Below are 57,671 nucleotides of genomic sequence, written 5' to 3' on the forward strand. Positions count from 1 at the left end.
TTGATATGAATAATTTGTGCCAAAGAAATCAACTTGGACAGAATGGTCTATGACCAAATCTACTGGAATCAATGGATTTATTTTTTCGGGATTTTTACCCTTTCTTACGGCTTCAGCTCGCAAGGAAGCTATATCTACTACTGCCGGCACACCGGTAAAATCCTGCATCAAAACTCTGGCAGGCTTGAAGGGGATATCTTTGTCTGATGGCTCAGGTGACCAAGTGGCCAAAGTCTCAATATGTTCCTTGGTAATGCCAAAGTCATCAAAATTCCTAAGGGCATTTTCCAATAAAATCCTGATGGAAAAAGGAAGTGAATCTATATCATACCCAGCTTCCTTAAGCGAATTTAAACTCCAATAGGTCAGTTTGCCTTTTTGGCCATCTAGTTGTTTTTTGGTGTCGTGTGGATGTATTTTCATAAAGAATGTATTTATTTTTAAAAAGATGATTCAATTTAATAACTGCAAAACCAGCATATTAATTCTCAATTTAGTTAATTTATACCCAATACAATTTTGAACGGGTCAATTTTTTATCTTCAATTAAATCAAATTCCATGAGAGCAATGCTTTTAATAAGCAGTTTATTATTGATAATAACAACCTTAATTCCACTGATCAAAAAAGATCATTGGACTTTTCGTGTATTTGATTACCCAAGGTTTCAAAAATTCTTTCTTTGCTTAATCACTCTTGTTCTATGGCTATTCGTAGGGATTCCCCAAAATACACTTGACATAATAGTTTTTAGCATACTCATAATGAGTATAGTTTATCTCTTTTATCAAATTCATCCCTTTACACCCTTTTCTTCCAAAATGGTCCAAACTGCCAAGGGGAAGAGTCATTCAGATATCTCCGTAATGGTGATCAACGTTTTTCAATATAATAGGGCATATCATAAGGCAACGGAGTTGCTGGAATCCGAAAGCCCAGATTTATTTGTGCTTGTAGAGACTGATTTCAAATGGGCAGAAGCAATGGTAAAATTCAAACCCAAGTATCCGTTTTTTGTAGAAGTCCCCAAAGACAATACCTATGGCATGGTGCTTTACTCTAAAATTCCTATCAAAGAAAAGTTTGTACGTTACCTGATAGAAGACGAAGTCCCATCCATTGAAGTATTGCTTGATGATCAAAAGTTAGGTCAAGTCAGTATTTTTGCGTTGCACCCTACACCACCTGTTCCAAGTGAAAATCCAAGAAGTACTGAAAGGGATGCTGAGATTTTGGTAGTAGGGAAAAAAGTCAAAGATCTGAAAAGGCCGGTTCTTGTACTTGGAGACTTAAATGATGTAGGCTGGTCCTATACGAGTGAGCTGTTCCTGAAAGTCAGCGGCTTGCTTGATCCCAGAAGAGGAAGAGGAATGTTCAGTACATTTCATGCCAAATACTTCTTTATGAGGTGGCCCTTGGATCACATTTTTGTGAGCAGGCATTTTACACTCAAAAAACTGAAAACGCACCGATATATAGGTTCTGACCATTTTCCGATCAGCGGACACTTTCAACTCAACCCTTTCAATGACAATGAGGGACTGAAAGCCACTATAGACGAGAAAATGGAGGCCAAAGAAAAAATCAAAAAAGCATAAAAAAAGCCGGTAAATGCCGGCTTAGATTTTTATTGGTAGAGTGCTTAATCATTGTCATTTGCCCGATTCATTCTTTTAAAGCCTCTTCTGAATGGCCAAGTATATTCCAAAGCTTCCAAACCTCTATTGAGATTAATGGCCGAACTATCAGCATAAATCAAGGTTTGTTTCAGCCTGTCTGCAAACTCAGGGTCATTCAGCATCATTCCAAGCGTATTATCTTTGTCATTCAACTTAGCAGTAACTTCTGTCAGGTCACCGGTTAGCTGATTTGCATTGGCGGCAGTAGATTTGAGCTCCTCTATGGAGCTTTGAAGACTTTTATACAATTCTCTGTCTGTAGCCAAATCATTAAAAAGATTTCCTTCCTTATTCAGGTTACTCGCAAACTTATTCATTTCAGAAATCATCCTGTTACTGTTTACAGAAGCCCTTTCAAGATTATTGAGGATATTTTTAAAGTTTTCAGCAACCAAACTATCAGTCATGACTGTCCCTACAATACCTTGGCCCTCGGCTATTTTTGAAGTCAGTACTTTGAGGTTGTCAGTGATGGTCACCAAATTCATGTTGTTTTCCTGAAGTGTTTCCATCATTTTATCAGTATCCAAAGGCATCTCAGCTTGGAGCCTATCACCATCTTCTACCGAAGGCGCCTGTGTAGTACCACCATAAATTACAATGATTTTGTTCCCTATCAGTCCGTCAGAGCCAATTGTAGCTTTAGAGTCTTTGCGGATAAATTCCCTTACTTTCTCTTCCACGTTCATAATAATCTCCACCTGGGAATCCCCATAAAAATTTACTCTTCTAACAGTGCCTATTTTTACACCGGAAAACCAAACATTATTCCCGACTTGTAAGCCTGCCACATCATCAAAGACTGCATTCAAAGAAATGCTCTTTACAAACTTCTTTTGCTGACCACCCATGGTCATGATTCCTGTTACCAAAATGGCTATCCCTATCAAGACGAATATGCCAACGATGACTGATTTTTTATTATCGTTTCTCATTACTTAATGAAGTTATAATCGTAAAATGATTTTATCCTTTGATCCGATGCTTGGGTAAAAACCTCTTCAAAAGGACCAACCGCCTTAAACTGTCCATCTAACAAGACCGCCATTCTGTCTCCCGTCGTTTTGGCACAAGTCAGATCGTGCGTAATCACAATGGAAGAAGTATTAAACTGCTCCCTTACCTGTACAATAAGGTTATTGATCTCTACACAAGTGATTGGATCCAAGCCGGCTGTAGGTTCATCATAAAGCATTATTTCCGGATTTAGAATTAAAGTCCTTGCTACACCAATACGTTTCTTTTGGCCCCCTGATAACTCAGAGGGCATTTGATTGGCAGACTGCGGCAAGCCAACAGCCTCCAACAACTCGTCTACTTTTTTGTCAATTTCCTTTTTGGTAAGGCCTTTGACATTCCTTGTAAGTGGAAATACCAAGTTTTCCTTCACAGTCATACTATCATACAAGGCTGAGTGTTGAAAAGAAAACCCGACTTTCAGCCTGAGCTTATTTAACTCTTTCAATGAAAGGCCTGAAGTGTTTTGCCCAAGGATTTCTATGGACCCCTCATCCTGCTCCAATAGACCCACCATTATTTTGATAAGCACAGACTTACCGCTACCGGATTTACCCAATACCACAAGGTTTTCTCCTTTGTATAAATCCAAATCAACTCCCATCAAAACATGGTTTTCATCAAAGGACTTTTTCAATCCCCTCATCTTCACCACCTTTTCTCTTTGATCTTTATGCATTTCTGATGGCATTTACGATTTGAAGACTCAGCAATTCTTCTATAAAGATCAAAAACATAGCCATAACCACTGAAGCATTGGCTGCTTTTCCTACACCTTCCGTACCCTTTGAAGAATTATACCCTTTGTAGCAACCAACTATCCCAATGGTAAAACCAAATACGAGGGATTTGATGATGGAAGAAAACACATCCAAAAAGGAAATGGCTTCAAATACCTGAACAAAAAATGTGGATAGACTCACCAATTCTTTGGAGTTCACACTTAGGAATGAGCCTATCAATGCCACAAAGTCTGTGTACATGACCAATACAGGAATCATAAGTGTGGTCGCTACGGTACGAGTTACCACCAGAAACTTGAATGGATTGATCGCTGAAACTTCCATGGCATCAATCTGCTCTGTCACCTTCATGGAAGCTATTTCAGCTCCTATCCCCGATCCAACTTTACCTGCAGCAATCAAGGCTGTCACCAAAGGTCCCATAGCTCTTACCACTGCAATAGAAATCAAGGCTGGCAACCAGCTCGTGGCTCCGAATTCTGAAAGGGAGGGTCGGGACTGATTGGTGAAAACTATACCCACTATAAATCCTGTCAAAGAAATGAGCGGTAAGGATCTATAGCCGATTTCGTAACACTGCCTGATGATCTCTTTGAACTCAAAAGGAGGTTTGAAAACCTCCTGGAAAAAACGCTTGACAAAAGCAAAAGCACTCGCAAGGCCTATAAAGAACCGGTCAATTTTTTTACTGATTACAGGCTTATTATCATTACTTATTATAGACATATACAACTTTTCAAATTCTAAGAATTTTCAATACCTAAGATTTCTGCCATGATTTCATTTTTTAAAGGTTTAATCAGAAAACCTGAAACCATCTCGTAGTTCATACTCATTTCAATATCTTCAGGATCCATGCTTGAGGTAAGCATTTTCACCTCTAAAGAAATTCCTTTGGATTTCAGCAAATCCAAAAAATCCCACCCTCTCATTTCCGGCATATTTACATCCAAAACCAAAAGATCTGCTTCTTCATTTTCAAACCATTTCAGAGCAAGATTTGGGTCCTCAAAAAAGAACAGTTCCAAGTCAGGTTTTAACCTCATCAGGTTTTTTTTGTTTATCATATGCTGGATGGTATCGTCATCCACAAATACAATTCTATTGATCATAAGTGCTTACACTTTAAAATTGACTCCTAAGAAAAACGAAAGATTCCAAAATTCAGATCACCGTGATTCAAAATTCATGCTACTACTTCCCCATGGTAATGTACAAATATAAAAACAATTGATAGGTAGAAGAGATTTATATGAAAGCTTTTGCTTTTTAGATTTATCTAAATTGTTTAGCTTACCCTTATTAAGTCAAGCCTAAAAACGACTTATTTTACTATAAATCAAATATTTAAATAACCAAATCTTAATGAAAATATAACTCTAGAGAGCATTGAAATTTAAAGTTAATTAAGAAAAAAAATCGGTAAATAAAAGGAAGATTGAATCAGGTTTTAAAGAATAAAAAGCTTGCCCTAGAATGAATCCATGATTGATTCTGCTATTAGGCCTAAAATAAAATCCCCAATTTGTGAATCGCCTTTCCGCAAATTATCCAACCTTCTGAGGACAATTCCCTCTTTCATTTATTGAAGATTTAATTAGATTGCCAATTGATTTAATTTCTCGTGTTGCATGACAGAAAATAAAAAAGCTCTAAATATCAGAAAGCGGATTCTCGAATTACTGCTATTCTTCAAAGATAGGTTTGACCTTCATGAGGGCAAGGAAGACGAACTTGAAACCATAGATTATATCCGTAAGAATATAGAGTTCAAAGGAGCTAATTTGTGGATTCTTATCTTTGCAATTTTTGTCGCCTCGGTGGGATTAAATGTAAACTCCACCGCTGTAATTATAGGAGCCATGTTGATTTCACCACTGATGGGTCCGATTATGGGAATTGGGCTTGCAGCAGGAATCAATGACTTTGAACTGCTGAAAAAATCAATGAAAAACCTGGGTATAGCAGTTTTGATTTCTATATTGACCAGTACGATATATTTTTCTTTCACCCCTCTTGATGATGCGCAATCGGAACTCCTAGCGAGGACCGAACCTAGCATTTGGGATGTATTGATTGCACTCTTCGGAGGCCTTGCGGGAATTGTAGCTGGTTCAAGAAAAGAAAAGAGCAATGCCATTCCAGGTGTAGCTATAGCTACTGCGCTAATGCCGCCACTTTGTACAGCAGGTTATGGCTTGGCCACAGCAAACCTTTACTATTTCTTTGGTGCTTTTTATCTGTTTTTTATCAATTCAGTATTTATCAGTCTTTCTACCTATCTGATCGTGAGATTTATGAATTTCCCTAAAAAGGAATTTATGGATAGAAAAAGAGAGAAAACGGTAAAAACCTATATAACCATATTTACCTTGCTGACTATCATACCAAGTATTTATCTTGCCTATGCCATCGTCAAAAGGACTATTTGGGAGAAGTCTGCCAATCAATTTGTCGCTACAGAGTTGGAGTTCCCACGTACTCAGGTTATCTCTTCCAATCTGCTTTATGATTCTGATTCTGCAGTAATTGATATAAGCTTGATTGGCGAGAGAATCACAGATGAAGAAATAAGCATTCTCCAAAGAAAACTGGGAGCATTTAATCTTGACAAAACCTATTTAAATATCAAGCAAAGCGGAGATTCCGGTACGGACTTGAATATTTTGAGATCTGACATCCTTAAGGATCTTTACGAAAGAAATGAACTTCAAATCCAGGATAAAGACAGAAGAATAGCCTTATTGGAAAGAGAGCTGGAGGAGTACGGTAGAAGCAATTCTCAGGTGATGGATATTGCACGGGAAGCCAAAATCAATCATCAATCCCTCGAGACCTTCTCTATGAACCGGGCGATCTCCGCCAACCTCCAGGCCAACAAACAGGATACTGTTCTTATGGCTTATGCCAAATTCAGACAACAGCCTTCGCGACTGGAACTGCAAAAATTTGAAGAATGGCTCAAGCTAAGGACAAAAGCTGATTCCCTGACTTTAATTATCAATTAAAAAAAGCCATTGCGAAGTTTCGCAATGGCTTTTTCAATTATACAGTTCTCTGATATTATTTCTTTTCTCCGGACTTACCCTTCCCTGCAGAAGAACCTGATGAACCTTGGTCAGTACTGGCTATGGATGATCTCATATCTGTATCAGATTTGATATTCTCCATTCTATAATAATCCATTACTCCCAATTTCCCGGTTCTGAATGCTTCTGAAATGGCCTTAGGAACTTCTGTTTCTGCTTCAATTACCTTGGCTCGCATCTCCACAGTTTTGGCTTTCATTTCCTGTTCAAGCGCCACTGCCATAGCCCTTCTTTCTTCGGCCTTAGCTTCCGCCACTTTCAAATCAGCAGAGGCCTGATCTATCTGCAGCTTGGCACCTATGTTGGTTCCGACATCAATATCGGCAATATCAATAGATAGGATTTCAAAGGCAGTACCTGCATCCAGACCTCTTTCCAATACTAGCTTGGATATTTTGTCAGGATTCTCCAAAACACTCTTATGATTTTGGGCAGAGCCAATGGAAGTCACAATACCTTCCCCTACCCTTGCCAAAATAGTGTCTTCACCTGCACCACCGACCAATTGGGCAATATTTGCTCTTACCGTCACTCTTGCTTTTGCGATCAACTGTATCCCATCGGCTGCTACTGCTGCCACATTTGGTGTATTGATTACTTTGGGATTTACTGATATTTGAACAGCTTCAAAAACGTCCCTACCAGCCAAATCTATTGCAGTGGCCTGTTTAAAACTCAATTTGATATTGGCCTTGTCTGCTGAAATCAAAGCCCTGATAACATTGGGCACATTACCCCCGGCCAGATAATGGGTCTCCAATTCGTTTGTCGTGAGGTCCAATCCGGCCTTGGTGGCTGTGATGAGAGAATTGACAATTACACTGGGGGGAACTTTACGGATTCTCATCCCTATCAGCTCACCTATTCCAACTTTTACATTGGCAAATATGGCCGTAATCCAAAGATTAACCGGTACGAAATAAAGAAAGATAAAAAGGAGAATCAGCCCGGCAAAAGCTGCAAATAAAATAAATGCCGAATTGGTCATTTCCATAAACTAAGATTTAACGATAATTTTATTGTCTTCCAATTTACTAATAAATACCATTGTACCTACCCTGATAAAGCCGGAATCCGATTTTACTTCATAAATATTTTCACCGAACTCCACTTTTCCAAAAGGTTTAATATCCGAAACAGCCTTTCCCTGCTGGCCAATTTCAAGCCCAAGAAGCCTGTCATCAAATGACCTGGAAGTAATGGATTCCTTCAAAGCAAATTTGGTCCAGATACCTGATCTAAAACCATAAATCAGCAAGGCGAAATTAATCAGTAAGGTTAGAGAAAGGATTATCCACCCTGATTCGTTACCGAATGCCACAAATCCATAATACACTCCTACTCCTGAAAAGACCAACCCTAAAATCCCGATTAATGTTGTTCCCGGCACAAAGATTATTTCCGTAATCAGCAGAACCACACCTATCAAAATCAGCGAAATCAAAATAAACCAGGCCATAGTATCAATTTAAGGATAATTCAAATCTAAGAATTTAGAAATGAACTGAGATAAAAAAAGCCCCCAAAATCAGAGGCTTTAAGTGTTATATCAATAAGCTTTAGCAAAAAGAACCCGACCTTTGGAAGGCTTGCCCGAAAATATACAATTCCCATCCTCTTCCTTTTGATCAATAGGGATACATCGGATTGTCGCTTTGGTGAGTTCTTTAATTTTATCTTCTGTTTCGGATGTTCCGTCCCAATGTGCTGACAAAAAGCCTCCTTTTTTCTCAAGCATTTCCTGAAATTCATCCCAACTATTGACTTCAGTAGTCATTTCTGTTCTGAAATTATACGCCTTATTATAAATCGTTTCTTGGATCTCATCAAGTTTTTTTACAATGTAATCATCAAGCTCAATTTCAGAGAGGTTGATTGTTTCCTTGGTCAAGGTGTCTCTTCGTGCAAGTTCAATGGTGTTATTTTCAAGATCTCTGGGACCCATTGCAATTCTGAGAGGAACACCTTTCAATTCATATTCCGCAAATTTCCACCCAGGCTTATGCGTATCTCTGTTATCAAAATGGACCGTCACTCCTTTTGCACGGAGCTTAGCCATGATTTCTTTGGCTTTATTAGAAATCTTCTCCAACTCTTCATCACCTCTATATATAGGCACAATCACCACTTGATTTGGAGCCAGTTTTGGAGGAAGTACAAGGCCGTTGTCATCCGAGTGCGCCATGATTAAAGCTCCCATCAATCGGGTACTGACTCCCCAAGATGTGCCCCAAACATGTTCTAGTCCGCCTTCTTTAGTAGCAAATTTCACATCAAATGCCTTTGCGAAGTTTTGACCTAAAAAGTGGGAAGTTCCAGCCTGAAGCGCCTTTCCATCTTGCATCATTGCTTCGATACAATAGGTATTCTCAGCTCCTGCAAATCTTTCATTTTCACTTTTTACACCCTTGACAACCGGTAGTGCCATAAAGTCCTCGGCAAATTTGGCATAAACATTCATCATCTGGACAGTTTCCTCTATGGCTTCTTGCTTGCTGGCATGGGCTGTATGTCCCTCTTGCCATAAAAACTCAGCTGTCCTTAAAAACAATCTGGTTCTCATTTCCCATCTCACGACATTTGCCCATTGATTGACCAAAAGTGGTAGATCACGGTAGGATTGGATCCAGTTTTTGTAAGTACTCCAAATGACTGTCTCTGAAGTAGGCCTGACAATCAGTTCCTCTTCCAACTTTGCATCAGGGTCCACAATCACACTTTTCCCATCATCAGAGTTTTTTAGTCTGTAATGAGTGACTACGGCACACTCTTTAGCAAAGCCTTCTACGTGACTGGCTTCCTTTGAAAGATATGATTTGGGAATGAAAAGCGGGAAATAGGCATTTTGATGTCCTGTTTCCTTAAACATCCTGTCCAACTCGGCCTGCATTTTTTCCCAGATGGAATATCCGTAAGGTTTTATTACCATACAGCCTCTAACCGGTGAGTTTTCGGCCAGGTCAGCTCTTTTTACCAATTCATTGTACCAAAGAGAGTAATCTTCACTTCTTTTGGGCAACCCTTTGCTCATAGTGTTTTTGTTGAATTCAAAAATCTAGTTATCTTCGCTCAATACTGCGGGAGGCAAATATAAATTAAAAATTAATAACCCTCTCTTATATGGTCCGTATAAAGTAGTAGTCAGTAAAACCAAATAAAATGAAAAACCTCAATCACATCCTCACCCTTGGAACTGGAGCGATGCTACTCTTGGCATCTTGCAGCACCAGCTACAATGCTATGAGAGGCGGCGAGACAGATGACCTGTATTTCATGTCATCTGATGCTCAAATCGCTACAGAGTATGCAGTTTCAAACAATAATCCTCAAAACTTTCAGTCTTTAAGCACAGTAAGTTCAGATCAGTACGAGCAGGAAAACTTTTCGGCACGTAACGTGAATCCTGAATACATTGCTAAGTATCAGTCAAGCACTGCTAGTGAAGAATCCGGGACTGTGTATTTTGACGAAGCTCAAGGAGAAGAGGCTAGTCCAAATATCAATGTATATAATAACTTTTACGGATCTGGTGCAGGTTTGCCTGGTCAAGGTTTCAATCAAAGCAGATTCAATCTAAATCTTGGATTTGGAATGGGCTTCGGCGGTTTTGGCTGGGGTGCTCCAATGATGGGAATGGGATTTGGAAACCCTTGGATGATGGGTGGATTTTACGACCCTTTCTGGGATCCCTTCTGGGGACCTGGCATGATGGGTTGGGGAATGAGACCTGGTTTTGGCTGGGGAATGAGACCTGGGTTCGGCATGGGATGGAATTCTATGTGGGGCTGGAATATGGGCATGGGAATGGGCTTCGGTTGGGGCGGTGGCTTCGGTTGGGGTAATCCAATGTTCGGTGGCTGGGGCATGGGTCCAGGTTGGGGATGGGGCGGCAGACCTATCTTCGTTACTCCTGGGTATCCTGGCGAAGCTGGCCGTCAGATTGTCCGTGGAGCTAGACCAGGTAGAGGTGTTGGTACAGCAGTAGGTACCAATAATTTGGCTTCTTCCAATTATCCTACTACTACACGTGCAGCAAGGAGAGACGCTACAAATTCTGCTACAAGAACAACCTCAAATAGATCAGGATTGACTCCATCTACAAGTAGAAATGCGAATAGAGATTTTGGAACTTCCCAAAATGAATATACGAGACAGACTAGCAGAATTGCCAATACATCTGCCAGACCTGGAGTTAGAAATACAGGCTCTGCAGCAGCTACAAGACCAAGTAACAGAACTGGACTGAGCAATGCAAGACCTGCTTACAATAATACAGCCAGACCGAATACAAGAAATAGCGGGTATGCTGCGCCCTCAAGCAGAACCAATAGAAGCAACATGGGTACCAGAACAAATCCTTCTTACAACAGAGGAAATTCTGGCTCATTCAACAATAACAGAATGGCTCCTTCAAGAAGTATGAGTCCATCAAGAAATCAGATGAGTTCACCTAGCAGAGGAAGTTCTCCATCTATGAGAAGTGCACCAGCAGGCAGAAGCAGTGGTGGTGGATTCAGTAGCGGAGGCGGTAGCCGAGGTGGCGGAGGCGGAATGAGCTCCGGAGGATCACGAGGAGGCAGGGGGAATTAATTCCCCCTCTTTTTTTATCTATTGTTAATTTTATTTAGGGCATATTATTTGAGAAATATATACTCAGTCAACAATTCTGATATTATATGATTTCGATTAAAAAACTATTACTCTCCGTATGCTTTTTGATGTTTTCCTTTGGCCTGCTAAAGGCTCAAAGCGGATACTTTGAAGATGCACTAAGATTTAGCCAATTCAACTCCACGGGTTCTGCTAGAATAATGGGCTTAGGGGGAACGCAGATGTCATTGGGAGGAGATATCTCTAATATCCACACGAACCCTGCAGGTTTGGGCTTCTTCAGAAGGTCAGAGTTTAGTTTTACACCTTCATTTGGGACTTGGACCACAGAAACCAATTACTTGGGGCAGCTTCAAGAAAACAGAACGACAAACATTGCCATACCCAATTTAAGTTTGGTCATCAGTAATCCAAAAGGACCTTTAGAAACCGGAGCTTTCCGAGGGGGGACGTTCGGGATAAGTTTTAATAGAACTAATAACTTTAATAGTAACTTTGGCTATTTCTCTGACATAGAGGGACAGACCTCTATCATTGATGCATTTATCCAACAAGCAAACGGGATCCCGGAATCTCAAATAGAGAATTTTGGCCTTACTGGTCTGGCGTATTCCACTTTTCTCATCAACCCTATCACTGAGGATCAAAATGGAAATCCAATAAACAACCCTTCCCAATATGACTCTTTTGTTCTGGGCTTCCCATTTCAAGATGAATCAGTAGTCACAGAAGGAAGAAGCACTCAGACTACCATATCTTATGGAGCTAATTTTTATAACAAATTATTTGTCGGAGGAGGCTTAGGTTTAACTTCTATCAACTACACTTCAAGAAAGTCATACGGAGAAGAGTTTTTCAACGAACCTCTGATGGTTTCAAGTATTGATGAATTTTTGAACATCACTGGGTTTGGTGCTAATATTAATCTAGGCGTAATCTACAAACCAATAGACGAAGTTAATTTAGGTTTCAACTTCCAATCTCCAACCTGGTACAGGTTCAATGAGGAATTTGAAGCTTCAATTGTGAATCAATTTGACAACTTCTATTTTGAGCCTGAAGATATTACGCTAGGTACAGAACAGGCGAGTACTCCCATAGTATTGGGAACTTATAACCTCAATACTCCAATGAGATTTTCTGGAGGTGCTACATTCTTCGCAGGTAAAAATGGCTTTATTTCAGCCGATATAGATTTTGTAGATTACAGCAGAGGAAGGATAAATTCGAGAGACTTCAATCCGAACGATGATAATCAGGAAATCAGGAGACTCTACGGACAGACCTTCAATTATCGTGTCGGAGGTGAATACAGAATTGATAAGTTCCGGGTGAGAGCTGGATATGGTTTGTATGGAGATCCTTTCCGAAGCAGTACATTCAGCCGAAGCACCCAACAACTGACTGGTGGATTTGGAGTAAGGTTTGAAAAAGTCTACGTAGACCTTGCCGTTATGGGAACCCGATTTGACCAGCTTTATAATCCATATTCTGTAATTGAAAATGGTCAGGAGATTGGGCCAATCATTGAAATCAGAAACCAGATCACAAATGGTATGCTGACCGTTGGTTTCAATTTCTAAAATAGGTCATCAATTCAGACATCAAAAGCTCAGTGGAGATATCCTCACCACTGAGCTTTATTTTTGCCTGCCTGTAGTAGCGCTCTCTTTGAGCAGAAAGATTTTTGAGTTTAAGAATAATTTCACCTTTATCCATCCCTGCAAACATCGGTCTTTCTCCTCCTTTGTCCTTGGAAAGCCTCTTAAGTAATTCCTCCATGGAAACATCAAGGTAAACTGAGACACTCTCCTGATTGATTAGGTCCATATTATCATTGAAACAGGGAGTACCTCCCCCAGTGGACAATACGAATCCTTCGATTCCAGTAATGATTTTATAGAGATGTTTTGTTTCAAGCTCCCGGAATTTGCCTTCCCCCTCTTCATAAAAAATATCCCGGATTTTCCGGTTTTCCCCCTTTTCAATCACATCGTCCAAGTCCCAAAATACAAAATTAAGTTGCCTGGCAAGCTGCTTCCCAAAGGTGGATTTTCCTGATCCGGGCATGCCGACCAAAACGATTTTAAGCGGTGTTCTCATGGGGCATAAATACCTATAACCTCTTCTACTGAAGGTGTATTTCTGAAGTGAAACTTTTTCAATACCACCCCATCTTCCAATAACATAATACCAGGATTAGATCTCATGATGGTTTTGATCACAGTAGCATCACCTTGATAGCCTTCCAAGTTCCAATTTCTTTGACTGATCAACTTGTTAATTTCATCTTGAGAAGATGCAGCCACTACCAAAGGTAAAATAGGGCTTGTTTGTATACCTTTAAGCATTTCATCTATTTTATCCAGCTGACTGGTGTTCATTTTGGAAATACTGGTAATCAATATAACAGCCTTCCTTCCGGAAAGTATTTCGTCAGTATAATCACCATCCTCGTTCCAAACTGCAAAATCCGTAATTTTGGGAAGGGCATCTTCATTCATCAGCTTCATTTCCTTAAATTCATAAGATTCATCTGATGGATACTGATCAAAAACAAACTCCTCCCCTTCTCTCGTCATCACGTATTGATACTGCAAGGGAGCAGAGGGCTGCATGGCCTCATTGATATCAACTCCCTCTTTATAGGCCCTAAAGTCAATAAAAGGCAAATTACGGATTGCTACAACCGCAAGCCCCAAAGATAAAACCAAACTTATCCTAACAGTCCATTTGGCCCAGTCAGGCCCGTCATTGGAAAGCTTGTTACGGTAAAAGAATAAGACAGCTATCAGAACCAAAAGGATCACATCCTTAATAAAAGATTCCCATGGAGTCAATTTAATAGCATCCCCAAAACAACCGCAATCAGTTACTTTGTTAAAATAGGCCGAATAGAAAGTAAGAAAAGTGAAAAACAATATCATTAAGCTGAGTGCCCATACAGTAATCCGAAGCCTTACACCCAGAATAAGCATAATTCCCAAAACCACCTCTGCCACTACCAAAAAGACAGCCAAAGGAAGCGCAATGTCTTTGAAAAGATAGAAGAAAGAAGCTATATCATTGGAAAAAACATCAAAATATTCCTCCAACTTAATGGCAGTTCCAACAGGGTCATTGACTTTGATCAGGCCAGAGAATATAAATAACCCCCCAACAAAAAGCCTGATAATAAATAAGATAGTTTGTCTAAGCATTGAATTCCAATTTGATTAAGCAGAAAACTGAATAATTGATCATGTCTTGATAGTTGGCCTCTATCCCTTCTGACACCAGTGTTTTACCTTGATTGTCCTCGATCTGTTTGACCCTATACAGTTTCATCAATATGATATCAGTCATAGAGGCCACTCTCATGTCCCTCCATGCTTCCCCGTAGTCATGGTTTTTATTTTCCAACAATCCTCTTGTTTCATTAACCCATCGGTCATACATTGGTTCAAGTTCTCCAAAACTGAGCTCAAGCCTTTCATCCTCCTTCAGACTGATCTGGATTAAAGCTATCAGGCAGTAATTGATAATGCCAATAAACTCATCAGCAATAGGGTCATTTACCTTTTGATTACCCTTTTCCTGGATGGACCGTATACGCTGAGCTTTGATAAAAATCTGATCCGTAATCGAGGGTAACCTGAGGATTCTCCAAGCTGTTCCATAATCAATTGTTTTCTTCTTAAAAAGTTCTTTACAAAGGCTGATAACTTGATTATATTCGCTTACCGTTTGCGTTTTCAAAGCTTAATAGTTTAATGTCTTATCTTTTCAATAATTCTTCGGATTTCGAAGATATAGTATTTCCCCCAAAAATAACACTCACCTGTAGAGGAAAGCTTGTTTTATTGGATGGACCATTGGTTATGGGGATTTTAAACCTGACTCCTGATTCTTTTTATAAAGGAAGCCGAATTCATAAAGACCAGGAAGAACTTCTAAGAAAAGCTACCCAAATGGTAAAAGAAGGTGCTGACATCCTTGATCTTGGAGGATACAGTAGCAGACCTGGAGCAGACGAGGTCAGCGAAGATGAGGAGATCAATAGGGTAATACCTGCACTACAATTGATCAGAAAAAAATATCCCGAACTTTTGATTTCAATAGATACTTTCCGTTCTTCGGTAGCAAGGGAAGCCTTGCTTGCTGGAGCCGACATCATCAACGACATCTCTGCTGGCAATTTAGATGAAAAAATGATCCCCACTGTAGGGCAGCTCAAAGCGCCTTATATTGCCATGCATATGAAAGGAAATCCCAAGACCATGCAGGATCATACAGGTTATTCCAATATACTTTTGGAAATGTCAAAATATTTTTCAGAAAAATTAGCATTATGCAAGAAAGCTGGCATAATAGATGTAATATTTGATCCGGGATTTGGTTTTTCTAAAACTTTAGATCAAAACTATTGGATTCTCAAAAATTTATCTTATTTTAAGTCAATTCAAGCGCCGATTTTAGCAGGATTATCTAGAAAGTCAATGATATATAAAAAACTGGATTTGACCCCGGAAGATTCGCTGAATGGCACTACTGCTCTAAATATGTTTGCCCTGACGCAAGGAGCAAACATTTTAAGGGTTCATGACGTGAAAGAAACCAAACAAATTATAAAGCTATACAAACAACTCTACCCTTGAATCTACTTTTCAAAATAGGATTTTTAGATATCTCCATTGTGAATCTGATCGACATCACATTGGTGAGTATACTTATTTATCAGGTTTACAAACTTTTACGGGGTAGCGTAGCAATTAAAATCTTTTTGGGATTCCTTTCCATTTATCTGGTCTACTTGATGGTAAGCGCCTTGAGAATGGAGCTCTTATCCATAATCTTAGGCCAATTTATGGGAGTGGGTGTCATCGCTGCCATTATTATTTTCGCCCCAGAAATCCGAAAATTCCTATTGATTATCGGCAGGTCATCTTTTTTATCCAATGAGAATATACTTCAAGAGTTGCTGTTTTGGAGAAAGAAAGAAACCCAAGCATTCAATATCAACCCTATTATTGAGGCCTCTAAAAGCCTATCAGGAACAAATACAGGTGCACTGATGGTTATATCCAGTAATTCTGAGCTGAAATTTTATGCTGAGAGTGGAGACATATTAGATGCTTTGGTTTCCAAAAGGTTACTGATTTCGATTTTTAACAAATACAGCCCTCTACATGATGGTGCTGTAATCATTCACAATGGAAAAGTTAAGGCGGCTAGGTGTATTCTTCCGGTTACTGAAAGAGAGGTGCCGGCTCAATTTGGCTTGAGACATAGAGCAGCCATAGGAATGTCAGAGGCTACAGAAACATTGGTCTTGATCATTTCAGAAGAAACAGGGCAGGTTTCATTGGCTAAAAATGGAAAAATACTACACAACCTTTCATTCCAGGAAGTAAGGGAATTTATTAACGATTATCTCACCGGAGTTGATATTGATGAAAAATTTGAACCCATTTCGGCTTACGAAAGAAGGCAGATTAAGAAAAGGGCAAGTAGTGAAAGTACTAGCAATGTGAATTAAAAAAGGAGCCATACAGCTCCTTTTTTTAATTAAAGAATATTCAATGCCTGTTCTTTTATTTTTTCTAGCTCATCCTTCATGACTACCACATGTTTTTGAATGGGTGCATCATTAGCTTTTGAACCAATTGTATTGATTTCTCTTCCAATCTCTTGGGAAATAAACCCTAGTTTTTTCCCTTGTCCACTACCTGTTTTAATATTCTTTTCAAAATAATCTAAGTGTGTTTCCAGTCTCACGATTTCTTCATTGATATCAATTTTTTCAAAATAATAAATCAATTCCTGCTCAAACCGGTTTTTATCAAACTCATTTTCTTCTACCCAGTCTTTAAAATTATTGCTGATTCTTTCTCTGATACGGTTTTTCCGAACTGGATCAAGTTCCTTTATGGAATCTAGGCCGGATCGGATGATAGCCACATTTTCGATTAATTTCCCTTCCAATACTTTGCCTTCATCTGCTCTAAAAGCATTACAATTATTCAAAGCTTCTTCTATCACCTTTTTGATCAAGTCCCAATTACCGGTACCGGCATCCTTCTCAATCACATTGGTAATTACATTTGGAGACTGAAGTGCCAATTTAAACAGATCAGGGGATTCCGAACCTGATTTTTGACTTAGAACTAAGTATTTCTGAAAATAAGCAGAAAACAATTCTTCATTTATTGTGACAGGTAGATCCTGCCCGGTTTTATTGGTAAATTCAACCGTCAGATTTACTTTTCCCCTTTCCAGTTCTTTGGAAACAATATTTCGAATATCAAGCTCCTTATCGGAAAGCTGTCTTGGGCTTCTTATAGTCAGATCCAAAAATTTAGAATTCAGTGTTTTGACCTCCACACTTACAAGAAAATCATCGTCCTCATAACTGGCAGACCCATAGCCTGTCATCGATTTTATCATAATAAAATATAATATTGATTAGAAATTGTAGCCCAAGGTAACATAAAATCTCAAATCCTCCCGCGTATAATTCCTTACCGGCTGAGCCAAATCAAATTTAAAATAATAGTTCAGTAGCACAGTCCTAAGACCAGCTCCATAACTTTGTAGCCAAGGATTATTGAAATTGTTGATGGTAATTGTAAATGGCGATCCTGGTGTAGTGATTACTTCAGTATTTTGGTCATTCACCCTCTCCCATGGGGCAGCATCATTCCAAGCTGAGCCTATGTCATAGAAGCCTACCAACTGGAAATTTTTAACAAAATTGGAAGTGATATTTCCTCTTGACAGGTATGAGAAAAGCGGAATTCTTAACTCTGAAGTAAAGGTCATCACATTTCTACCCCTAATTTCATCAAATGAATAACCTCTCAAATCAACAAATTCAGCAAATAGGATATTTGAATTTTCCACAGCATTTGGGTTGCGGACAGGGGATGCCTCCGGCCTATTGGCTGGTGGATTATAAAATTGATTGAACAGCCAATTATCCATTCCACCCACCAAATAATTTTGTGGATTATTTCCAAAGAACGAGCCTGCGTAGAACCTTGAAGCCAAAATGATATTTTTATGGATTTTCAAGTAATTGCGAACATCTAGGTACATATTGGAAAATGATCGTTCCCCCCTGCTCAACCCTTGAAAATGGGCATATCCAAGCTTTGCCTTAAATCCTTCTTGCATGTAAAGGCCAAGTTGATCAGTTTTATCAATAACAAATTCTGCCCTTCCTCCTGCGTATTGTACATCAAATCTATTTTGTTCTGGAATCTGACCTCTGAGGATAGAGTCAGAATTCAAGTTGAAATATTGAGTTCTTGCGATAAAAGGCGCTACAGTAACTCTCGAGTGCACGTCAAGTGGGTAAGAAAAACCCAATTCTGCTTTGTTAAGCACATATCTTTGATTCAAGATTAGGTCAAATTCCTGCTGCAAAATGGCCCTCCTATCAAATCTGAACCTTACATCTACCCTTTGTTTGAGATATTCATATTCGAAGAAGATATCACTGCCGGACCTGAAGTCCAAAGGAAACATCAAGCCTCCCCTAAACACATGGTTGTCCAATAAATCTGTCATTTTTCCGGAAAGACCTAGCCCAAAACCCCTTAAAGGATCAACCACCCAATCATTGGTAAGGCTACTCGTGATAAACTGGGGTGTCATTCTTCTAGGCCCTGTAACTCTTTTTTGGGTACTTTGTCTTCTGAAGTTTTCCAAGAGATTGCTTCTCGTACCCAAAACTCCCTGTGTCCTGGTAGCCTGTTGCTCCTGAGGCCTTAGCTGGGGAACAGTATCAAAAATATAATTATCAGTATCGACTCCTGTAGACCTTTCAAATCTTAAGCGTTCTGTATTAATACTACCAGTAAGGCTTCTTGGCTGAGGAACTGTATCTTGTAATACAGGATCTTCTTGAATCCGAGGTGCTGGGGTTCTTGATGGCTCTTCTGCTCTTGTTTGCGCAGGTATTCCCAGCATCAAATCTTCCAATCTTAGATTTACAGTGGTGTCTCTGACAGTTTCTTCTGTGGATTGACTCAATTCTTCAAGTGCTTCTTCCTGCTCTTCAATTTCTTGCTCTAGTTGTTGCTCTGAAATCAACTCTTCCACACCTTCCAGCTCTTCAGCCTGCTCAACTTCTATTTCTTCAGCAGGTTGCCTGAATGGTCTTCTTTCTCTTAACTCACCTATTTCCTTGACCTCAGCTACTTCCTCTGGAACAGTATCAGAATCCTGTTCTGTTCTTCGACTTGAGATTCGCTCTGAGAGGGACTTGGCTTGGGTGAGTTGTACCCTTGGAGTACTTGGGGTAAATTGATCTGCATTGGAAAATGACTCTACAATCAACCTGCTTTGATTACCGTCTCTTATTGCGTATGCAATTCTATTGTTGATGGAAGAATAATCAAATGCTTCAATACTTCTGTTCCAGGCAGAAACCTGACTAGCTATACTGTTTGAAATAGTAAGTCGCATCAAGTTATTGATGCCGCTTTGGTCACTTAGAAATAAAATATTATTAGAGTTCAAAACTCTTGGCTTAAAGTTTTTGGTATTTAAGTTGGTCAACTTAGTGGTATTCAGTGAATCCAATAAATCAACTTTAAAAAGGTTAAAATAATCAGGTAAAAGCTTTACATCAGGTGTTCTGGTCAAAAGGGAATCTTCTATTTCCGTAAAATTAGAGGCATAGATCACAGTGGAATCATTGAGGAAAACGGGATGGATGTTATCAAATACATCATTGGTCAGTCTCCTCCCTTGACCCCTGGTATTCAAGGTGAATACGTCGGTTTTACCATTGGCGATGGCAGAAAGCACCATATTCCTACCGGTAGAATTGAAATCGAGACTCAGTATCTGGGTAATATTTCTCAGAAAAATTCTATCTTGAAAAGAACCATCAATTGCTCGGACTCTTAAAGCAGTAGTCCCTCTCCTAAAAGTAGCGACTGCAACATTTAAAGTGTCTCGCCATGCTATAACCGGGCCTTTGGTGTTTATAGGTATATCGTTGGATTTGGCTCCACCTGAAAACAAAGTCCTCTCAGTTCCCGTAGCAATCTCCCTAACCTGAATTTTGTATTTCCCACCATTATTGACTACATAGGCCAAATGTTTTGCATCAGGGCTGAACTTAATATCATTGATTACTCCGAAATGAGAGGCACCTGTACTGTTAATTTCATTATTGAAATTAACATCTTTGAAAGTAGTGAAAACAGGCTCGCTGGTACTCTCATAAAACTGCCTCCACTGGTCTGTAAATGACTTATAATTGAGACCTATTGTATTGGCAATACTATTTTCTTCATTTCTGTTGATTCTGCTCAGGTTGAGAATACTTGAAACATACCTTCTTCCGTATTTTTCCACGATAAAATTCCAGATGGATTGGCCCATCAAGCTGGCCTCTTTATCTGTTAACCGGTGAATTTTGATGTTTTTATTGTCCTTAAAATAATGCCTTACAAAATCATCCATCTCCCTACTCCAACCATAGGCAAGGTATTTGGCGGCTCCATCAATGTACCAATCAGGGAAACTATTGATAAGGTTGGACTGAAAAGCATCAGCTATCGTAGACCCATAGAGCATTTCCTCAATAATTACTCTAGAGGTTGTATAAATTAAATCTTGTTTGAATTGCTCCCATGTCCCCGTAAATGCCACTTCACCTAGAAGTCTGCTAAAAAAAGTCTGACCATCTATGGTAAACTGATCCTTATTAAGATCCAGATTACTTTGTCGTATTTCCTCTGGAGAATTATAGATGAAAATTTTAGGCTTAGTATAGGCTACATATCCTATCATTTGTGTCAACCTGTCAAATTCCGACTCCAGATAATCGATGGCCATTCTCGCATTATTCATCCCTCCGTCGTAATAATAAACTTCAAAATTATTGGAGGTGAAATGGTACCATTCAATGTTTTTGTGCTGAACTCTGTTTTTTCCGAAACGCTCACCATCAAATTGCGCAGAGACCTGACCTGAGGCCAATATTAAAAAACCGATGATGAGGTAACTTAGAATCCTACTTTTCATTCTCTGTATTCGCTTGGATTTAAATATACTGAAAAATATAATTTATGTTCATTTAACCCTATTAATGTTTACTTCTTTTTGAGGTTCATCCCCCCTCAATAGTAATTCAAGCATCATTTTACTGAAATATGGTGCTAAAGAAACGCCTTTTGCACCAAGACCATTGAAAATGTAAACGCTGGGATGCTCAGGATGTTTTCCAAGAAATGGTCTTCTGTCTTTGGTTGCGGGCCTTATTCCTGATTGATGCCGAATTATTTTCTCCACAGGTAACTTTATAAGTTTTGTTAGTTTTTCTATTAACTCAATTTTTCCCCTTTCTGTTGGGCCTTGATCCAAATCATGCCAAGAATAAGTTGACCCAACTCTTTTGAGTCCATCCTGCAAGGATATACGAAACACCCCTCTGTTTATGATCTCATCTGGGGAAAAATCCTGTTTTAAATCCAGTATTTCTCCTTTAACAGGAGCAAATGGCAAATATTGGAAAAATTTGCTCTCTATGGCACCTAAACCATTGCAATAAATTACTGCTTTTGCATTGATATTTCTATAGCTTACGCTTTTCTGTTTTAAAGTCAATTCATTTTCTTCAAATTTTTCCTGAATTAAAAACCCTCTTTTCAATAAATCGGAAGCATATGCATCCAAAAGTGTATTGATGTCCAAAAAGCCTGAATTTTTCAGAAGGATTCCTCCATAAGCGTTCTGAACTTCATCATAAAGAGGTGAGGTGATGATCTTTTCAAAATATGCAGCCATACCTGGATCTGCACTGTGCCCCATCCATTCGTTTTGTTCTTCAATCGAGAGAAAAGGCCTGTAAATTGCTTTTTTATGCAGAAAATGCTTTCCTAAGTATGCTTCTAACCGCTCATAAAATGGCTCTATTTCGGGAAATAGCTTATCAGCTTCCCAAGTTTTGACCATTTTTTTGCCTGTCACGGGGTTATATAGGCCTGCTGCAATACGACTGCTTTTATTGGCTGCCGGTGCGTCTATTACGACAAAGGTTTTTTTTGCCTCCATTAACCTGAAGGACAAAACTGTTCCGGCCAATCCTTGACCTATGAGTAAAAAATCTACTTCCATGCTCAAAAATATATTCTTTCTTCGTTATTTTGAGTCAATCAATTAAAACTTTCAGAATGCTCCAACTCAAAACTTTTACTTTCAACCCTTTTCAGGAAAATACCTATATCCTATACAATGATAACCTTGAGGCGATTGTTTTTGATCCAGGCTGCTATGAAAGCCATGAAAGAGATGAATTGACTTCATTTATCGAGGATGAAAAACTCAAAGTGAAAATGCTGATCAATACTCATTGTCACATTGACCATGTTCTGGGCAATGCATTCGTCAAAAGAAAATATAATGTTCCTTTTCTGATTCACAAAAATGAATTACCCGTACTCAAATCAGTAGTTACTTATGCATCAAACTACGGATTCCCAGGATATGAGGAAGCTGAAGTGGATCACTATTTAGACGAAAAAAGGAGACTGGAGCTAGGAGACGAAAAAATAGAATTGTTGTTTGTTCCCGGACATGCTCCAGGCCACTTGGTTTTTTATCATCCGGATTCAAAAATCTGTATTGCAGGAGACACATTGTTTCAAGGCAGTATAGGTAGGACAGACCTTCCCGGGGGTGATCATCAGACTTTACTGGATGCTATTCAGAAAGAGATGTTTGCTTTACCAGATGACACCAAAGTTTACCCGGGACACGGTCCCATGACTACTATTGGTTATGAAAAAGAGTACAATCCATTTGTGGGTAAAAGAGCCAAGTTTTGACAATCAAAAAACATATCCCTAACGTACTGACATCACTTAATCTTTTAAGTGGTATGATTGGAATAGTCTTCGTGCTCGATGGAAAAATCATGTATGGCGCTTATTTTATATTTATTGCGGCCTTGTTTGACTTTCTGGATGGCTTTGTTGCCCGTATGCTAAAAGTCCACTCAGAAATCGGAAAACAACTGGACTCTTTGGCCGATTTAGTGACATTTGGAGTCTTACCCTCATTTGTTCTGTTTGTGATGGTTTCGGATCAGACATCAAGTGATTACCTTCCCTACCTGACTTTATGCGTTGGGGTTTTCTCAGCACTTCGGCTTGCCAAATTCAACATAGACACTCGGCAATCTGATAGATTTATTGGAGTCCCCACCCCTGCTAATGCATTATTAATCAGCACACTGCCTTTTTTTATAGATAAGTTTGAGAAGATGGAGCAATTGCTTTCTCATCCGTATTCCTTGTTAGCCATTGCATTTATAATGTCTGCCTTATTAGTCGCAGAGATACCTCTTATTGCATTGAAATTTAAATCATTTCAGATCAAAGATAATATTTTCAGGTATCTGACCATATTGATTGGTTTGATCTGTCTTTTTGTTTTGGGGATAGGCGGTATCCCGATTGTGATTATTTCATATATTGTGCTGTCGGTATTGGAGGGATTGATCAATAAAAATGCGTAAGAGGTTTTGGCAATATTGGATTTCAATTTGGACAAACATTTTGTTTAGTGCCGTTCTGTTTCCAAGTCAAGCCCAACAAAGTGGACAATATTTCAAATTCCCCATTCTCGAAAGCGGTGTTTACCGATTGAATGAAGAAGATGTACAAAGTCTTGGCTTTTCTTCTTTGGACGATGTATCTGTATTTGGGAACTGGGGCATGCTTCCACAAAAACTTGACAGCAGCATTTTTTCACTCAATGAAATCCCAATCCAAAAAGTAGGTAATTCAATTTTTTTCTTTTTAGAAGGCCCTCATCAAATCAAATTTGATGAAGGCAATTTTAAATATGAGCATCACTTATATTCTGATAGCCTCTTTTACCTCATTGGTCCTAAAGAAAAAGGCAATCTAATTAAGGAAAATAATGGACCTCCTTCCAATAGTTCAGTATCCGGAGACTATTATCTTGTCCAGACTATAAAGTGGGAAAGTACAAACCTACTCAATTCAGGAAGGAACTGGTATTCTGAGCCTTTAAACCCCTCAGGCAGCTTAAACTTGCCTTTTGAAGTTTCTACGGGAAATATTGGAAATGGTATTTTCCAAGCTAAAATTATGGGACAATCCCTTGGCACATCAACCTTTAGATTCCTTGCCGAGGGGACAGATCTGGGAGAGGTGCAGCTTGCGCCTATACCCAATAGTATTTATGGTATTAAAGGAAGAGAAGTCCTTTTTTCTGAAGAATTAAATAATCCTGGAGGAAACCTGACTATTAGAGCTGAATTCCAAACCGGAGATGCCAACGGAAGGGGATTTTTGGATTATGCATTGTTGGCTTTCCCCTACCCTGCAAATGCACTTTCTCAAGGGAAAATCTATCACATTTTAGACAACGCAGCTATCTCTCCTACAGCAAATGAGATGATTTGGAAACTAAGCCCAAATAAGGAGATCAGTTTAATCACAAATAGGACAGCACTGACATCCGGCGACCGAATAGCCATATTCGAACCTAATTCTGTTCCGCGTATTACAAGTTTCAATTCAGCAAACCTCAGCGCAAGGTCTGAAAAGATCAATAGTCCTTTAATTATCATAAGTTCGCAGCGGTTTATAAACCAAGTAAATGCACTTGCAGCACATAAAAACAGCTTGGGATCCAATACTTTTGTAATATCCCCTGAGGAAATCTATGATGCTTTTGGCTATGGTACCAGGGATATTTCTGCTATCAGAAATTTTTTGGCCTATCATTTCCATCAATCCGCACAGCTAAAGAATGTACTGTTTTTTGGAAAAGGCACTTATGATTATAAAGCCAAACTAGGAGGCAGGCCCAATTTAGTCCCTACCTACAGCTCAAGAAGCAGTCTCAACCCATTGACAACTTTCAGTTCGGACGATTTTTTCGGATTCCTTGAACTTGGTAAAGGAGAATGGACAGAAAGTCCTGAAGGCGATGAAACCTTAGACATAGGAGTTGGAAGAATACCTGCCATTACAACATCAGAAGCTAGAACAGCTATTGATAAAATCATTGCGTACGAAACTCCGGGAAATGCGCCTGGAAATTGGAAGAGAAATTTAGCATTCTTAGCGGATGATGGTGACAATAACATCCATCTCAATGACGCAGAATCACATGCAAATCATATCACTGAAAACTTCCCTGGTTTCAATATTGAAAAATTATATCTTGATAGATTTGATCAGCTTAGGGTAAACGGCATTCAGAGTTCCCCTGCTGCTCGGGAAGCACTGAAAGAAAGTTTAGACGAAGGGCTTCTATTTCTCAATTACATAGGACATGGAAACGAAACAACACTGACAGCCGAAAGAGTATTCAGTGTGAGTGACCTGCCGGACTTCCCAGACAATCCCTATTTACCCTTGTTTGTTACAGCCACTTGTGAATTTGGCAGGCAGGACAGTCCATTTATCCGCTCTGGAGCAGAAGAACTTTTATTTGTCAATAATAAAGGGGCAATAGGGCTTTTAACAACTGGAAGACCAGTGTTTAGCAGTGTAAATTTTCGTCTGAACAGGGCATTTATCGAAAGTGTGTTTGTCAAGGAAAATGGAGAAATAAAGGATTTGGGAAGTATATTCAAGGACACCAAAAACAATAGTCTCAATGGCGCTTTTAACAGGAATTTTTCATTGATCGGAGACCCATCTCTGAAATTGGCTATACCCGATTTGGATTCAGAAATAGAAAAAATCAAAAAAGTAGATTTGGCCTTGGCCATAGACACTTTGAAAGCCCAGCAGGCTCTTTTGGTTAAGGGAAAAATTACTGATCCCAGCACCGGAGCTGTAATGAGTAGCTACAGGGGGGAATACGAAATCAGTATTTACGACAAACCTCTGAAAGTAAAAACCTTGGGAGATGAAAGTTCGCCTGTTGAATTTTCAGAACAGACAGCTTTGATATTCAAAGGAAAGGGTGAAGTAGAGGAAGGAAGATTTGAAGCTGAAGTTTTTATCCCCACAAATATTGATTATTCCTTGGGTACTGGCAGTATCAAACTTTTTGCAACCTTACAAAATGGACAGGAAGAAGCAATGGGGGCTAAGAACATCCCAATTGGGGGAAGTTCGGATATGGAAATTAACGATATGATAGGCCCTGAAATAAGGATGTTTTTTGGAGATGAATTCAAGGAAAACCCCGGCCCTCTAAACAGTCCAAATGTACCTTTGAAAATATTGTTCAATGATGAAAGTGGAATTAATATTTCCTCAGCGGCAATAGGCCAAGACATTGAACTCTTTGTAAATAATTTAAAAACCGCTACTTTGAACCCACAATTTGTAGCCTTGGAGAGTTCCTATAAAAAAGGGCAGGTGGTCACTCTGCTCAGAAATCTCCAGGAAGGGACCAATACAATCACCTTAAGAGCTTGGGATAATGTAGGGAATTCTTCTACATTTGAAACGGAATTGGAAATCAGGGGAAGTCTTCAAATAAAGATCTTGGAATCCAAAACCTATCCAAACCCTACAAACTATAAGAGCAAATTCCGGGTTAAACACAATAGAAGTGGGGAGAATTTACAATTGGGCCTGAGGATTTATTCTATAATGGGAAGTGAAATATATTCTTTCTCCAAACGTTATGTGGAGGCTGAGGCTGTTTTGGATGATTTGGAGTGGATTTTTTTCCACCAGCAAACCAATTATCCCATAAAAGGAACTTATATTTACGAGTTAACCCTTGAATCTGAGAAAGACGGCACTTCAGATCATAAAAGTGGAAAAATAATTATTCAATGAAAATATCGATTCAAGCAGTACTCAAAACGATTATTTTTTTCTGGGTTAGTTTGTTATCCCTGAGTGCTTTGGCGCAAAATTCACCCATCATATCCGGACAAGATCCTGAGAGGAGAGTAATTACCACAGCAGTACCTTTTCTCAATTTCGCACCGGACAGCCGTCATTCTGCAATGGGTGATGCAGGTGTAGCGACAAGTCCCGACGCTTTTTCAGCCCATTGGAATGCTGGTAAGCTTTCATTCATTGAAAATGACATGGGCTTTTCTTTATCTTATTCCCCTTGGTTGGGCAGATTGGTAAATGATATGTTTATCTCCTATCTGACAGGATATAAGAGAATAGATGACGTTTCTGCTTGGGGTTTTGACATTCGCTATTTCAATATGGGGGATATAGAACTGACAGATGGATTAGGCAACCCATTGGGTGAGTTTACCCCAAGAGACCTTTCCATCGGTGGAACATATTCAAGAAAACTTTCTGAAAACCTGGGACTGGGAATTTCTGCCAGGTTTATCCATTCCAACCTTTCAGGAAATATCAGCTCTGCCGCAGGTGCGGAAAGCAGGCCTGGAATTAGCGTTGGAACAGATGTAGGTCTTTATTACACTAAAGAGGTTTTTCCAGGAGAAAAAACAGGTACTTTTTCCTGGGGAGCTACCATTACGAACATTGGTCCGAAAATCACCTACAACAGTGCTGAGGACTTGGATTTTATTCCTACTAATTTAAGACTAGGAACTGCATACAAAGTGAATTTTAATAATTTCAATTCGATCACTTTTGCATTTGATATCAACAAACTCTTGGTTCCATCTCCACCTATCTACAGGACGGAAAATGGGGTGATTGTAACCGATCCCGATGGAAATCCTGATATATTAAGAGGTCTTGACCCGAATAGACCACTCCTTTCCGGTATTTTCGGATCCTTTATAGATGCTCCTGATGGGTTTAGGGAAGAAATGCAGGAGTTGATGTTGTCTTTTGGAATGGAATACACATACAACAATGTCTTCGCCTTGAGGTCTGGATATTTCTATGAAAATCCCAACAAAGGAGGCAGAAGATATTTCACCATGGGTGTAGGATTCCTCTACAAAGAAACGATGGCATTTGATTTCTCATACCTGGTCCCTCAAATTCAAAACCATCCTCTTGCAGAAACATTGAGAATTTCTCTGACTTACAATATCCCCACAAGATGACATTAGACCGATCTTTAGCTCCTCCGTTCAAAATCCCGGAGCAGATTGATTTCCCATTACCAATCAAAAGGACTCTTCAAAACGGAGTCCATTTGTATTTTATACCAACACCGGAAATTGACGCAGTGAAGCTGGAAATCGATACCGACTCCAACAAGGTGATGGATATCCAAGAGAAAAAACTGACAGCTTATTTTACATTACATTTACTTTTGGAAGGTACACAAGCAAAATCCTCCTCTGAATTGGATGAATTTTTTGACACCTATGCCTCAGAAGTAGATGTTGTCAGCAACTTCGAACACAATGGCCTTGGACTTTTGACGACCAAAAAACACTTGAGTACAGTTCTGCCTGTTTTTAGGGAATTGATGACAAAAGCAATTTTCCCGGAAAAAGAACTTGCCAAAAGAAAATCTCAAAAAGCTCTGAGCATCAGCATCCAAAAAGAACAGAATGGAAGCCTTGCCAATAATCTGTTCAGAAAATATCTGTTTGGAGGAGATCACCCTTTTGGGCAAATCACAGAAGAAGATGATGTCAATGCTATCCAAAGAGATGACCTTGAGTATTTCTACAAGAACAAGTTGTGGGTCAATCCAGAAGTGTTTTTGACAGGAAACCTTGACGATTCAGAATTAGAACTAATCTGCAAAACATTGGAAGATTTACCGGTGAAGTTTCTAGAAAGTGAGCATAGTGAATTCAAAAATATACAAAATCAAAGGATAGAGGAACGAAAAGAAAAATCACTTCAATCAAGTCTGAGGATTGGATGTCATCTCATTTCCAAAACCCATCCCGATTATTTTGGCCTTTGGGTTTTCAACGTGATCTTGGGAGGGTATTTTGGAAGCAGGCTCATTAAAAACATAAGGGAGGATAAAGGACATACCTACGGGATCCATAGCAGCATAGGCGGCTTAAAAAATGCTGATTATTGGATTGTCATGGCAGATGTAATCAAAGAACATTCAGATGAAGTAATTGCTGAAGTTTACCATGAAATAGAAAAGTTACAGCATGAACCTATCCCTGAGGAGGAAGTGGAAACAGTCAGAAACTACCTTATTGGAAATCTTCTTTCCAATTTCAGCTCATCTTTTGAATTGATTTCCCGGTTTAAAAGCATACACCAAGTCGGTTTGGATTTTGAATTTTATAAAAATCAATTGGAATACATCAAAAATTTCAGGCCAGAGGAAATACAGGCTATAGGGAAAAAATACCTAAAGCGGGAAAATATGGTTGAAATAATCGTAGGTTAATTTTGAAGCCACCCCAGAAATATCGCCAATTTTGAAACATCTACTCTCCTTCTCGTCCAGACTCTGAATAGTTGGAATTGGACACTTTGGTCATGAAGTTTTTGGGCAAGTGCTAAAAAACCATCAGCCACTTCAAAATTAGCGGACAGTAAGGATTGTCTCCACTCATAATGCACACGCTTTAAGAGTGCATGATTTTCTGAAACACACCTGTTTATTTCAATAATTTTTTGACAGATTTTCAATGTGGATGGCAAAAGCCTTGACTTTCTGACTTTGTATTGTTCTTTGGAAAAAGCCATTGAGTGAATCATTTTTTCTACACCAAAATGATCTGAAAAGCACAACCTATATTTTCTGGCCATGCGGACGATGATATCAAAGTCTTCATAAGCCAGATCTTGATCATACATACCCAAATCCTCGAATACCTTCGAACGCATTAGCATAGTTGGAGATAAAATATGATGATAAGCCACTACTTTTTCATAAATCCAACCAGATTCAACCTCCTCGGCAAGTTCTCCTTTTCTTTTTCTCTTATAAAATGACTTAGATTTACCCTTATCTATAATCCAGGCATCAGAAAAGACAGCAGCTGCATCAGGCGCATTTTCCAAGACGTCCACACTGAACCGAATATGTTTGGGCATAAGCTTATCGTCAGTTGAGAAATCTACTAAGTATTTTCCCCTGCACTGCTGAAAAGCCTCATTGAAACTTTCACAATAATTAATTGCTGTATTTCTTAAAATGATTTGAAGAGGTAATTTTCCCTTATTTCTCTCATACCATAGCTCCATGAGCTCTTGACTTTTGTCATTACTGCCATTGTCAACCAGGATAATCTCAAGATTGCCATATTCTTGTTCTAGTATTGAATTTAAGGATTGCAGCAAAAAATGCTCGTGATTGTAGGAAGTACAAATCACCGAAACCAATGGTAGTTTATGCGGTTTTACAATTTTATTCTCCAACTATATTTATTTTGGGTACAATTTGAAAACCTTGATTTGAAAAATATCAAAGAATGATTGGGAAGGCCTCCTATTTCCGAAGAACCCAAATCCAAAAAATTGGCCTTTTGCTCCACAGCCAATCTCAATAAGTTAACCATGATCAGCTCTCCTGTTAATTTGACTTTGGACTTTGGATTGATGGCTGAAAGAAAATAGTAAACGGAGTTACTTGTCAATTTTACAGCCAAAGCATGTCCGATAAATTGTCCCTCCTGTGAAACACTGATAACAAAATATCTATCAGGAAATGAGGAAACTTGAGCAATCAGCTGATTTTCATCGAAAGTCAAATCATATCCCTTAGATTGGTTCCAAGCCTTAATTTCATTCAGAAAATTAAAGCTCTGTATATTCCCTATGCTGATTTTTATATTATGCTCTTTGATTTTTTTTGCGAATTTTGCCTGCAGACTTTTCAGTTCAGACTTCATTTTTTTCTTACCTTCGAAAATCTGATGACTGAGCACCTTTTCCAGGTTGAATCCCTGTTTTGCTAAAAAGTAAATCACCCAATCAGCATAGGCCATATATACTCCCGGAGCTTGTATTAATTTAAATTCATTTACTCCTATGGATTTCAAAAATTCTTTGAGTTCCTCCAGAAAGTTAACAAAAACCAAAGAATTCACATTCGAGTACACCCAAAACCCACCAAAAGGTGCTTTAGGCAGGGATATTGCACTTCCATCAGGATAAACAGCTAGTTGAATATCCAGTTTAAGTACCCCGTTTTTGAACAAGGCACAGTTAAAATATTCGGCCTCATCCACTGATTGGATCTGGCTTAGAAAATAATCTTGGCCATTTCCTTCCAATGCAGTGAATTCGAAGCTATAACTACTATCAATATTTCCTTTGATCGTCTTCAAATGCTCTTTTATCTCTAATATAATCCGCTTCCGAAAATTCCTGGTCACAAAGGACTAGTAAAATGGAATTGGCTGAAAATTCGACCTCCAGCCAGTGCATTTCAGGTACATAAAGTCCCTTATTGGCTGTATTTAATTTGTATTCTAACTTTTCTCTCGAAAGTGCTTCAAGACGTACTGTCACCGTTCCCTGAAGGCATACCAAAACCTGCTTCTCCTTTATATGTGCATGAAGCCCTCTTTTACCTCTATCCGGAACAGCCGTCAGCCAAAAAACCCGCTTGACTTCAAAAAAAGGCAAGACTTGATTCTCAAAAAAAGTAAGGTCGCCCAAACTATTTGATTTGGTTTCCAAATGTAGCAGCATTGGCTTTTCTAAGAGGTTATTCATCACTGCTAATTTAAGTTATTCATCCCAACCTACACCTTTGGTCTGGATTTTATTATTTTTGAATTAGAAAATTTTCACCACATCTCCAATGACCTTGAACGCAACAGATACTTTTTTGACCATCTCAGCTCCCTCAGAAGGATTCTACAAAGAAAAAGGAAGTAAATTCTTGGCTTTTGCGTATCCAGTATTGGGAGAGGAAGACATCAAAGAATACTTAGATGAGCTTAGAAAACAATACTATGATGCCAGGCATTTCTGTTATGCTTACATGCTTGGAAAAGAACAGGAAATTTTTAGAGCTAATGATGACGGAGAGCCCAACCATTCAGCAGGAGATCCTATTCTAGGGCAAATTCGCTCAGCTAACCTCACCGACATCCTAATAGTGGTTGTAAGATATTTTGGTGGCACTAAGTTGGGCGTAGGTGGATTGATCACAGCCTACAAAACAGCAGCTGCAGAAGCCATACAAAATGCTGAAATCCTTGAAAAAATTGTAAGCAAACCCATTTACCTGGAACTTGAGTATCCTGAGATTAATGAGGTCATGAGGATTATCAAAGAGTATGAGTTGGAGATTATATCCCAAGAAATGAAACTCTCCTGCAAATTCGCATTAAGTGTTAGAGAAAGGGATTTCGAAATAGTTTTAGAAAAACTTAAACTTCTGGAAGCTTTGGGAAAGTTAAAGTTTTTAGGTGATTGAAAACCGCTTCCCTACTTATTGAAAAGGCTGTCCAAATATCCTTGATACTGTAATTTTTTATACACTTCGAGACAAACCCAAGCATCAGTGGCTGCATAGACTTTTTGTTTGTCAGTCAGTTCTGGGGCTTCCCAATTGGAAACTTGTTCTGATTTGGAAATTCTGATATCCAATACCATGGCTGAAAGATTTCTAACCCCAACATTATGAAAACCAACTTTTTTCAATTCTGCATTTAAGTCAAAAAAACTTTTGGGTTGAAATCCAATGGAGATCTTCTTTAAGCCTCTCAAGTCGTCCAACACTGCAGCACCAATTTTGACTATTTTTGGATTTTCCAATATTGCTTTGATTGAAGATGGTAAGCCTATCTGGTGCAGACGGAAAAGAAAAGCTACTTCAGCTGTAGACAATTGCAATAAGGACACCTGATATTGAACACCTTTTCTAAATGAGGGGCGCGTTTCGGTATCGAAACCAATCAAGGTATGCCTATTGAGCTCCTGAGCTGCTTCGTGAATTTGCTCTTCTGTTTCTACAAGTATGATTTCCCCTTCAAATTGTCCCAAAGGGAGTTGATTCACTTCTTCTTTGCTTATTTTTTTGAGAATCATACTGCCAACTCTTTTTTGATTTCTTCCATTTCTTCTTTTGAATAATAATTGATCCCTAGCTTAAGGTATCCAAAAAGTATGGTCATAAATGGTGAAATGATATTAAAAAAGCAATATGGAGCGTAAGTCAAAGTAGCAACGCCCAGGACCGATGCCTGTGTAGCTCCACATGTATTCCAGGGAATCAACACAGATGTAACTGTGGCACTATCCTCCAAGGTCCGACTTAAATTTTCCCCTTTGAGTCCTCTTTTCTTATAAATATCTGCATACATTCTTCCTGGAACTAAAATTGCCAAATATTGATCCGATGTGGTCACATTGAAAAACACACAGGTAGCTGCTGTGGAGGCAATCAAAGAACCTATTGAATGAACTTTTTCTATAATCGCTTCAGCCAACACCCTCAACATGCCACTTTCTTCCATTATACCTCCAAAAATCATCGCACAAATAATCAACCATATTGTGTACAGCATCCCTGCCATACCTCCTGTGACCAGCAGTTCATTGACGACATCATTTGTAGTCGTAATACTGATCTCGCCATATAATGCCTGCATGACCGCCTTGAAAGCCATGTATAAGAAAGATGCACCTTCTTCATTTGCTATGGTTTTGATAACCCCAGGTTGAAAGATAATTGCAAACAATCCGCCTAAAAGGGCCCCTGCCAGCAAAGCCGGTACCGCAGGCACTTTTTTGACAATCATTAGAATCACAAGAACCGGCACTATAAATAACCATCCGCTGATATTGAATTGTTCAACAATCACAGCAGAAATATCCTTTACCTGATCTACAGACCCTTCTGCCCTGGAAGTAAAACCAATCACTCCAAAGATCACTATGGTGATCAAAATAGAAGGAACCGTAGTTTTGGTCATATGCCTTATATGGGTAAATAGATCTGTACCTGCCATCGCCGGAGCCAGATTGGTAGTATCAGACAAGGGGGACATTTTATCGCCAAAATATGCTCCTGAAAGTACCGCTCCGGCAATCAAACCCTCACCAAAACCCAAAGCTTTGCCAATTCCCAAAAGGGCTACACCTACCGTAGCTACTGTAGTCCAACTACTTCCAGTCGCTATGGAGACAATCGCACTTACAATACAGGCTGCAATGAGAAAAATGGTTGGATTCAATATTTGCAAACCATAATATATCATAGCAGGTACTATCCCGCTCAAAAGCCAAGTCCCCGCTAAAGCTCCTATCAAGAGCAGTATCAAAATACTGGACATTGCAGAACTGATGCTGTTGACGATTCCATCCTGTAACTCCTCCCATTTGATTTTAAGCCTCAAAACTGCCACCAATCCCGCTACTCCTGAAGAAATCACCAAAACCATCTGATTGGAGCCTAGCAAGCCATCTGTCCCAAAAACAAAAATATTGACTACCAATAGAACTATTAAAAACAAAATGGGAAACAGAGCTTCCAGAATGCTAGGTACTTTTCGACTTGTTGCCATCAACTATTTTTTGGAGGTAATTTAAAATTTGAAATTAAGAAAATTTTATTAAAACATTACTTTTCCAAGAGGGCAACAAGTTCAGAAGCTGTCTGCCAACCTATAGCTACTCCCATTCCTCCTAAGCGAGCTGCTATTCCTATATCCTCAGTTAAAAGTTGAATCACTGGTTTTTTATTCTCCCCAAAACCCATTATTCCCGTCCATTCGTATTCAAACTCCAAATTTTCATTTGGTAGGATCACCTCTTCTGAAAGCCGGCTAAGATACGCTTTGATTGTTGGATTGACTTCGTTTTTCGTGGTTTCCTCAGCTTTTATATCAAGATTTCTACCCCCTCCTATCAGCAAGCGGTTTTCTATATTTCTAAAATATACATATCCCATGTCATAGTGAAAAGAACCATTCCATGGGATCTTATTTTTCAGAGGTTTACTCACCATAACAAGCCCCCTTCCGGGTTTGATATTCAAATTTTCAATCAAATCTCCCGCAAAAGCATTGGTACAGATCGCAATTTTATCAGCACTAAAATCCAGTCTATTTTGATAGATTGGATTTCTTACCTGCACTTCCTTTTTATCAAGGTCTACATTTTCCACTAAGGCTCCTGTAAGTATCTTTACTTTGAAAAGCTGAGCTGTTTCCCAAAGTAATTCCAGAAATTTACCGGAATCCAATTCTCCTTCAAATTGATTTTTCACAAGATATTTGACCTTGTCAGAGAATCCGAAAGTTTGAATATCTCTCACTTGAGAAAATACATCCTCTCCGAAGATTGGTGTCAAAATGGAATTTACATACTCCATCCTGTCCAGGTACTTTTCCTCTTGCTCAGTAATTAGCTCAAATCCACCATTGCTATAATAGCCCAAAGCTTTATCCCCAAACAAGCCTCTGATAGACCTGAGCCCTATGTATCTTTTTTCAACCAAGTTCTTGACTTCTTCTACTTTCATGGTATTGAGGTCATCTAAAATCTCAGTAAGGCTCCCAAAACATGCAAAACCGGCATTTCTTGTACTGGCACCACTGGGAAATACTCCTCTTTCCAAGATCAAAACCTTTGCGTTTGGCCTATCTTTTTTGAATTGAATGGCAGTAGATAAGCCAACAATTCCACCACCTACAACAATAAGATCAAATTTCAAAAAGCTTCTATCTTCCCAAAAACTCAACATTGTATCAATAATTAAATATTTTTTAAAGGCTATTTATTAAATTCAACCTGATATTCCAATAAACTTTACCCAAAAGGCCATGAGAAAAATTGATGAGTTACTTTATGAATATGGGCTCAGTCACCAAAATGAAACCAATAAAACCATTCATTGGATTTGTGTGCCAGCTATTTTCTTCAGTATTGTCGGATTGATTTACAGCATTCCATCAGATTCAATTTCCAATCTGCTCCCTTTTTTGGGAAGTTTTGCCAATTGGGCAACATTAATCCTTATAGTGGTTTTGTTTTATTATGTTTCTCTTTCTCCCCCTTTGGCTTTGGGAATGTTCTTTTTTTCAGCCATGTGTCTGGCTTTGGCCAACTTTCTCAGTTTAGTTTCTCCCGTTCCTCTTTGGGCATTAAGCATCATCATCTTTATTCTAGCTTGGATTTTTCAGTTTTATGGACATAAAATCGAAGGAAAAAAACCATCCTTCCTAAAAGACTTACAGTTTTTGTTGATAGGGCCTGCTTGGTTGATGCATTTCATTTATAAAAAACTAGGTCTTGCCTATTAAACCCTAGAAGGTCAGTATTCAAACTCATCCAAAGATATTCTCTAAAGTTTTTTTCTTCTTGAAAATCAGATGGCTTATTCTGAATGAAGCGTTTATTTATTTTTTAATTGTATTTTTAAAACTGGTTAAATGCTATTAAACAAGAAATACAAATGCTTGATTTTATAATCGCTTCTATGGAGATACCGATGTTGTCAGACATCGTGTTGATTTTTGGATTGGCAACTTTGGTGATTTTAGTCTTCATGAGGTTCAAAATACCTACAATTATAGGCTTCCTTTTTACAGGGGCTTTAGCGGGTCCCTATGGACTTTCCTTAGTCAATACCTCTACCACCGTAGAAGTGCTTTCAGAGATAGGTGTGATTCTGTTGCTGTTTGTGATAGGTATGGAGTTTTCACTCAAAAGTCTGATGGCGATCAAAAAAGCGGTATTTGTAGGTGGTGCCTTACAAGTGTTTTTTACCATAGTATTTACCACCATCATTTCGTATTTCCTGGGCTTTAATTGGGAGATAGCTGTATTTATAGGCTTTTTGTTTTCCTTATCGAGTACAGCTATCGTACTCAAACTACTTCAGGAAGCGGGGGAGGTCAATTCCATTTCCGGAAGGACTACCTTGGCCATTTTGATTTTTCAGGATATAGTCATTGTTCCCCTGATGTTGTTTACGCCTATGCTTGCTGGAGAGTCGGACAACATAGCTTGGTCATTGTTTTTGATGGCAGCCAAAGGGACCGGAGTTGTGATACTAACTTTGTTAAGTGCCAAATACTTGATTCCAACTCTCCTCTTCAGAATTGCAAAAACGAGAAATGAAGAGCTATTTCTTTTGTCTATAATTGTGATCTGCTTTGCTGTTGCTTACCTCACCAATCTACTTGGCTTATCTTTGGGCTTGGGGGCATTTTTAGCCGGTCTAATTATCTCAGAGTCGGATTACAGCCACCATGCCACTGGTAAAATACTTCCTTTCAGGGAAGTGTTTCTCAGCTTTTTCTTTGTCTCTGTAGGGATGCTGTTTGATATCACCTTTCTTTTCAATCACATCCTCATAATCCTTGGTCTTACAGCGCTGACATTTCTAATCAAATTCGGAACCATCATAGCCTCTGTTAAAGCTATTGGGCAAAAGACCAAAGATGCTTTTATAGTAGGATTTTCCATCTTTCAAGTGGGTGAATTTTCTTTGCTTTTGGCCAAAGAAGGTCTGAAATATGATCTTTTGGACCCTGATACTTACCAGTATTTCCTTGCAATCTCTATTTTGACAATGGCAATAACTCCATTCGTCTTGAAAGCCCGTGAAGACCTCAGTAGAAAACTATTGGTAATCCCACTGCCGCAAAGACTGAAAAAGAGACTTTCCAAACCCAAATCACAATCCGCGAATATGGAATTTGTTGAAAAAGAATTCAAAGACCACCTAGTGATCATTGGGTACGGGCTGAATGGCAGGAATCTTTCAAGAGCAGCAAAATCAGCAAATATCCCCTATGCTATTATAGAAATGAATGCCGTGACAGTAAAAGAAGAGGGTACAAAAGGAGAGCCAATTGTATTTGGAGATGCAGCAAATGAATCTGTATTGGAGCATGTCAATATCAACAAGGCAAGGGTAGCGGTAATTGCCATTTCAGACGCAGAAGCCACCAAAAGAATTATCAGTACCATAAGGCACCTGACACAGAATCCATATATCATTGTCAGAACCCGATATGTGAATGAAATGGAAGAAAATCATAAGCTCGGAGCTAATGAAGTAGTACCGGAAGAATTTGAAACTTCCATTGAAATTTTCAACAGAGTCCTTACCAAATACCTGATTCCCAGACATGATATAGAGGAGTTTACAGAAGAGGTAAGGTCCCATAATTATGAAATGTTTCGTTTGGGCAGCGAAAGCACTGCCAGCAAGGTCAAGTTTGATCTGCCTGCCATCAATTTTGTCGGTGTAAAAGTGGAAAAGGATTATGGGAGCTTTATAAATATTCCACTAAAAAGTGCCGGGATAAGAGAAAAACTTGGAGTCAATGTGGTGGCTATTAAAAGGGGGAGCAAAACAATTTCTGAAATAACCGGAAATGATAAGCTTAAACTAGGTGATGTAGTCTATGTGGTAGGTAGACCGTCCGCGCTTGAAAAATTCGAAGCAGAAGTGGAAATAGACGATTGATACTTATTCCAAAAATTTGAAATTTTCAATCTCCCTCAATGATCTTCTATTGTATGGACTGCTGATATTGTTGATAATGGAGTTCTTTTCCCTAGCTGTAAGCCTCCAGTTTAAGGAAGCTCTCAGTATTTCCTGAACTTCGGGACTGAATGCTCCATCCTGATCAGCCAAGCCCCTCTCCTTAAGATACTGTAAGGTCGAATACTCAAACTCAATCCTTTCTAAAGAAAAATCGACTGTTTCCTTCATCCTTGTAAAAGCAACCTCATTATTCAAAGTCTGTACATTGTCCCAATTGATATAAATATTCTTGAGGGGAGTCGATAATTTTTGCAAAATTGTCAAAGGCTTATTCTCTTCTATTTCTGAAAATTTCTCGGAATCCCTAATGGTCAACAGCAAAACTCCGGATGTATTTTCCCTTATCCAATCCTTAAATACATGGATGAACTTCAATGCATCCTGAATTCCAAAATTATCCGAAAGACCGGAGTCCATTACCTCCATTCTGGGCGAAGATGGGAGCTGTATGTTCGGCGTGATAAACGGGAAAGTAGCCCCCATTCTCAAAGCTGAAATAAATCTCAAACCACTGGCATCTTGCTTGGAAAAAAACCTTTGAAAATCTACTCCTTGGCTTTTCTCGTCCCAGCCTTCTGTTCTGGTAACTGAAATACCCATGTAACTTACAGACTTTGGAGAAATGTAAAGCTTCCTACCATCATTGGTGATAAGGGGAGTAATCAATAACATCGGAATCAAAGCCTTCTTTTCAGGCTCTAGATACGCAGAAAGAGGCTTATCCAAGACTCCTTCTGTATTTAGATTCAGTTGTGCTTCAAAAGAATACCCCCTATCCTTAAGATATTTTCTACCATTGTAAGTGAAATATTGATTTCTTATCAAAAGGTCATTCACCAAAAGAGTAAACAAAATAGGGTTCAGGTTATCAGATGATATCTGATTAAGATATAAATCATCCTTTAGATTCATATCGCTGTCCAGTTGGGACAAAAGATATAACTCTCTAAAAAAAGCCGCCCCAATAATTCCTCCTGAGGCTCCGGTCATCAATTGCGTATGTTTGGTCAGTTGCCCTCCACTTGCAAATTCTGCCTCTTGGAGCACTTTGAGGGTCCAGAGGGCAGCTCTTTGCCCACCCCCACTGGTTGTCACAAAGACCATTTTCGGTTTCTTTTCCTTTGGGAATTTAGCTCTCCAATTCTCCAGTGTTTCTAAAGTATACCGGCTATCTTCCACGATGTTTTCAGTTCCTAGTGTCTGATTAATTTCCTCAACATTATATTTTGCCAATTCGCCAGAATAATCCATTCCAAAAGCAGAATGAGGCCTGTTCAAATAATCAGAATTAGAAAAAATATTGAATAAGACCAATGCTCCTATTACAGAAGGAGTAGCCCACTCTCTAAGCCAGAATACCACTGCACCGACAAGCATTGTCAATATAGAAAGCATGAGCATAAAACTTGCAGCCGCCGGTAACTGCAATACCGGAATTTCCCGGAAAAATCCAAGTATAAAAATAGTACTGATCAGTGCTGTCTGAATGATGACCATATTCAGGTGATTTTGGTCAAATACCCTCAAAAGCTGTCTACCTTCAAAAGATGACAGGTCACTCCTAACCATCCGAAATCTAAGCCTCCAATCAAGATAATCGACAACTTTACTGCTTGCTTTTTTGGACTCTTTGATTCGTTTCAGCATGTTGGCCCTCGACAACTTTGTCCTTCTCAGCCTCTTTTCAACATTCCCTGCAAACAAGATGAAAAAATCTTTATTGGTAAATCTGAAGTAAATAAATAACAATGTGAATGTGAGAGCAGAACCTCCCGAAAAACCCAGAAAATACTTAATCAATACCCAGAATGATTCATGTTCATTGTCCAATTGAAATTGAATGAATGCATAAATATAGCAGAGATAAAAAATCAAGGGGATCAGACAATTATTGATACAGAATTGGATAAAGGGCCTAGGGATCACAGCTAAAAACCTGAATTTTGCTCCATCCAAAATATACGTTGTCATGTGAAAAGCCATGGTAAAAATGGCAAGTGCAATCCCTATGATAAAAAAGCTTTTCCAACCTACCTCATTGAGATATTCCGGATCAAGAAATAAGTAAGGTATTCCCAAAACTGAACCTGAAAATTGAAAAATAATCAACCCCAAAAGAAACCAGAGTGCGACCAAGAGAAGATTTTTTCTTAGATGCAAGAAAAGAAGTTGGACCGGAAAGCTATAAATTATTTTTTCCCACATAGGCTTATATTCATCGAAAAGATAATGGAATTTTAAAAGAATTCTAAATGCTGAATTTTCATTGTTGCTTAATGTGATAAACCTTACCTTCGCTAGCTGAAATTGAAAAAATTAAAAGAATGAGAATCTGGTTTTTGTGTAAGGTGAAATACGCCAAAGAGAACGAGCAGGGGCTGCTCAAAAATGTATCTGAGCAATATTTGGTAGATGCTGTGTCATTTACAGAGGCTGAGGCAAGAATTTACGATATGTTGGGTTCTACCATCAGAGGGGATTTTCAGGTTACCAACATCAGTAAAAGTAATTTTGTGGATGTATTTCCGTACGATGACATCGACATCTGGCATAAATGTAAAATCACCTATGTAGTCGCCGATGCTGACAGTGGGAAAGAAAAGAAAGTAACGCAATATATGTTAGTGACAGCTCATGACGTAAAGGAGGCTTACGATAGAATTCATGAAAGTCTAAACAATATGCTGGTAACTTTCCGTGTTCCTGACATCAATGAAAGCCCCATTGTGGAGGTTTTTCCATATGAACATGAAGATGAGGAACTCCTCCCCCCTCCCCCATCTAATCTAAAGCCTCTTAGTGAAGTCAAAGCTGAGCAAGAAAGGCGAGAAGAAAGCAGAGCAGCCAATGAATCCAAAAGAGAGCCGCAAGAAGACGAAGCAGAATTAATTGAATATGATTCTGAAGATGACAATATGAATGAAAAGGAGCAGTAAGCTCCTTTTCATTTTTCCAAACAATCTTGGGATTTCAAACCTACTGTTGCTTAACACGTTATAATTCTATAGTTTGCATGTATGAAATCGATATCCACATTTGTTTTATTTTTGTTTTTAACCATTCCCGGATTTGCCAAAGATCCAGGAGAGAAGACTTTTCTTATTATTTTTGACAAGTCTGAACTTAAAGAACTCAAAACAAGCACAGAATACATAGAACTCAGTTTAATGGCACTTTTTAAGACCAAAGCCTACACAGGCAATTCTGATGCAGCAATTTTGGTAAAAGTGCCTTATGGAAACATAGATGAAAATCAGCTAGGTGATATGTTTGTCAGATTAAACAGAGAAAAAATCGTATCACTTCAAGAGGTGGCTTTTCAGATCATTGATCTGGAAAAATCGAAAGCTGTCTACGAAACGCTACTTGCATCCTACGAGGAAAAAAGCCAAAAATCAAAAACTAAATCGAAGCAGGGTAAGGCTATTTCGGCGAATTAAAATGCTCCCCACAATTGTATTTTTCCAGTCTGAAAATACCCCTTTCATTTTGATTCAATACATACAGTCCTAAATTTCTGTGCCTAAACACATCCATAAATCTTAAATCATACCCAAGCAATACGCTCAACAATACCCGCATGGCTCTCCCGTGCATGCAGATCAAAATCAGTTTTTCGGGTTGCGCAACAATGTGCTTTATTCCTTTGCTCAATCGTTTTGCCACAATAATCGGACTTTCCCCTCCTTCGATAGCGTATTCCAGATCACCTGAAGACCATCTTTCCAACATATGCAAGTAGTATTGATTTTCATCAGGTGTCATGGGTACTCCCTCATACTTTCCCCAACTGATTTCATTAAGATCAGGAACTCCCTCATGCGGAATCCCCATATCCAGAAAGCCTTGAACTGACTGTTTTGTTCTTTGAAGACCGGTGTAGAATACTTTTTCAAAAGGAATATGCTTATATGCTTCAAAAAATGCCTTTGCCTGATCAAAACCATTTTGGTTTAAAGGAGCATCGATTCCACTTCCCTGTACTACACCTTTCAGATTGTAATCGGTCTGACCATGTCTGATCAGGTAGATTTTTTTAGTTACCAACTTTAATTATTTTTGCTTCAGACTTCAAAGAAAAAACTTTTATTCCGGAATCCATGATATTTCCCCCAAACCTTAGCCTTGATATAATAAATGATTGGGGCAAAAACACCATGACGGATTTTCTTGATATTAAATTTACTGCTATAGGAGACGATTATTTGGAAGCCACTATGCCTGTAGACAACAGAACCAAACAGCCCTTTGGCCTGTTACATGGAGGAGCTAATGTAGTCCTGGCTGAAACCCTCGGAAGTGTTGCTGCTACCCTGACCGTAGACAAGGATTCACAGTTTTGTGTTGGATTGGAGATCAATGCCAACCACTTGAAATCTGTAAAAAAAGGATTAGTCAGAGGAGTAACCAAGCCCATCCACCTTGGAAAAAAAACACAGGTTTGGGAAATAAAAATTTATACTCCGGGTAATGAACTTAGCTGTATTAGCAGAATAACGATGGCTGTGATAGACAAAAAATGAATATAGAAACTCTTTCGGACCGCAATACGCTTACGGTAACCAATTACCTGAAAAACCTGATAGCCTTACAGTTGCAACAAGGTAATCAGTTTGCCATTTGGAGAAAACCTAAATCAGGATTTATACAGGTTTTGATAGATAAAACAGGAAAAACCAAAAGAGTACCTTTGCATCTGGAAGAATTGAAACCTGGATTTATTGTTCACCCATTTGAGGATCAGGAAGATCAAAAGGCTTTTTACTTAGAGGCAAACACCTACTTCAAAATTGACCTGAACATTCCTTTCGAAGAACAAATGGAGAAAATAGACCAACTTCCTAACTTAGGTAATGAACCAATAAAAAGTGATGGTCTCCAAAAATATTTCGTTCCGGAAAGTGCCACTCCTTGGACGAAAACCTCAGAAGAGTGTGGAAAATCAGGATTTATTGAGTTGGTCAATAAAAGTCTCAAGGCAATCAAAAATGGCGAACTTAGTAAAATCGTCCCTGCAAGAATTAAAAAGATTCGATTGAATGAATCCTTTGAGTTAGTCACAGCAATCAAAAATCTTTTGGAGGCTTACCCAAATGCCTTTGTCAATTTTTTCCATATACCAGGAGTTGGTACTTGGCTCGGTGCCTCCCCTGAGATTCTTATCCAGACCAAAGGAGATTCATTTTACACCATGTCTCTGGCTGGAACCCAAAAAGCTACCGGTGATAATCCATTGAAAAATGTAGCCTGGACCCAAAAAGAAATAGAAGAACAGGCTTTGGTCAGTAGATACATTGTAGACTGCTTCAAGAAAATCAGATTAAGAGAATATGAGGAACACGGTCCAAAAACAGTAGTAGCCGGAAACCTATTGCACCTGAGGTCAGACTTCAATGTAAACATGAATAGCACAAATTTCCCACAGTTGGGATCTGTGATGTTAGAATTGCTCCACCCCACATCCGCAGTCTGTGGAATGCCCAGAAAAGAAGCATTTCAGTTTCTTAGAGATCATGAAAGTTTTGACAGGTCAATTTTTGCCGGATTTATAGGCCCGGTAAATGTGGAAGACGAAACTTCTATTTATGTCAACCTCAGAACTGCACGCCTCTTAGAAGGTAATGCAATTCTGTATGCAGGAGCTGGAGTGACTGAAGACTCTGACCCAGAACAAGAATGGGAAGAAACTGAAATGAAGTGCGAAATCATAGGCAAACACCTTACCTAGCAGTATGTCACTGAAAGCAATAGCCCAGTTAGTCGCCCTTTGCTCGAAAAAAGGAATTCAGCATGCCATTCTTTCTCCGGGATCGAGGTGCGCACCGGTAACGCTCGCATTTGTCAGACATCCTAAAATTCACGCCAGAACCGTTTCTGATGAACGCTCTGCTGCTTTTATTGGGTTAGGAATGGCTCAGCAATTGGATAAGGCTGTAGCACTTGTTTGCACTTCGGGTTCCGCCGCTTACAATTATGCCCCAGCCATTGCAGAGGCCTTTTTTCAGCAAATCCCTTTGTTAGTTATCACAGCAGACAGGCCTCCTGAATGGATTGATCAGTGGGATGGACAAACCATTCGGCAGTCTGGTATATATGGAAATCATATAAAAGGTTCATTTAATTTCCCGGATGAATTTGGTCATCCGGATAAACTATGGCATGCCAATAGAATTGCCAATGAGGCAATTAATTTGGCTCATCAGTTTCCAGCAGGCCCAGTACATATCAATATTCCGCTGAGAGAGCCTTTCTACCCTGAGGATGGTCAAGTTTTTGACTATGAAAGCAATGTCAGAAGTATAGATCCACTTTACTCCAATCCTCCGCTTGAAGTTGAAGTCAGACAAAAAGTTCAAGCAAGACTTGAAAAATTTAACAGAATACTCATTTTACCTGGCCAGCAAAAGCCCAATCCAAAAATTCAGGAATTATTAAAAAGGATCTCTAAAAACAATCAGGCCATCATAGTTACGGATTCCATTTCCAATCTTCAGGATGTCAACACTGTATCCTTCCATGACCATTTTTTGGGTATAGAAAAATTCCAGGAAGAACTTCAACCTGATCTTATCATTTCTTTTGGAAAGTCTATCATTTCCAAAGGTCTAAAACTTTTTCTGAGAAAATCAAAAGCCGAACACTGGCACATCCAAGCTCAGGGATATTTCCCTGACACCTTCCAGAATCTTAGTAGAAGCATTCAATGTACGCCGGAATACTTTTTAAATTTTGCCCTAGATCATCTCCAGTCTGATCTGAATTTTGTTAATAAGTGGAAAGGACTGAATGAGAAAATTTCAATTGCACTTCCAAAAATAATTTCAGAAGCTGATTTTGGAGAATACAAAGCCCTATCTACTTGCTTGAAACAAATTCCTGCTTACAGCAAGTTGCACCTTGCAAATAGCATGACAGTCCGGTATGTGAATTTTCTAGGAAAAAAACATCAGGAAATCATATGCAATAGAGGCACTAGCGGTATCGACGGTAGCAACAGTACCGCGGTAGGCTGTACCTTCACAACCAAAGATCCCGTCACTTTGGTAACAGGTGATATGGCATTCTTTTATGACAGGAATGCATTTTGGCATAATTACCCTATGAATAATCTCAGAATTATCCTTCTCAATAACCAGGCAGGTGGTATATTCAGGTTGATAGATGGTCCTTCCAGACAACCTGAACTCGAAGAGTTTTTTGAAACCAAACAAAAACTTACTGCTTCTTATCTAGCTCAGGAATTTGGTTTTGAATATCATTTGGCTACAGAAGAAAATAGTTTGGAAATGGGTTTGAAAAACTTTTACAATAAGTCAATTCATCCTAAGATTCTTGAAATAAGAACAGAAAGTCCAAAAAATGCTGAAATCTTAAAGTGGGTCAAATCCGAAATTCAGAAGTTGTTTGATCTGCTTTAAACTTCCTTGAGCTTAAATGCCAAAAATAAACCTATCCCTAACAAGCCAACAAAGACAAACAGCATTACCTTCACCCCGAAAAAGGAAGACAAACTCCCCAAGCCTGCAGCAAGTAAGGTGAAAATCCCGATCATAGTATTCGAAAGAGAGACATATAAGGGCCTTTCTTTTTCAGGAGCAAAATCCACAAGGTAGGTCTTCCTGCTCAGTCGGGCGCCTCCATGGGCCATCACCTGAATCAGGAAAAGGGCTGCAAAAACGTAAATGTTTTGCAAACTATCCGGCCAAAAAGGAAATAAGGCCATCAGCGAAATATTGACCATTCCAAGGACAGAAACCCATACCATCAGCTTGCGGCTGGACTGATCTGCAAATCTTCCCCAAAATGGACTGCTCACGATATTGGCAATACCTGCCGCGATTACCATGATTCCCAGATTATTTACTTCACTTCCCAATTCCTCTTTACCCAAGACCACGAAAAAGGGCTGTGCCAAAGGAATCGCCATCAGTAGCCCCCGGGTAAAAATAAAACGGCGAAGGTTGCTGTCTTCCTTCCAATACTTCCATGCATTTTTGAGCTCATTTACCGGTGACCTGCCTCCTTCTGTGGCCCCCTTTTCTTCCGTAATCAGTGAGAATAGCAAAGCTGAAAGTATCCAAAGAATAGCTCCTCCCATTACCAACCAAAACAAAAGGTTCTGATCCTGTTCTCCCTCCAAATCCTGTAGAATATATACGCCTCCTATTAGGGTCAGAATCCCGCCTATAGTCGATCTCATGGCCAAGAGCTGTCCTCTTTTCCCTTTGGGAACGGTCTTTCCGACCACATCCTTGAAACTGATACTGGCTACACCGCTGGCCAAGCTAAAAATCAATAAAAGGCTTAAAATTGAAACACCTGCTGCACTCCCCTCTGTTCCCAAAACCACAAAAGCCATAGTGACCAAAGCTAAAGCCTGTACCAATGCAGGAATCACCCAAAACCACTTTCGGATGGCATAAGCTCTGATTTTAGCAGATACAAACAACTGCGGCAGCAAGGACCCGGCATCTTTGATGGGTACCAATGCTCCTGTAAAAGCATTGGGCACACCCAAAGCAGACAAGATCCAAGGTAAAGTAGTCCCTGGACTGACCAACTGCTCTGCAAATTTGGAGAGGGCTCCACTGAAGACATTTTTGAAAAAATTTCCCGGAGTTTCCTTACATGCCCTTTCTGAAATAGCCTCACAGGCCCTTTCTTCTCCTTCGTCAGTAATAAGTTCGTATGCTTTGGAAGCTAAAGTTTGCTGCGACATGGTCAAAAATATAAAACCTTTCTTTCCATCAATAACCAGAGGAAAGAAAGGTTGTTAAGATTTTATTTTTCAATGCTATTAAAGTATGGCAGGTTCTTTACCAAAAGAGTTGTATAATTCATTTGGAGAAAGCTTTTTGTATTCCTGATAAATCAAAACCACTAAAGCAATCTCGAACACGGTCAAAAAGATCAATCCTGGAATTGCAAATACTACAGACATAAAGCAAATTCCTGTCACGATCCCAATTGCCCCGACCACAATGTAGCTAGCTCCTTTGGATCTGGACAATTGCAAAAATGCTGCAGCAAAAAGCACGTACAGTACTCCAGAGATCAGTGATCTTAAAATCAATCCGGAGACAAGGTCTATGCCAAACCAGTAAGTGACCACGTCTTCCACTAAAACTATAGCAGTCCAGACGATCAGCATTACGGCCATAACCTTGAGCAAGAGATTGGAAAAAAGCTGACCCAATTTATGGAATCCTAAGGTGAAGATTGTAAACAAGACCAGAATAGAAAGCTTCAGAAAAGCATAAAAGAAGCCAAAACTCAAGAATGCAAATTTCTCTCCTGCTAAAAGCTGTATGTCCATTACCGACTCCACCATGGCAAAAATCAGATATATTATACCCGCAACAAATGCCCACTTTAACCAGGGAAGAAGGTCTTTGTAACTATCTGAGCTTTGTTCGGTATTTTCTGGGTGATTCACCTCCGAAGGTGAGACTTCCAAAGCTTCCAAAATAGCCTTTACTGTGTAGGACCTCGGCATCACCTCACCTGCTTCTATGCGCTGTATGGTTCGGACGTTGATATTACATTTTTCTACCAATTCCTCTTGGGTCATTCCTTTGGCCTTTCTCCATTCTTGGATTTTCTGGCCTAGTTGCGGTTGTTTCATGTTATGTGCATTTTGTTTGACCATGGCAAATTGGTTGGATTCTTACAAATATAGCCCGAAAAATGGGAGGATTTCACCCGACATTTGGACGGCATTTGATTGAAAGACATTAGATGTGAGACAATAGACACTAGAAAGACCATCTAGAAATTGAAATATGCTTCGCGATATAAAATAGAAATAAGCCTCCGCCGATATATTGGGAGCATGTAAATAGGGCGTGCTGAAAAACGCCAACTGGAGAATAAATTCTTAAAATTTTGATGAATACCCCGTTTGTCAAGTATTTTAATTTTTAAGCAGGTGCACGCTTATTCAATAATATAGGTCGATTTCCGTCCTCCTTAAAATTTCAAAATTCGAAATTTTAAGGCTAGTCTCATGCATACCATCTTCTTCATTGGGCTCACTCGAAGTATAAGCATACATCTTCATTCGCCCGCTTTGAATCTGGCATACCTGAGACTTTTTCAGCAAGCCCTAAATAATTCTTAGAATAAATATCTGGATAAGGAAAAAAGAAAGATGATTCAACTAATTGCTCTCACTTCAACTTTGCGATCGTTGCGTTAATCGTTGCGCCCATTGGGTGAATCCTTAACCTGATCTCATTAAGAAAACTATCCAATTTGGAACAAACGTTCATACCCCACTACCCTCCTAAGCTTTTTATCCAAAGTCCAAAGCTTCAATTCATTTTTGGCTACCGCATGAAAAATAACGGCATCAATCAAACCAACCCCTTGATTCACCAAGTTTTCTTTTTGTGACAGTAAACCTGACTCAATAATATGATAAGGTTCATCCAAACTTGGAATAAGATTGGCCAATTGTATAATTGTCTCCACTTCTCTTTTGCCCTTAGCACCTTGGAGTAATTCAGCAAAAATCAACTCTAGCCCAAACACCCGATTATCCTCCAGCAGTTCTTGACATATTAAAAAAACATCTGGATTACCTCTCAGGTATTCAATCCAGATAGAGGTATCAAAAACGACACCTCTCATCGGCGATTCAAATCTCTCAATTCCTGAGCAGAGTATTTAAACTCTAAGGGCTCACTCACAACCGAAGCTCCTATTTGTTTGACCTTCTGAGAGCGGATGTAAGAAACTAAGGCCACCTTCAATGTCTCTGTGATCGTATCAGCCTTAGAAAGAGCCATAGCTTCTTCAATCAATTCTCGGGAAATTATCGCTGTAACTTTCATAATATTAAGTTTTTACAAAAATACGATAGTGTATCGTATAATAGCAAGTATTTGATATTATTTTTATTTCTTGACCAGCTTAAGGTTCACAAGCAATTATCCAAAACTCTAAATCAAGCCAAACACTTTCGCCAAACAAACCTTGACTTCAGCTAATTCAAACACATTTCCATAAATCAAAAATAACTTTCTCTTACAGACCCTTTCTAAAGCTTGTACTTTATCCCTAACAGCTACGCCTCGGGCTAATCCGATTCGATTTCAACAGTATTTCTAACATATTTCTATTGTATTTCTACCGTATTTCGCATAGTAAATACCACAAAGGTAATTTCATCTAATATCATCAAGAATTAATGATCAACCGAAGTACCTTACCCAATGCCGCATTCCTATTCCCCTTTTTCCAAACGGCATACAGCTCCGTTTTTTGTTTGATTTTGTCCATTTCAATAAACTTCACTTTCAAATCATATCCTTGCTTCAAAGAGGTCGGCACAATGGCCACCCCTAAGCCCGCCTCCACCAATTTGAAAATGGTCAGGGCATGCACAGATTTATGGGTGATACGTGGGGAAAAACCCCTATCCTCGCAAATAGACATGATTTTATCGTAGTAAATGGAGGAATAATCCTGAGAGAATAGGATAAAGTTTTCATCCTTCAATTGCCCTACATGCTTAAAACCTTCCTCTGTCAAAGGATGTCCCAACGGCAAAACTACCGAAAAGGTATCCTGATGGACCATCTTCATTTCCAAGGATTCCGGAACCCTGGCCAATCGCACAAATCCCAAGTCCAGCTTATCCTTCTCCAACATTTCGATCTGCATGGCATTGCTGAGTTCTTCCAAAGAAGTCTGAATTCTGGGAAATGTTTGAGAGATTTTGACAAGGAGCTCAGGGATTACCGTATGAGCTGCCGAACCTAAGAATCCAACCCTTAACTCCCCAATATTCCCAGCAGCAATTTCCTTGATTTGGGTTTTGGTGAGTTCCAGGTGATTGAAGATGTAGTCTACTTCAGCTTTGAGGAACTGACCAGCAGCTGTGAGTTCGACTTTCCTCTTGGTTCGTTCAAAGAGTTGTACTTCCAATATCTCCTCCATCTGCTTGATCTGACGGCTGAGACCTGGTTGGGAGATAAATAAACGCTCCGCCGCCCGGCCAAAGTTGAGTTCTTCGGCTACGGCACGGAAGTATTCGAGGTGTCTTAATTCTATGGTCATGGGTTTCTCGCAAAGGCGCAAAGGCGCAATTTACTTCTATCTTAAATTAGAGACAATTAGACATAGTAGAAACATCAATAAAATATTTGCCTGTACATTGAGCTTAAGATCCAAAATACATTTTTGCTACAATCCATTGACCACTCTTTTAATGCCTCCCCGCAATAACTCTTCATTAAAATTGATTAGCAAACCTAATTTTAAACCTGTGATTTTCAAATAAGTTAAAACCTGTTTGTAAAAAACTGGTGCTAATGCTTCAACTGATTTTATTTCAATAAGAACCAAATTTTCCACAATTAAATCTGCTCTGAACCCCTGTCCCATTTTAACTCCTTTCCAAAGTACAGGTAATGACTGTTGCCTAGAAACCAATAAACCGCTTTGTCTTAGTTCATAGCATAATATTTCTTCATATACAGACTCCAACAATCCAGGCCCCATCCCTTTATGAATCTCAAAGGACTTATTAACTATTATTTTTGAAAGCTCATTTTCAGACATTTTCTCAAAAATTTATTTTAACCAACATCGCCTTAAAAATAAGACATTATGCAAAGAAAACTTCAGTCACCATCCTAAATAAACGTTTAATTTAATAACTACCAGTTATTAAAACATCTTATAATTGGTATTAATCCTTATGAAATAAAAATTTTACCTTTGGATTAGCTATGATCTATTCATAAATCCTGTGCCTTCTATTCTATTAAAGCTCATCCATACTACAAAGGAAGCATCTAATAAAAAAAGAAGTGCTATTTCAATTCAATCTCAAATAACCCAAAACTTAGCGGCTTTGCGCCCCTGTCTGCTGTCAGGCAGGTTTGCGAGAACCCATATTTTACCCAGAAAAAACATTCATCTCAAAACTAAACCCGAAAAACTGCGCCTTTGCGCCTTTGCGAGAAACTTATGAAGACCTTCCAATACGCCCAAAAATACCTCACCGCCTCCATCGCCCTCGGCATCGCCAATGGAAACATAAAAGGCATTCTCAGCTCTGAAACACGGGAAAAAGTTAAAGCCAGTGCTACTGCGGTTGAAAAAATCGTAGCCAATGGCCAACCTGTCTATGGCATTAACACAGGCTTTGGACCATTGTGCACCACGCTGATCTCTCCCGATCAAACCCGTAAACTCCAAGAAAACCTGCTCAAAAGCCATGCAGTGGGTGTAGGCGAACCTATTCCTGTGGAAATTTCCAAACTGATGCTAATCCTGAAGTTACATGCGCTAGCAAAAGGTTTCTCGGGCATACAGGGACAAACCTTGGACAGGATACTTTGGCATATTGAAAATGATATCATCCCAGTAGTACCCAAACAAGGTTCGGTAGGTGCCTCAGGTGACCTTGCTCCCCTCTCCCATTTGTTTTTGCCGTTGATAGGTTTGGGGAAGGTGCATGTGAATGGAAAAATATTACCCACCGCAGAAGTCCTCCAAGAGCATCACCTATCCCCCATTCACCTAGGCCCCAAAGAAGGACTAGGATTGATCAACGGCACGCAGTTTATTGCAGCTTTTGGAGTGAAAGTTCTAGAACGCTTTTACAATATCCTCGCCCATGCAGACATTACAGGAGCCATGATGCTGGAAGGATTATTAGGGTCGATCAAGCCATTTTCTTCCGAACTCCATCAACTGCGACCATACAAAGGCAATCAACATGTAGCGCAGACCATCCTCAACCTCTTACATGAATCTGAGATTGTACATTCCCATGCCACCTGTGCACGGGTGCAGGATCCTTATTCCTTGCGCTGCATGCCCCAAGTCCATGGAGCCTCCCGCAATGCATGGCTGCACCTGAAACAAATCCTAGAAATTGAAATCAACTCTGTGACTGATAATCCTGTAGTCTTTGACGAAAACCACACCATCAGTGGAGGCAACTTCCACGGCCAACCCATTGCCATGCCATTGGATTATGCTTGTTTTGCCGCATCGGAGATTGGAAATATTTCTGACAGAAGAATATATCTTTCCTTGGAAGGTGACACGCCAGGAGTTCCCAAACTACTATTGAAAGAAACAGGCTTGAACTCCGGTTTTATGATCCCTCAATACACCACTGCGGCTTTGGCAAGTGAGAACAAAGGACTTTGCTTCCCTTCTTCCGCCGACAGCATCCCAACTTCCCTTGGTCAGGAAGACCATGTAAGTATGGGTTCGATCGGGGCAAGAAAGGCCTTGCAGGTCATAGAAAATGTGGAAAAAATACTCGGAGTCGAACTCTTCTGTGCTGCACAAGCGGTGGATTTCCATGCCCCATTAAAATCCGGGAAGATCATGGCGGCACTTCACGAACATGTGCGTACTAAAATCAAACATATCACCGAAGATCAGATCATGTATGAAGATATGGAGACCGCCATTGAGATGATCCGAAGTGGAGAATTGCTTAACTTGGCAAGGGAGATTGCTGAAAAAGAAGGATTGGAATTGGAGACAAAGTGGTCGGGGGAGTTTGAAAGTTATTAAGTTTCAAAATGGCCACAAAGGTACGAAGGCACAAAGTTTTTTCTGTATTTGCCATGAAAAAAAAATAGTATGGTTTTAGAAATCATCCTTCGTGTCTTGGCGGCTTGGTGGCAAAACAAAACTTTTTAACTACCATTAAAGGAGCCTTGAAAAACAAAGTCACGTACTAAGTAAATCACTGTTATTTCTCTTTGATTAAAACCGTTTTGGTTATTTTATCAAAAATAATCAAAGAATCGCCTCTGATCTCATAGGATATTTTTTCAACTGCATTGATTGCGGGAACTTTTAATATCAGGTACTTTTCTTCAGAAGTAGAAAAATAATATGAAGGTATGTCCGAAAATTGGAAATCATGACCACCTTTTCTCGCAAGATCTCTAAAAAATCTAGTGTCGAGGATATACCGACCATCTTCTGTATAGACGACTTTATAGTTTTTAGCCGAATTATCAAGTTCCTTGTTCAAAGAACCGTCATAATTGAAAGATTGCTTTTCTATCCAGGTTCCTACTAATCTTTCATCAATTTGTTCCTTACTTGAAGACGGCGTAACGCTAGCAGAGGATTTAATAAGAGGTGAAAAATTCACTTGATGTTTCTTCATTTCTAATTCGAACTCTAAAGCAAGCATATCCCCTTTTCTCTTTGCAAAAACTACGAGCTCATCCCCATCATTCATTGGGATTTCAAAAACCAATCCACCGAATTTTTCAGTACCTACGCTAATTATTGAAGTGCTTTCCCCAGTATGCAAAGTCACCAAATAGTGTTTTTTATCTTTTTCAATCAAAATTATATCCTGATCTCCTACCAAACTCCCAAGGTAAGTTCCTTCCAGACTTTGGCCAGAGGAAGAAAAACCGATCATAAAGAAAATTATTGGTAGGTATTTCATATTTTTTTTATTGAATGCAAATAGACAAAAGGAATATTGTATCCCCCTCCCAATCAGTGGTTTTCCCTTATACTCAATTTCATAAAATCTATCTCATTATTTGATTAATTGATTCCCAAAGAAAATCTAAATCTACAAAAGAAATCATACCTGTAAATTTAATTTTCGAATTCTTAAAGATTCAATTATTAATAATATTCTTTAACAAAACTTAAAAACAAACTTATAACTATAAGACCAATTAATAAACCTAATAGGTTTTTTATATAAAAGGATAATTAATCGATTTATTCTTTGAATCCCTAGGTTTACTCGTAAAATAAATAAACCTAGGGATATTGCTAAATTTGGGACATACAATTCCACAACTTATAAGTGTAATACATTGCTGTTGCAGAGTTTGAATGTGTTGTCTGAGATGCATAGTACATCATTTCTACCATTGAACATCCACCCCCATTCACCATCTCCATTTTTTCAATACTCAACTCTCTCATAACAAATTTAATTTTTTGGTTAGAAATTTATTTAAACAATAATTAAAACTAAACCCAAACCGGTGAAATAATCTTTCACCCAGTCAATTATTTTCTGTAAAAATGTAACTTTTTTCATCCTTACAATAATAGATTTCTCGACCCAGCGTCAACCTCAAGTCATCTATTATCATATACACCATCCTTTTGGACACTCCGATGGACTTTGCCTGTTCACCAGGCCCACCCGTCTTCTTTTTCTCTATCAACTCTATCAGTAGCTTTGTCCTCTCGTAATACTTCAATCCTGCCATTTTAGCTCCAGTTTGGTTTCAATATATTTTGATACGCTCTACTCAATAGATTATCCTTTTGCAATAGTTCTTCCGCCGTACCATGGGCAATAATCTGCCCCTTTTCCAAAATCAGTACCCTGTCCATACCAGCTGCCAAAGTTGGCTGGTGGGTGATCAACAATAGGGATGCACCTGTATTGCTCACATAATCGAACACCAAAGACAAGACTAGCCGCTCTATCCCATAATCCATAGCTGATGTAGCTTCATCTAGAATCAAGATCTTAGGTCTCCTCACCATAGCCCTAGCAAGCCCCACAAGTTGCCTCTGCCCTCCAGAGAGATTCCTTCCATCTTCCCCACATAAGGTCAATACTCCTTGTGGAAGGATGTCAAACAAATTCCACCAACCCATTTCTTGAAGCAATTTAGCGGTAGCCTCCAAATCTTCCGGGGTATTGCTTAAAGCAATGTTGTCCAATACAGAGCCGTTAAATAGTTTCTCTTTTTGATTCACTACCCCCAGTTGCTTTCGCCAATGCTCTGTACTGATTTGGCCTGTACCCAAAAATGGCATTTGGACTTTCCCTTGCTCTGGTAGGTAAAAGCATTGAATTAAATCAACCAGTGTACTTTTGCCTGTGCCTACATGGGCAAATAAAGCTGTTGTCTGACCTGCATGGAGTTGAAAACTCACCCCTTTAAGGATTGGACTTCTCCCTGGGTAACGGAACATCAGCTGATCAACTGTCAAAAGGCATTCAGCATGGATAGTTTTAGAATTGCTCTCCAATATCGTTTGATCCTCTTCTTTCAATCCAGCAATCTCATGCATCCTTTCAAAAGCAACTTTGGCTTCTTGTAACTGTATATTGGCAACTACCAATCCCGCTACAGCCGGAATAATGGAACTCCCTACCTGTATCATTGCCATCAGTTCACCCAATTGTAGATTTTCCTGAAAAACCAAGTAAACTCCTAAACCAAAAAGTAAACTCATGAACACAGCCACAATGACCTGTGTAAAAAAGGAAAAGTTATTACCCAATATGGCCAAATCATATCCTTTGCTTTGATAATGGGTGTAAACCTGATCGATCCGTTGGCGAAACACCTCCTCCTTGCCATATGACCTGAGTACCTGAATCCCTGTCAGACTATCGATATACTGCGTTTCATTCAGCGCATGGGCTGCCATGACTTCCTTTTGCTTGGCAATGATAGGACGGTGATATCTCCATCCTACAAAGAGAAAAGCCAGAGAACCCAATACACAAAGCCACCCAATGATGTTGGATTGATAAAAAACGAAAATCAAGGACACCAGCACTACCAGTAAATTGATGATCACCGTTCCTGTAATCAGGGAAACAGTATTTTTGATCCGAAGGGAATCATTCATCCTTGCAATCAAATCACCTGTACTGAAGCCTTTGAAGTACTTCATCGGAAGATGTAAAATCTTTCCGATAAAAGATGATACAATCCGGATATTAAGATCTCTACCCTGTCTTGCCATAAAGACACCTTGGAAATAACCCAACAATGACCTGAATAGCAAAAGCAATCCTAAGGCAACCACTCCCAAAATGGCTTTGTCATAAGTTTGGTTGGGAAGAAAATCATCAATCAGTTTCTGGGAAAAAATTGCCGTAGAAAGTCCTGTAATAGCCATCAAAGTCCCCAGAACAGTCGCAACCAATAGAATCGGAATATCTTCTGCAATCAGGGATTTGAACCAATCCATTTTGGAGTTCGATTGAATTTTGTGTGTCTGGAACTTTTCGGTAGGAATAACCTGAAGCAAAATACTAGACTTCCAGATATCCTTCAGCTCTGCTTCATTGGTCGAAATAATACCCACTCCGGGGTCACTCAGCCAGAATTTCTCCCCATCAAAGCCAAAACACACTATATAATGCTCTCTTACCTTGTCCATGATCACATGCAGAATCACTGGGGCTTCCTGTTCTTTCAAGTGTTTGACTTCTGCTTCAAAGCCCTTTGCCTCCAATCCAATCTCAGCGGCTGCTTGGATCAGACCAAGGAGTGTAGTTCCTGACATGGTTGTCCCACTTACATCACGAAGCTTTTCCTGTGTGACTTCTCCACCATGATATTTGGAAATGGTACTCAGGCAAGCCAACCCACAGGCATATTCTCCCAATTGGGTTACATGAAACTTCTTTAATTTGAATGTTGCTAATTTCATTTCTCCACCTCCTTTCTATCTAAAAGTTTGTCCAGCAGGATGTCCAATTTCACAGGCCCTTGGTAGTTGGCAATTAGCTCCCCTTTAGAATCGTAGCAAAAAACACTTGGTACAGATTTAACCCCGAGGTAGGCCGAAAGCTTCATTTCCTCATCCAATGCCACTTTTATATTTGACTCGGAGACAAATGGATATTCATCCATAAAGCCTTCCAACTCTTCTCTTTCTTGAGAACTTGCCAATAGTATATTGATTTGCCCAAATTCAGTAAATCGCTCATTGAGTGCATTGAGTTCTATCTTGCACATCTCACAGGTCGAGTTGAAATAAATAATGAGCAATGGGCTTCCTGAGGCAAAATCACTAATAGAGAATGTCTTTTCATCGAAAGATTTTAGCCAAAAATTGGGAACAACTTGAATCTGCTCTTTGATTTGGGCAATATCTTCTGATTTCCTCTGATATTTCCATGCAAAAAGCCCCAACATGCCCAACATCCCGACAACCATAAACAACAAAACTATTTTTCTCACCATGGATTAGGTAAAGTTTAAGGTTAAAAACAAGATCAAAATCAACCAAAAGCTCATAGAAAAAAGATATGAGCCCAATACAACTTTGGAACTTTCAGTCTTCTTGATTTCAATTTCTTGACTAAAGAAATAAATCAATAAAAAAATGTAAATGATTTCAAATACATTCAGCAACTGTAATGGATAATAACATAAAGGCTGAATTGCCTCTGGGTTTAGAAAACTCAAAACCGA

At 39.2% G+C, this 57,671-nt stretch carries 54 protein-coding genes (2 of these 54 cut by a window edge); 20 read left to right on the top strand and 34 right to left on the bottom strand.

Annotation, left to right across the window (positions count from 1 at the left end):
- A protein-coding gene (acnA, locus tag A33Q_RS02965) for an aconitate hydratase AcnA (RefSeq protein ID WP_009034776.1) crosses the window boundary here: on the bottom strand, positions 1-423 show its 5' end (the start). The gene continues 2,352 nt to the left of window position 1, outside the view; the window shows 423 of its 2,775 coding nt (coding positions 1-423); it begins with the start codon at positions 421-423; the stop codon falls past the left edge of the window.
- A 341-nt stretch (positions 424-764) separates the two neighbouring features.
- On the opposite strand from acnA, the gene A33Q_RS02970 reads away from it, so the two are divergent.
- Entirely contained in the window at positions 765-1,598 is an 834-nt protein-coding gene (locus A33Q_RS02970) for an endonuclease/exonuclease/phosphatase family protein (RefSeq protein ID WP_235062767.1), read from the top strand.
- A gap of 44 nt (positions 1,599-1,642) precedes the next feature.
- Here A33Q_RS02970 and A33Q_RS02975 read toward each other — a convergent pair whose 3' ends face one another.
- Genes A33Q_RS02975 through A33Q_RS02990 form a run of 4 tightly spaced genes read right to left on the bottom strand, consistent with a single transcriptional unit; the run spans position 1,643 to position 4,551 of the window.
- Positions 1,643-2,614 (bottom strand): MlaD family protein, encoded by a 972-nt coding sequence (locus A33Q_RS02975; RefSeq protein ID WP_009034778.1) that lies wholly within the window; start codon positions 2,612-2,614, stop codon positions 1,643-1,645.
- Positions 2,614-3,375, bottom strand: a complete 762-nt coding sequence (locus tag A33Q_RS02980; RefSeq protein WP_040489793.1) for an ABC transporter ATP-binding protein — start codon at positions 3,373-3,375, stop codon at positions 2,614-2,616. The genes A33Q_RS02975 and A33Q_RS02980 overlap by 1 nt, the downstream gene beginning before the upstream one ends.
- On the bottom strand, positions 3,368-4,165 hold the full coding sequence (locus A33Q_RS02985; protein WP_009034780.1) for an MlaE family ABC transporter permease: 798 nt from the start codon (positions 4,163-4,165) through the stop codon (positions 3,368-3,370). Before A33Q_RS02985 ends, A33Q_RS02980 begins: the two co-directional genes overlap by 8 nt.
- A 17-nt stretch (positions 4,166-4,182) precedes the next feature.
- Positions 4,183-4,551, bottom strand: a complete 369-nt coding sequence (locus A33Q_RS02990; RefSeq protein WP_009034781.1) for a response regulator — start codon at positions 4,549-4,551, stop codon at positions 4,183-4,185.
- Positions 4,552-5,070: 519 nt separating this feature from the next.
- Between A33Q_RS02990 and A33Q_RS02995 the strand changes: the two genes are divergently transcribed.
- On the top strand, positions 5,071-6,447 hold the full coding sequence (locus tag A33Q_RS02995; RefSeq protein ID WP_009034782.1) for a TIGR00341 family protein: 1,377 nt from the start codon (positions 5,071-5,073) through the stop codon (positions 6,445-6,447).
- 55 nt (positions 6,448-6,502) lie between these two features.
- Here the strand turns inward: A33Q_RS02995 and floA are convergent, their stop codons facing one another.
- The 3 genes from floA to proS form a co-directional block, all read right to left on the bottom strand.
- Positions 6,503-7,522 carry a flotillin-like protein FloA gene (gene floA, locus A33Q_RS03000; RefSeq protein ID WP_009034783.1) on the bottom strand — a complete coding sequence of 340 codons (1,020 nt, stop codon included), beginning with the start codon at positions 7,520-7,522 and terminating at the stop codon, positions 6,503-6,505.
- Positions 7,523-7,525: 3 nt separating this feature from the next.
- The gene (locus tag A33Q_RS03005; protein WP_009034784.1) at positions 7,526-7,987 is read right to left on the bottom strand and encodes an NfeD family protein; all 462 of its coding nucleotides are present in this window, start codon (positions 7,985-7,987) and stop codon (positions 7,526-7,528) included.
- Between the two features lie 90 nt (positions 7,988-8,077).
- Positions 8,078-9,559 carry a proline--tRNA ligase gene (gene proS, locus A33Q_RS03010; RefSeq protein ID WP_009034785.1) on the bottom strand — a complete coding sequence of 494 codons (1,482 nt, stop codon included), beginning with the start codon at positions 9,557-9,559 and terminating at the stop codon, positions 8,078-8,080.
- 128 nt (positions 9,560-9,687) lie between these two features.
- On the opposite strand from proS, the gene A33Q_RS03015 reads away from it, so the two are divergent.
- Both A33Q_RS03015 and A33Q_RS03020 read left to right on the top strand, forming a co-directional pair.
- Positions 9,688-11,118: a hypothetical protein gene (locus tag A33Q_RS03015; protein WP_009034786.1), complete on the top strand. Its 1,431-nt coding sequence runs from the start codon at positions 9,688-9,690 to the stop codon at positions 11,116-11,118.
- An 86-nt stretch (positions 11,119-11,204) separates the two neighbouring features.
- Complete coding sequence (locus tag A33Q_RS03020) at positions 11,205-12,722, top strand: OmpP1/FadL family transporter (protein ID WP_040489758.1); 1,518 nt, start codon at positions 11,205-11,207, stop codon at positions 12,720-12,722.
- On the opposite strand, the gene A33Q_RS03025 is transcribed toward A33Q_RS03020, so the two are convergent.
- Genes A33Q_RS03025 through A33Q_RS03035 form a run of 3 tightly spaced genes read right to left on the bottom strand, consistent with a single transcriptional unit; the run spans position 12,712 to position 14,877 of the window.
- Positions 12,712-13,242 (bottom strand): shikimate kinase, encoded by a 531-nt coding sequence (locus A33Q_RS03025; RefSeq protein ID WP_040489760.1) that lies wholly within the window; start codon positions 13,240-13,242, stop codon positions 12,712-12,714. The genes A33Q_RS03020 and A33Q_RS03025 overlap by 11 nt on opposite strands.
- Positions 13,239-14,339, bottom strand: a complete 1,101-nt coding sequence (locus tag A33Q_RS03030; RefSeq protein ID WP_009034789.1) for a BT_3928 family protein — start codon at positions 14,337-14,339, stop codon at positions 13,239-13,241. Before A33Q_RS03030 ends, A33Q_RS03025 begins: the two co-directional genes overlap by 4 nt.
- Positions 14,332-14,877 (bottom strand): DUF1599 domain-containing protein, encoded by a 546-nt coding sequence (locus A33Q_RS03035; protein ID WP_009034790.1) that lies wholly within the window; start codon positions 14,875-14,877, stop codon positions 14,332-14,334. The genes A33Q_RS03030 and A33Q_RS03035 overlap by 8 nt, the downstream gene beginning before the upstream one ends.
- Positions 14,878-14,891: 14 nt before the next feature.
- Here A33Q_RS03035 and folP point away from each other — a divergent pair, with 14 nt between their 5' ends.
- Positions 14,892-15,776: a dihydropteroate synthase gene (gene folP, locus A33Q_RS03040; protein WP_009034791.1), complete on the top strand. Its 885-nt coding sequence runs from the start codon at positions 14,892-14,894 to the stop codon at positions 15,774-15,776.
- Complete coding sequence (cdaA, locus tag A33Q_RS03045; RefSeq protein ID WP_009034792.1) at positions 15,773-16,657, top strand: diadenylate cyclase CdaA; 885 nt, start codon at positions 15,773-15,775, stop codon at positions 16,655-16,657. Before folP ends, cdaA begins: the two co-directional genes overlap by 4 nt.
- A 29-nt stretch (positions 16,658-16,686) precedes the next feature.
- Here the strand turns inward: cdaA and A33Q_RS03050 are convergent, their stop codons facing one another.
- The 3 genes from A33Q_RS03050 to A33Q_RS03060 are packed head-to-tail and all read right to left on the bottom strand — an operon-like array spanning position 16,687 to position 22,254.
- On the bottom strand, positions 16,687-17,565 hold the full coding sequence (locus A33Q_RS03050) for a YicC/YloC family endoribonuclease (protein WP_040489762.1): 879 nt from the start codon (positions 17,563-17,565) through the stop codon (positions 16,687-16,689).
- 18 nt (positions 17,566-17,583) lie between these two features.
- Positions 17,584-21,162, bottom strand: a complete 3,579-nt coding sequence (locus A33Q_RS03055) for a biopolymer transporter Tol (RefSeq protein WP_009034794.1) — start codon at positions 21,160-21,162, stop codon at positions 17,584-17,586.
- A 48-nt stretch (positions 21,163-21,210) separates the two neighbouring features.
- A complete protein-coding gene (locus A33Q_RS03060) occupies positions 21,211-22,254 on the bottom strand; it encodes an NAD(P)/FAD-dependent oxidoreductase (protein ID WP_009034795.1) in 1,044 nt (347 codons plus the stop codon).
- Between the two features lie 56 nt (positions 22,255-22,310).
- Here A33Q_RS03060 and A33Q_RS03065 point away from each other — a divergent pair, with 56 nt between their 5' ends.
- The 5 genes from A33Q_RS03065 to A33Q_RS03085 are packed head-to-tail and all read left to right on the top strand — an operon-like array spanning position 22,311 to position 29,397.
- The gene (locus A33Q_RS03065) at positions 22,311-22,964 is read left to right on the top strand and encodes an MBL fold metallo-hydrolase (RefSeq protein ID WP_009034796.1); all 654 of its coding nucleotides are present in this window, start codon (positions 22,311-22,313) and stop codon (positions 22,962-22,964) included.
- Positions 22,961-23,656 carry a CDP-diacylglycerol--serine O-phosphatidyltransferase gene (gene pssA / locus A33Q_RS03070; RefSeq protein ID WP_040489764.1) on the top strand — a complete coding sequence of 232 codons (696 nt, stop codon included), beginning with the start codon at positions 22,961-22,963 and terminating at the stop codon, positions 23,654-23,656. Before A33Q_RS03065 ends, pssA begins: the two co-directional genes overlap by 4 nt.
- Positions 23,649-26,918, top strand: coding sequence for a type IX secretion system sortase PorU (gene porU / locus A33Q_RS03075; protein ID WP_009034798.1), 3,270 nt, complete (start codon positions 23,649-23,651; stop codon positions 26,916-26,918). Before pssA ends, porU begins: the two co-directional genes overlap by 8 nt.
- Positions 26,915-28,129: a type IX secretion system outer membrane channel protein PorV gene (gene porV / locus A33Q_RS03080; protein WP_009034799.1), complete on the top strand. Its 1,215-nt coding sequence runs from the start codon at positions 26,915-26,917 to the stop codon at positions 28,127-28,129. The genes porU and porV overlap by 4 nt, the downstream gene beginning before the upstream one ends.
- Entirely contained in the window at positions 28,126-29,397 is a 1,272-nt protein-coding gene (locus A33Q_RS03085; protein ID WP_009034800.1) for a M16 family metallopeptidase, read from the top strand. The genes porV and A33Q_RS03085 overlap by 4 nt, the downstream gene beginning before the upstream one ends.
- Here A33Q_RS03085 and A33Q_RS03090 read toward each other — a convergent pair.
- From A33Q_RS03090 to A33Q_RS03100, 3 genes are read right to left on the bottom strand one after another with little or no spacing between them, the layout of a single operon-like run.
- Entirely contained in the window at positions 29,394-30,374 is a 981-nt protein-coding gene (locus A33Q_RS03090; protein WP_009034801.1) for a glycosyltransferase, read from the bottom strand. The genes A33Q_RS03085 and A33Q_RS03090 overlap by 4 nt on opposite strands.
- Positions 30,356-31,285 (bottom strand): hypothetical protein, encoded by a 930-nt coding sequence (locus tag A33Q_RS03095; RefSeq protein WP_009034802.1) that lies wholly within the window; start codon positions 31,283-31,285, stop codon positions 30,356-30,358. Before A33Q_RS03095 ends, A33Q_RS03090 begins: the two co-directional genes overlap by 19 nt.
- Positions 31,260-31,676: a sugar 3,4-ketoisomerase gene (locus tag A33Q_RS03100; RefSeq protein ID WP_016254569.1), complete on the bottom strand. Its 417-nt coding sequence runs from the start codon at positions 31,674-31,676 to the stop codon at positions 31,260-31,262. Before A33Q_RS03100 ends, A33Q_RS03095 begins: the two co-directional genes overlap by 26 nt.
- 88 nt (positions 31,677-31,764) lie before the next feature.
- Between A33Q_RS03100 and A33Q_RS03105 the strand changes: the two genes are divergently transcribed.
- Complete coding sequence (locus A33Q_RS03105) at positions 31,765-32,385, top strand: IMPACT family protein (RefSeq protein WP_009034804.1); 621 nt, start codon at positions 31,765-31,767, stop codon at positions 32,383-32,385.
- Between the two features lie 11 nt (positions 32,386-32,396).
- Here A33Q_RS03105 and A33Q_RS03110 read toward each other — a convergent pair whose 3' ends face one another.
- From A33Q_RS03110 to A33Q_RS03120, 3 genes are read right to left on the bottom strand one after another with little or no spacing between them, the layout of a single operon-like run.
- Positions 32,397-32,999: a 3'-5' exonuclease gene (locus tag A33Q_RS03110; RefSeq protein WP_009034805.1), complete on the bottom strand. Its 603-nt coding sequence runs from the start codon at positions 32,997-32,999 to the stop codon at positions 32,397-32,399.
- The gene (gene nhaC, locus A33Q_RS03115; protein WP_009034806.1) at positions 32,996-34,477 is read right to left on the bottom strand and encodes a Na+/H+ antiporter NhaC; all 1,482 of its coding nucleotides are present in this window, start codon (positions 34,475-34,477) and stop codon (positions 32,996-32,998) included. Before nhaC ends, A33Q_RS03110 begins: the two co-directional genes overlap by 4 nt.
- 56 nt (positions 34,478-34,533) lie before the next feature.
- Positions 34,534-35,658 carry an NAD(P)/FAD-dependent oxidoreductase gene (locus A33Q_RS03120; protein WP_009034807.1) on the bottom strand — a complete coding sequence of 375 codons (1,125 nt, stop codon included), beginning with the start codon at positions 35,656-35,658 and terminating at the stop codon, positions 34,534-34,536.
- A 79-nt stretch (positions 35,659-35,737) separates the two neighbouring features.
- Here A33Q_RS03120 and A33Q_RS03125 point away from each other — a divergent pair, with 79 nt between their 5' ends.
- Positions 35,738-36,217 carry an Mpo1 family 2-hydroxy fatty acid dioxygenase gene (locus tag A33Q_RS03125; RefSeq protein ID WP_009034808.1) on the top strand — a complete coding sequence of 160 codons (480 nt, stop codon included), beginning with the start codon at positions 35,738-35,740 and terminating at the stop codon, positions 36,215-36,217.
- Between the two features lie 152 nt (positions 36,218-36,369).
- Positions 36,370-38,394 carry a cation:proton antiporter gene (locus A33Q_RS03130; RefSeq protein WP_009034809.1) on the top strand — a complete coding sequence of 675 codons (2,025 nt, stop codon included), beginning with the start codon at positions 36,370-36,372 and terminating at the stop codon, positions 38,392-38,394.
- Positions 38,395-38,397: 3 nt separating this feature from the next.
- Here the strand turns inward: A33Q_RS03130 and A33Q_RS03135 are convergent, their stop codons facing one another.
- The gene (locus A33Q_RS03135) at positions 38,398-40,680 is read right to left on the bottom strand and encodes a patatin-like phospholipase family protein (RefSeq protein ID WP_009034810.1); all 2,283 of its coding nucleotides are present in this window, start codon (positions 40,678-40,680) and stop codon (positions 38,398-38,400) included.
- Between the two features lie 119 nt (positions 40,681-40,799).
- Between A33Q_RS03135 and A33Q_RS03140 the strand changes: the two genes are divergently transcribed.
- Together A33Q_RS03140 and A33Q_RS03145 are read left to right on the top strand one after the other, a co-directional pair.
- Positions 40,800-41,411, top strand: coding sequence for a DUF4494 domain-containing protein (locus tag A33Q_RS03140; RefSeq protein ID WP_009034811.1), 612 nt, complete (start codon positions 40,800-40,802; stop codon positions 41,409-41,411).
- 81 nt (positions 41,412-41,492) lie between these two features.
- Positions 41,493-41,915: a hypothetical protein gene (locus A33Q_RS03145; protein ID WP_009034812.1), complete on the top strand. Its 423-nt coding sequence runs from the start codon at positions 41,493-41,495 to the stop codon at positions 41,913-41,915.
- On the opposite strand, the gene A33Q_RS03150 is transcribed toward A33Q_RS03145, so the two are convergent.
- Complete coding sequence (locus A33Q_RS03150) at positions 41,899-42,522, bottom strand: histidine phosphatase family protein (RefSeq protein ID WP_009034813.1); 624 nt, start codon at positions 42,520-42,522, stop codon at positions 41,899-41,901. The genes A33Q_RS03145 and A33Q_RS03150 overlap by 17 nt on opposite strands.
- A gap of 53 nt (positions 42,523-42,575) precedes the next feature.
- Here A33Q_RS03150 and A33Q_RS03155 point away from each other — a divergent pair, with 53 nt between their 5' ends.
- The 3 genes from A33Q_RS03155 to menD are packed head-to-tail and all read left to right on the top strand — an operon-like array spanning position 42,576 to position 45,893.
- Positions 42,576-42,998 (top strand): hotdog fold thioesterase, encoded by a 423-nt coding sequence (locus tag A33Q_RS03155; protein WP_009034814.1) that lies wholly within the window; start codon positions 42,576-42,578, stop codon positions 42,996-42,998.
- Positions 42,995-44,203 (top strand): chorismate-binding protein, encoded by a 1,209-nt coding sequence (locus A33Q_RS03160; protein ID WP_009034815.1) that lies wholly within the window; start codon positions 42,995-42,997, stop codon positions 44,201-44,203. Before A33Q_RS03155 ends, A33Q_RS03160 begins: the two co-directional genes overlap by 4 nt.
- Positions 44,204-44,207: 4 nt before the next feature.
- A complete protein-coding gene (gene menD / locus A33Q_RS03165) occupies positions 44,208-45,893 on the top strand; it encodes a 2-succinyl-5-enolpyruvyl-6-hydroxy-3-cyclohexene-1-carboxylic-acid synthase (RefSeq protein WP_009034816.1) in 1,686 nt (561 codons plus the stop codon).
- Here menD and A33Q_RS03170 read toward each other — a convergent pair.
- The 6 genes from A33Q_RS03170 to A33Q_RS03195 all read right to left on the bottom strand — a co-directional run bounded on the left by A33Q_RS03170 (position 45,890) and on the right by A33Q_RS03195 (position 51,042).
- Positions 45,890-47,194, bottom strand: a complete 1,305-nt coding sequence (locus A33Q_RS03170; RefSeq protein WP_009034817.1) for an MFS transporter — start codon at positions 47,192-47,194, stop codon at positions 45,890-45,892. The two genes, menD and A33Q_RS03170, sit on opposite strands and share 4 nt — an antisense overlap.
- Before the next feature lie 78 nt (positions 47,195-47,272).
- Entirely contained in the window at positions 47,273-48,100 is an 828-nt protein-coding gene (locus A33Q_RS03175) for a helix-turn-helix domain-containing protein (protein WP_051394804.1), read from the bottom strand.
- Between the two features lie 620 nt (positions 48,101-48,720).
- Positions 48,721-49,107, bottom strand: coding sequence for a PIN domain-containing protein (locus A33Q_RS03180; protein ID WP_009034819.1), 387 nt, complete (start codon positions 49,105-49,107; stop codon positions 48,721-48,723).
- A complete protein-coding gene (locus A33Q_RS03185; protein WP_009034820.1) occupies positions 49,104-49,310 on the bottom strand; it encodes a type II toxin-antitoxin system VapB family antitoxin in 207 nt (68 codons plus the stop codon). The genes A33Q_RS03180 and A33Q_RS03185 overlap by 4 nt, the downstream gene beginning before the upstream one ends.
- A 346-nt stretch (positions 49,311-49,656) precedes the next feature.
- A complete protein-coding gene (locus A33Q_RS03190; RefSeq protein ID WP_009034821.1) occupies positions 49,657-50,538 on the bottom strand; it encodes a LysR family transcriptional regulator in 882 nt (293 codons plus the stop codon).
- A 126-nt stretch (positions 50,539-50,664) separates the two neighbouring features.
- The gene (locus A33Q_RS03195) at positions 50,665-51,042 is read right to left on the bottom strand and encodes a GxxExxY protein (protein WP_009034822.1); all 378 of its coding nucleotides are present in this window, start codon (positions 51,040-51,042) and stop codon (positions 50,665-50,667) included.
- Between the two features lie 411 nt (positions 51,043-51,453).
- On the opposite strand from A33Q_RS03195, the gene hutH reads away from it, so the two are divergent.
- Positions 51,454-53,022, top strand: a complete 1,569-nt coding sequence (gene hutH, locus A33Q_RS03200; protein ID WP_009034823.1) for a histidine ammonia-lyase — start codon at positions 51,454-51,456, stop codon at positions 53,020-53,022.
- 181 nt (positions 53,023-53,203) lie between these two features.
- Here hutH and A33Q_RS03205 read toward each other — a convergent pair whose 3' ends face one another.
- The 6 genes from A33Q_RS03205 to A33Q_RS03225 all read right to left on the bottom strand — a co-directional run.
- Positions 53,204-53,920, bottom strand: a complete 717-nt coding sequence (locus A33Q_RS03205) for a hypothetical protein (protein WP_009034824.1) — start codon at positions 53,918-53,920, stop codon at positions 53,204-53,206.
- A 341-nt stretch (positions 53,921-54,261) separates the two neighbouring features.
- The gene (locus tag A33Q_RS22065) at positions 54,262-54,417 is read right to left on the bottom strand and encodes a hypothetical protein (protein WP_160169331.1); all 156 of its coding nucleotides are present in this window, start codon (positions 54,415-54,417) and stop codon (positions 54,262-54,264) included.
- Between the two features lie 83 nt (positions 54,418-54,500).
- Complete coding sequence (locus tag A33Q_RS03210; protein ID WP_009034825.1) at positions 54,501-54,710, bottom strand: hypothetical protein; 210 nt, start codon at positions 54,708-54,710, stop codon at positions 54,501-54,503.
- Between the two features lies 1 nt (position 54,711).
- The gene (locus A33Q_RS03215) at positions 54,712-56,904 is read right to left on the bottom strand and encodes a peptidase domain-containing ABC transporter (protein WP_009034826.1); all 2,193 of its coding nucleotides are present in this window, start codon (positions 56,902-56,904) and stop codon (positions 54,712-54,714) included.
- Complete coding sequence (locus tag A33Q_RS03220; protein WP_009034827.1) at positions 56,901-57,440, bottom strand: peroxiredoxin family protein; 540 nt, start codon at positions 57,438-57,440, stop codon at positions 56,901-56,903. The genes A33Q_RS03215 and A33Q_RS03220 overlap by 4 nt, the downstream gene beginning before the upstream one ends.
- A gap of 3 nt (positions 57,441-57,443) precedes the next feature.
- Positions 57,444-57,671, bottom strand: partial view of a hypothetical protein gene (locus A33Q_RS03225; protein ID WP_016254575.1) — the 3' portion only. Its footprint extends 402 nt past the window's final position; 228 of the gene's 630 nt are visible here — the last part of the coding sequence; the start codon falls outside the window, past its right edge — the gene reads right to left on this strand; it ends in the stop codon at positions 57,444-57,446.

The sequence above is a fragment of the Indibacter alkaliphilus LW1 genome (genome assembly GCF_000295935.2).
Classification (GTDB): domain Bacteria; phylum Bacteroidota; class Bacteroidia; order Cytophagales; family Cyclobacteriaceae; genus Indibacter; species Indibacter alkaliphilus.

What these genes read in the sequence shown, in the direction of transcription:
- A33Q_RS03065 (WP_009034796.1), top strand. Translation starts at nt 22,311, where the DNA reads ATGCTCCAACTCAAAACTTTTACTTTCAACCCTTTTCAGGAAAATACC.
- menD (WP_009034816.1), top strand. Translation starts at nt 44,208, where the DNA reads ATGTCACTGAAAGCAATAGCCCAGTTAGTCGCCCTTTGCTCGAAAAAA.
- A33Q_RS02985 (WP_009034780.1), bottom strand. Translation starts at nt 4,165, where the DNA reads ATGTCTATAATAAGTAATGATAATAAGCCTGTAATCAGTAAAAAAATT.
- A33Q_RS03110 (WP_009034805.1), bottom strand. Translation starts at nt 32,999, where the DNA reads ATGATTCTCAAAAAAATAAGCAAAGAAGAAGTGAATCAACTCCCTTTG.
- A33Q_RS03130 (WP_009034809.1), top strand. Translation starts at nt 36,370, where the DNA reads ATGCTTGATTTTATAATCGCTTCTATGGAGATACCGATGTTGTCAGAC.
- A33Q_RS03140 (WP_009034811.1), top strand. Translation starts at nt 40,800, where the DNA reads ATGAGAATCTGGTTTTTGTGTAAGGTGAAATACGCCAAAGAGAACGAG.
- A33Q_RS02995 (WP_009034782.1), top strand. Translation starts at nt 5,071, where the DNA reads ATGACAGAAAATAAAAAAGCTCTAAATATCAGAAAGCGGATTCTCGAA.
- A33Q_RS03195 (WP_009034822.1), bottom strand. Translation starts at nt 51,042, where the DNA reads ATGTCTGAAAATGAGCTTTCAAAAATAATAGTTAATAAGTCCTTTGAG.
- A33Q_RS03050 (WP_040489762.1), bottom strand. Translation starts at nt 17,565, where the DNA reads ATGATAAAATCGATGACAGGCTATGGGTCTGCCAGTTATGAGGACGAT.
- floA (WP_009034783.1), bottom strand. Translation starts at nt 7,522, where the DNA reads ATGGAAATGACCAATTCGGCATTTATTTTATTTGCAGCTTTTGCCGGG.
- A33Q_RS03015 (WP_009034786.1), top strand. Translation starts at nt 9,688, where the DNA reads ATGAAAAACCTCAATCACATCCTCACCCTTGGAACTGGAGCGATGCTA.
- A33Q_RS03220 (WP_009034827.1), bottom strand. Translation starts at nt 57,440, where the DNA reads ATGGTGAGAAAAATAGTTTTGTTGTTTATGGTTGTCGGGATGTTGGGC.
- A33Q_RS22065 (WP_160169331.1), bottom strand. Translation starts at nt 54,417, where the DNA reads ATGAGAGAGTTGAGTATTGAAAAAATGGAGATGGTGAATGGGGGTGGA.
- A33Q_RS03105 (WP_009034804.1), top strand. Translation starts at nt 31,765, where the DNA reads ATGACCTTGAACGCAACAGATACTTTTTTGACCATCTCAGCTCCCTCA.
- A33Q_RS02980 (WP_040489793.1), bottom strand. Translation starts at nt 3,375, where the DNA reads ATGCATAAAGATCAAAGAGAAAAGGTGGTGAAGATGAGGGGATTGAAA.
- A33Q_RS03120 (WP_009034807.1), bottom strand. Translation starts at nt 35,658, where the DNA reads ATGTTGAGTTTTTGGGAAGATAGAAGCTTTTTGAAATTTGATCTTATT.
- A33Q_RS03180 (WP_009034819.1), bottom strand. Translation starts at nt 49,107, where the DNA reads ATGAGAGGTGTCGTTTTTGATACCTCTATCTGGATTGAATACCTGAGA.
- A33Q_RS03125 (WP_009034808.1), top strand. Translation starts at nt 35,738, where the DNA reads ATGAGAAAAATTGATGAGTTACTTTATGAATATGGGCTCAGTCACCAA.
- A33Q_RS03030 (WP_009034789.1), bottom strand. Translation starts at nt 14,339, where the DNA reads ATGCTTAGACAAACTATCTTATTTATTATCAGGCTTTTTGTTGGGGGG.
- A33Q_RS03215 (WP_009034826.1), bottom strand. Translation starts at nt 56,904, where the DNA reads ATGAAATTAGCAACATTCAAATTAAAGAAGTTTCATGTAACCCAATTG.
- hutH (WP_009034823.1), top strand. Translation starts at nt 51,454, where the DNA reads ATGAAGACCTTCCAATACGCCCAAAAATACCTCACCGCCTCCATCGCC.
- A33Q_RS03185 (WP_009034820.1), bottom strand. Translation starts at nt 49,310, where the DNA reads ATGAAAGTTACAGCGATAATTTCCCGAGAATTGATTGAAGAAGCTATG.
- A33Q_RS03135 (WP_009034810.1), bottom strand. Translation starts at nt 40,680, where the DNA reads ATGTGGGAAAAAATAATTTATAGCTTTCCGGTCCAACTTCTTTTCTTG.
- porV (WP_009034799.1), top strand. Translation starts at nt 26,915, where the DNA reads ATGAAAATATCGATTCAAGCAGTACTCAAAACGATTATTTTTTTCTGG.
- A33Q_RS03190 (WP_009034821.1), bottom strand. Translation starts at nt 50,538, where the DNA reads ATGACCATAGAATTAAGACACCTCGAATACTTCCGTGCCGTAGCCGAA.
- A33Q_RS03025 (WP_040489760.1), bottom strand. Translation starts at nt 13,242, where the DNA reads ATGAGAACACCGCTTAAAATCGTTTTGGTCGGCATGCCCGGATCAGGA.
- proS (WP_009034785.1), bottom strand. Translation starts at nt 9,559, where the DNA reads ATGAGCAAAGGGTTGCCCAAAAGAAGTGAAGATTACTCTCTTTGGTAC.
- A33Q_RS03170 (WP_009034817.1), bottom strand. Translation starts at nt 47,194, where the DNA reads ATGTCGCAGCAAACTTTAGCTTCCAAAGCATACGAACTTATTACTGAC.
- A33Q_RS02975 (WP_009034778.1), bottom strand. Translation starts at nt 2,614, where the DNA reads ATGAGAAACGATAATAAAAAATCAGTCATCGTTGGCATATTCGTCTTG.
- A33Q_RS03160 (WP_009034815.1), top strand. Translation starts at nt 42,995, where the DNA reads ATGAATATAGAAACTCTTTCGGACCGCAATACGCTTACGGTAACCAAT.
- porU (WP_009034798.1), top strand. Translation starts at nt 23,649, where the DNA reads ATGCGTAAGAGGTTTTGGCAATATTGGATTTCAATTTGGACAAACATT.
- A33Q_RS03175 (WP_051394804.1), bottom strand. Translation starts at nt 48,100, where the DNA reads ATGAAACAACCGCAACTAGGCCAGAAAATCCAAGAATGGAGAAAGGCC.
- A33Q_RS03155 (WP_009034814.1), top strand. Translation starts at nt 42,576, where the DNA reads ATGATATTTCCCCCAAACCTTAGCCTTGATATAATAAATGATTGGGGC.
- A33Q_RS03210 (WP_009034825.1), bottom strand. Translation starts at nt 54,710, where the DNA reads ATGGCAGGATTGAAGTATTACGAGAGGACAAAGCTACTGATAGAGTTG.
- A33Q_RS03100 (WP_016254569.1), bottom strand. Translation starts at nt 31,676, where the DNA reads ATGAATAACCTCTTAGAAAAGCCAATGCTGCTACATTTGGAAACCAAA.
- folP (WP_009034791.1), top strand. Translation starts at nt 14,892, where the DNA reads ATGTCTTATCTTTTCAATAATTCTTCGGATTTCGAAGATATAGTATTT.
- A33Q_RS03055 (WP_009034794.1), bottom strand. Translation starts at nt 21,162, where the DNA reads ATGAAAAGTAGGATTCTAAGTTACCTCATCATCGGTTTTTTAATATTG.
- A33Q_RS03205 (WP_009034824.1), bottom strand. Translation starts at nt 53,920, where the DNA reads ATGAAATACCTACCAATAATTTTCTTTATGATCGGTTTTTCTTCCTCT.
- A33Q_RS02990 (WP_009034781.1), bottom strand. Translation starts at nt 4,551, where the DNA reads ATGATCAATAGAATTGTATTTGTGGATGACGATACCATCCAGCATATG.
- A33Q_RS03085 (WP_009034800.1), top strand. Translation starts at nt 28,126, where the DNA reads ATGACATTAGACCGATCTTTAGCTCCTCCGTTCAAAATCCCGGAGCAG.
- nhaC (WP_009034806.1), bottom strand. Translation starts at nt 34,477, where the DNA reads ATGGCAACAAGTCGAAAAGTACCTAGCATTCTGGAAGCTCTGTTTCCC.
- A33Q_RS03020 (WP_040489758.1), top strand. Translation starts at nt 11,205, where the DNA reads ATGATTTCGATTAAAAAACTATTACTCTCCGTATGCTTTTTGATGTTT.
- A33Q_RS02970 (WP_235062767.1), top strand. Translation starts at nt 765, where the DNA reads ATGAGTATAGTTTATCTCTTTTATCAAATTCATCCCTTTACACCCTTT.
- A33Q_RS03005 (WP_009034784.1), bottom strand. Translation starts at nt 7,987, where the DNA reads ATGGCCTGGTTTATTTTGATTTCGCTGATTTTGATAGGTGTGGTTCTG.
- A33Q_RS03060 (WP_009034795.1), bottom strand. Translation starts at nt 22,254, where the DNA reads ATGGAAGTAGATTTTTTACTCATAGGTCAAGGATTGGCCGGAACAGTT.
- A33Q_RS03145 (WP_009034812.1), top strand. Translation starts at nt 41,493, where the DNA reads ATGAAATCGATATCCACATTTGTTTTATTTTTGTTTTTAACCATTCCC.